The 57,671-nt window shown below is 53.0% G+C and carries 56 protein-coding genes, 2 tRNA genes and 1 pseudogene (2 of these 59 cut by a window edge); 31 read left to right on the forward strand and 28 right to left on the reverse strand.

Annotation, left to right across the window (positions count from 1 at the left end; translation table 11 throughout):
- The 3 genes from galU to rssA form a co-directional block, all read right to left on the reverse strand.
- Positions 1-728 carry the 5' portion of a UTP--glucose-1-phosphate uridylyltransferase GalU gene (galU, locus tag FD737_RS12410; protein ID WP_034828817.1) on the reverse strand. It extends 181 nt beyond the left edge of the window, so the window shows 728 of its 909 coding nt (coding positions 1-728); its start codon is at positions 726-728; its stop codon lies beyond the left edge, outside the window.
- A gap of 193 nt (positions 729-921) precedes the next feature.
- Positions 922-1,938 carry a two-component system response regulator RssB gene (gene rssB / locus FD737_RS12415; protein WP_034828815.1) on the reverse strand — a complete coding sequence of 339 codons (1,017 nt, stop codon included), beginning with the start codon at positions 1,936-1,938 and terminating at the stop codon, positions 922-924.
- 102 nt (positions 1,939-2,040) lie between these two features.
- Positions 2,041-2,946, reverse strand: a complete 906-nt coding sequence (gene rssA, locus FD737_RS12420) for a patatin-like phospholipase RssA (RefSeq protein ID WP_097116983.1) — start codon at positions 2,944-2,946, stop codon at positions 2,041-2,043.
- Positions 2,947-3,042: 96 nt separating this feature from the next.
- On the opposite strand from rssA, the gene FD737_RS12425 reads away from it, so the two are divergent.
- The 5 genes from FD737_RS12425 to xthA all read left to right on the forward strand — a co-directional run bounded on the left by FD737_RS12425 (position 3,043) and on the right by xthA (position 5,685).
- Entirely contained in the window at positions 3,043-3,498 is a 456-nt protein-coding gene (locus FD737_RS12425) for a YchJ family protein (protein ID WP_160833620.1), read from the forward strand.
- A 57-nt stretch (positions 3,499-3,555) separates the two neighbouring features.
- The gene (purU, locus tag FD737_RS12430; RefSeq protein WP_034828882.1) at positions 3,556-4,404 is read left to right on the forward strand and encodes a formyltetrahydrofolate deformylase; all 849 of its coding nucleotides are present in this window, start codon (positions 3,556-3,558) and stop codon (positions 4,402-4,404) included.
- Positions 4,405-4,547: 143 nt separating this feature from the next.
- A tRNA-Tyr gene (locus FD737_RS12435) sits at positions 4,548-4,632 on the forward strand.
- A gap of 45 nt (positions 4,633-4,677) precedes the next feature.
- A tRNA-Tyr gene (locus tag FD737_RS12440) sits at positions 4,678-4,762 on the forward strand.
- Positions 4,763-4,872: 110 nt separating this feature from the next.
- The gene (xthA, locus tag FD737_RS12445; protein WP_034828809.1) at positions 4,873-5,685 is read left to right on the forward strand and encodes an exodeoxyribonuclease III; all 813 of its coding nucleotides are present in this window, start codon (positions 4,873-4,875) and stop codon (positions 5,683-5,685) included.
- 33 nt (positions 5,686-5,718) lie between these two features.
- On the opposite strand, the gene FD737_RS12450 is transcribed toward xthA, so the two are convergent.
- Genes FD737_RS12450 through selD form a run of 3 tightly spaced genes read right to left on the reverse strand, consistent with a single transcriptional unit; the run spans position 5,719 to position 9,003 of the window.
- Complete coding sequence (locus tag FD737_RS12450; protein ID WP_236699723.1) at positions 5,719-5,973, reverse strand: YnjH family protein; 255 nt, start codon at positions 5,971-5,973, stop codon at positions 5,719-5,721.
- A gap of 41 nt (positions 5,974-6,014) precedes the next feature.
- Complete coding sequence (locus FD737_RS12455; protein ID WP_160833621.1) at positions 6,015-7,937, reverse strand: DNA topoisomerase III; 1,923 nt, start codon at positions 7,935-7,937, stop codon at positions 6,015-6,017.
- A 22-nt stretch (positions 7,938-7,959) separates the two neighbouring features.
- Complete coding sequence (gene selD, locus FD737_RS12460; protein WP_097116979.1) at positions 7,960-9,003, reverse strand: selenide, water dikinase SelD; 1,044 nt, start codon at positions 9,001-9,003, stop codon at positions 7,960-7,962.
- Positions 9,004-9,093: 90 nt separating this feature from the next.
- Here selD and FD737_RS24155 point away from each other — a divergent pair.
- Positions 9,094-9,147, forward strand: a pseudogene (locus FD737_RS24155) (hypothetical protein); the annotation flags it as partial.
- 9 nt (positions 9,148-9,156) lie between these two features.
- Here the strand turns inward: FD737_RS24155 and FD737_RS12465 are convergent.
- Positions 9,157-9,708 (reverse strand): NAD(P)H nitroreductase, encoded by a 552-nt coding sequence (locus tag FD737_RS12465; RefSeq protein ID WP_034828801.1) that lies wholly within the window; start codon positions 9,706-9,708, stop codon positions 9,157-9,159.
- A gap of 169 nt (positions 9,709-9,877) precedes the next feature.
- Here FD737_RS12465 and sppA point away from each other — a divergent pair, with 169 nt between their 5' ends.
- From sppA to pncA, 3 genes are all read left to right on the forward strand, one after another.
- Positions 9,878-11,737, forward strand: coding sequence for a signal peptide peptidase SppA (gene sppA, locus FD737_RS12470; protein WP_160833622.1), 1,860 nt, complete (start codon positions 9,878-9,880; stop codon positions 11,735-11,737).
- An 85-nt stretch (positions 11,738-11,822) separates the two neighbouring features.
- Positions 11,823-12,836 carry an asparaginase gene (gene ansA, locus FD737_RS12475; protein ID WP_034828797.1) on the forward strand — a complete coding sequence of 338 codons (1,014 nt, stop codon included), beginning with the start codon at positions 11,823-11,825 and terminating at the stop codon, positions 12,834-12,836.
- 16 nt (positions 12,837-12,852) lie between these two features.
- Entirely contained in the window at positions 12,853-13,461 is a 609-nt protein-coding gene (pncA, locus tag FD737_RS12480) for a bifunctional nicotinamidase/pyrazinamidase (protein WP_034828795.1), read from the forward strand.
- A 35-nt stretch (positions 13,462-13,496) separates the two neighbouring features.
- Here pncA and FD737_RS12485 read toward each other — a convergent pair whose 3' ends face one another.
- Both FD737_RS12485 and msrB read right to left on the reverse strand, forming a co-directional pair.
- The gene (locus FD737_RS12485) at positions 13,497-13,778 is read right to left on the reverse strand and encodes a YeaC family protein (protein WP_160833623.1); all 282 of its coding nucleotides are present in this window, start codon (positions 13,776-13,778) and stop codon (positions 13,497-13,499) included.
- 2 nt (positions 13,779-13,780) lie between these two features.
- Positions 13,781-14,191 carry a peptide-methionine (R)-S-oxide reductase MsrB gene (gene msrB / locus FD737_RS12490; RefSeq protein WP_034828790.1) on the reverse strand — a complete coding sequence of 137 codons (411 nt, stop codon included), beginning with the start codon at positions 14,189-14,191 and terminating at the stop codon, positions 13,781-13,783.
- Positions 14,192-14,529: 338 nt separating this feature from the next.
- Between msrB and gapA the strand changes: the two genes are divergently transcribed.
- Positions 14,530-15,528 (forward strand): glyceraldehyde-3-phosphate dehydrogenase, encoded by a 999-nt coding sequence (gene gapA / locus FD737_RS12495; protein ID WP_034828788.1) that lies wholly within the window; start codon positions 14,530-14,532, stop codon positions 15,526-15,528.
- Between the two features lie 73 nt (positions 15,529-15,601).
- Complete coding sequence (locus FD737_RS12500) at positions 15,602-16,477, forward strand: D-hexose-6-phosphate mutarotase (protein WP_160833624.1); 876 nt, start codon at positions 15,602-15,604, stop codon at positions 16,475-16,477.
- A 21-nt stretch (positions 16,478-16,498) separates the two neighbouring features.
- Here FD737_RS12500 and FD737_RS12505 read toward each other — a convergent pair whose 3' ends face one another.
- Both FD737_RS12505 and FD737_RS12510 read right to left on the reverse strand, forming a co-directional pair.
- On the reverse strand, positions 16,499-17,347 hold the full coding sequence (locus tag FD737_RS12505) for an aldo/keto reductase (RefSeq protein WP_097116973.1): 849 nt from the start codon (positions 17,345-17,347) through the stop codon (positions 16,499-16,501).
- Between the two features lie 84 nt (positions 17,348-17,431).
- Positions 17,432-18,181 carry a MipA/OmpV family protein gene (locus FD737_RS12510; RefSeq protein WP_058959835.1) on the reverse strand — a complete coding sequence of 250 codons (750 nt, stop codon included), beginning with the start codon at positions 18,179-18,181 and terminating at the stop codon, positions 17,432-17,434.
- A gap of 407 nt (positions 18,182-18,588) precedes the next feature.
- Between FD737_RS12510 and yeaG the strand changes: the two genes are divergently transcribed.
- The 6 genes from yeaG to FD737_RS12540 all read left to right on the forward strand — a co-directional run bounded on the left by yeaG (position 18,589) and on the right by FD737_RS12540 (position 27,317).
- Positions 18,589-20,523 (forward strand): protein kinase YeaG, encoded by a 1,935-nt coding sequence (gene yeaG / locus FD737_RS12515; protein WP_034828773.1) that lies wholly within the window; start codon positions 18,589-18,591, stop codon positions 20,521-20,523.
- A gap of 91 nt (positions 20,524-20,614) precedes the next feature.
- Entirely contained in the window at positions 20,615-21,892 is a 1,278-nt protein-coding gene (locus FD737_RS12520; RefSeq protein WP_034828771.1) for a YeaH/YhbH family protein, read from the forward strand.
- Between the two features lie 230 nt (positions 21,893-22,122).
- Complete coding sequence (locus FD737_RS12525; RefSeq protein WP_038646621.1) at positions 22,123-23,850, forward strand: potassium/proton antiporter; 1,728 nt, start codon at positions 22,123-22,125, stop codon at positions 23,848-23,850.
- Between the two features lie 77 nt (positions 23,851-23,927).
- Positions 23,928-24,161, forward strand: a complete 234-nt coding sequence (locus FD737_RS12530) for a DUF1480 family protein (RefSeq protein ID WP_034828766.1) — start codon at positions 23,928-23,930, stop codon at positions 24,159-24,161.
- A 377-nt stretch (positions 24,162-24,538) separates the two neighbouring features.
- Positions 24,539-26,005, forward strand: a complete 1,467-nt coding sequence (gene wbaP / locus FD737_RS12535) for an undecaprenyl-phosphate galactose phosphotransferase WbaP (RefSeq protein ID WP_058959838.1) — start codon at positions 24,539-24,541, stop codon at positions 26,003-26,005.
- Positions 26,006-26,123: 118 nt separating this feature from the next.
- Positions 26,124-27,317 (forward strand): multidrug effflux MFS transporter, encoded by a 1,194-nt coding sequence (locus FD737_RS12540; RefSeq protein WP_160833625.1) that lies wholly within the window; start codon positions 26,124-26,126, stop codon positions 27,315-27,317.
- On the opposite strand, the gene dadX is transcribed toward FD737_RS12540, so the two are convergent.
- Positions 27,310-28,380: a catabolic alanine racemase DadX gene (dadX, locus tag FD737_RS12545; protein WP_160833626.1), complete on the reverse strand. Its 1,071-nt coding sequence runs from the start codon at positions 28,378-28,380 to the stop codon at positions 27,310-27,312. The genes FD737_RS12540 and dadX overlap by 8 nt on opposite strands.
- A 21-nt stretch (positions 28,381-28,401) precedes the next feature.
- Entirely contained in the window at positions 28,402-29,703 is a 1,302-nt protein-coding gene (locus FD737_RS12550) for a D-amino acid dehydrogenase (RefSeq protein ID WP_160833627.1), read from the reverse strand.
- Positions 29,704-30,204: 501 nt separating this feature from the next.
- Between FD737_RS12550 and FD737_RS12555 the strand changes: the two genes are divergently transcribed.
- Positions 30,205-31,740: a SpoVR family protein gene (locus FD737_RS12555; RefSeq protein ID WP_160833628.1), complete on the forward strand. Its 1,536-nt coding sequence runs from the start codon at positions 30,205-30,207 to the stop codon at positions 31,738-31,740.
- A gap of 37 nt (positions 31,741-31,777) precedes the next feature.
- Here FD737_RS12555 and fadR read toward each other — a convergent pair whose 3' ends face one another.
- Positions 31,778-32,497, reverse strand: a complete 720-nt coding sequence (gene fadR, locus FD737_RS12560) for a fatty acid metabolism transcriptional regulator FadR (RefSeq protein WP_034828755.1) — start codon at positions 32,495-32,497, stop codon at positions 31,778-31,780.
- A gap of 316 nt (positions 32,498-32,813) precedes the next feature.
- Between fadR and dsbB the strand changes: the two genes are divergently transcribed.
- Positions 32,814-33,347, forward strand: coding sequence for a disulfide bond formation protein DsbB (gene dsbB / locus FD737_RS12565; RefSeq protein ID WP_034828752.1), 534 nt, complete (start codon positions 32,814-32,816; stop codon positions 33,345-33,347).
- 39 nt (positions 33,348-33,386) lie between these two features.
- On the opposite strand, the gene FD737_RS12570 is transcribed toward dsbB, so the two are convergent.
- The 3 genes from FD737_RS12570 to FD737_RS12580 all read right to left on the reverse strand — a co-directional run bounded on the left by FD737_RS12570 (position 33,387) and on the right by FD737_RS12580 (position 35,101).
- Entirely contained in the window at positions 33,387-33,833 is a 447-nt protein-coding gene (locus FD737_RS12570; protein WP_038646609.1) for a YcgN family cysteine cluster protein, read from the reverse strand.
- A gap of 65 nt (positions 33,834-33,898) precedes the next feature.
- Positions 33,899-34,558 carry a fumarylacetoacetate hydrolase family protein gene (locus tag FD737_RS12575; protein WP_034828748.1) on the reverse strand — a complete coding sequence of 220 codons (660 nt, stop codon included), beginning with the start codon at positions 34,556-34,558 and terminating at the stop codon, positions 33,899-33,901.
- A gap of 267 nt (positions 34,559-34,825) precedes the next feature.
- Positions 34,826-35,101 carry a YcgL domain-containing protein gene (locus FD737_RS12580; protein WP_058959843.1) on the reverse strand — a complete coding sequence of 92 codons (276 nt, stop codon included), beginning with the start codon at positions 35,099-35,101 and terminating at the stop codon, positions 34,826-34,828.
- 153 nt (positions 35,102-35,254) lie between these two features.
- Between FD737_RS12580 and minC the strand changes: the two genes are divergently transcribed.
- The 3 genes from minC to minE are packed head-to-tail and all read left to right on the forward strand — an operon-like array spanning position 35,255 to position 37,090.
- Positions 35,255-35,965, forward strand: a complete 711-nt coding sequence (minC, locus tag FD737_RS12585; protein WP_034828744.1) for a septum site-determining protein MinC — start codon at positions 35,255-35,257, stop codon at positions 35,963-35,965.
- Between the two features lie 33 nt (positions 35,966-35,998).
- Positions 35,999-36,811 (forward strand): septum site-determining protein MinD, encoded by an 813-nt coding sequence (gene minD, locus FD737_RS12590; protein WP_034828743.1) that lies wholly within the window; start codon positions 35,999-36,001, stop codon positions 36,809-36,811.
- 3 nt (positions 36,812-36,814) lie between these two features.
- Positions 36,815-37,090: a cell division topological specificity factor MinE gene (gene minE / locus FD737_RS12595; RefSeq protein ID WP_034828741.1), complete on the forward strand. Its 276-nt coding sequence runs from the start codon at positions 36,815-36,817 to the stop codon at positions 37,088-37,090.
- 54 nt (positions 37,091-37,144) lie between these two features.
- Here the strand turns inward: minE and rnd are convergent, their stop codons facing one another.
- The 5 genes from rnd to FD737_RS12620 all read right to left on the reverse strand — a co-directional run bounded on the left by rnd (position 37,145) and on the right by FD737_RS12620 (position 43,566).
- A complete protein-coding gene (gene rnd, locus FD737_RS12600) occupies positions 37,145-38,266 on the reverse strand; it encodes a ribonuclease D (protein WP_038650065.1) in 1,122 nt (373 codons plus the stop codon).
- A gap of 98 nt (positions 38,267-38,364) precedes the next feature.
- Entirely contained in the window at positions 38,365-40,041 is a 1,677-nt protein-coding gene (gene fadD / locus FD737_RS12605) for a long-chain-fatty-acid--CoA ligase FadD (protein WP_160833629.1), read from the reverse strand.
- Between the two features lie 207 nt (positions 40,042-40,248).
- Entirely contained in the window at positions 40,249-40,845 is a 597-nt protein-coding gene (locus FD737_RS12610; protein WP_034828738.1) for a Slp family lipoprotein, read from the reverse strand.
- Between the two features lie 59 nt (positions 40,846-40,904).
- Positions 40,905-41,603 (reverse strand): tRNA (adenosine(37)-N6)-threonylcarbamoyltransferase complex dimerization subunit type 1 TsaB, encoded by a 699-nt coding sequence (gene tsaB, locus FD737_RS12615; RefSeq protein WP_160833630.1) that lies wholly within the window; start codon positions 41,601-41,603, stop codon positions 40,905-40,907.
- A gap of 52 nt (positions 41,604-41,655) precedes the next feature.
- Complete coding sequence (locus tag FD737_RS12620) at positions 41,656-43,566, reverse strand: ATP-dependent DNA helicase (RefSeq protein ID WP_160833631.1); 1,911 nt, start codon at positions 43,564-43,566, stop codon at positions 41,656-41,658.
- A gap of 123 nt (positions 43,567-43,689) precedes the next feature.
- On the opposite strand from FD737_RS12620, the gene FD737_RS12625 reads away from it, so the two are divergent.
- A complete protein-coding gene (locus FD737_RS12625) occupies positions 43,690-44,034 on the forward strand; it encodes a RidA family protein (RefSeq protein WP_097116882.1) in 345 nt (114 codons plus the stop codon).
- Positions 44,035-44,046: 12 nt separating this feature from the next.
- On the opposite strand, the gene FD737_RS12630 is transcribed toward FD737_RS12625, so the two are convergent.
- A complete protein-coding gene (locus FD737_RS12630) occupies positions 44,047-44,232 on the reverse strand; it encodes a YoaH family protein (RefSeq protein WP_034828730.1) in 186 nt (61 codons plus the stop codon).
- A gap of 110 nt (positions 44,233-44,342) precedes the next feature.
- On the opposite strand from FD737_RS12630, the gene pabB reads away from it, so the two are divergent.
- The 4 genes from pabB to FD737_RS12650 all read left to right on the forward strand — a co-directional run bounded on the left by pabB (position 44,343) and on the right by FD737_RS12650 (position 49,609).
- Entirely contained in the window at positions 44,343-45,701 is a 1,359-nt protein-coding gene (pabB, locus tag FD737_RS12635; protein ID WP_160833632.1) for an aminodeoxychorismate synthase component 1, read from the forward strand.
- On the forward strand, positions 45,702-46,271 hold the full coding sequence (locus tag FD737_RS12640) for a CoA pyrophosphatase (RefSeq protein ID WP_160833633.1): 570 nt from the start codon (positions 45,702-45,704) through the stop codon (positions 46,269-46,271).
- A 191-nt stretch (positions 46,272-46,462) separates the two neighbouring features.
- Positions 46,463-47,827: an L-serine ammonia-lyase gene (locus FD737_RS12645; protein WP_058962469.1), complete on the forward strand. Its 1,365-nt coding sequence runs from the start codon at positions 46,463-46,465 to the stop codon at positions 47,825-47,827.
- A 219-nt stretch (positions 47,828-48,046) separates the two neighbouring features.
- On the forward strand, positions 48,047-49,609 hold the full coding sequence (locus tag FD737_RS12650) for an EAL domain-containing protein (RefSeq protein WP_160833634.1): 1,563 nt from the start codon (positions 48,047-48,049) through the stop codon (positions 49,607-49,609).
- A gap of 481 nt (positions 49,610-50,090) precedes the next feature.
- Here FD737_RS12650 and FD737_RS12655 read toward each other — a convergent pair whose 3' ends face one another.
- Positions 50,091-51,656, reverse strand: coding sequence for a TerC family protein (locus FD737_RS12655; RefSeq protein ID WP_034828721.1), 1,566 nt, complete (start codon positions 51,654-51,656; stop codon positions 50,091-50,093).
- Positions 51,657-52,167: 511 nt separating this feature from the next.
- On the opposite strand from FD737_RS12655, the gene manX reads away from it, so the two are divergent.
- The 4 genes from manX to FD737_RS12675 all read left to right on the forward strand — a co-directional run bounded on the left by manX (position 52,168) and on the right by FD737_RS12675 (position 55,402).
- Positions 52,168-53,133, forward strand: a complete 966-nt coding sequence (gene manX, locus FD737_RS12660; RefSeq protein WP_160833635.1) for a PTS mannose transporter subunit IIAB — start codon at positions 52,168-52,170, stop codon at positions 53,131-53,133.
- Positions 53,134-53,190: 57 nt separating this feature from the next.
- Positions 53,191-53,991: a PTS mannose/fructose/sorbose transporter subunit IIC gene (locus tag FD737_RS12665; RefSeq protein ID WP_034828717.1), complete on the forward strand. Its 801-nt coding sequence runs from the start codon at positions 53,191-53,193 to the stop codon at positions 53,989-53,991.
- 14 nt (positions 53,992-54,005) lie between these two features.
- Complete coding sequence (locus FD737_RS12670) at positions 54,006-54,851, forward strand: PTS mannose transporter subunit IID (RefSeq protein ID WP_038646579.1); 846 nt, start codon at positions 54,006-54,008, stop codon at positions 54,849-54,851.
- Between the two features lie 92 nt (positions 54,852-54,943).
- On the forward strand, positions 54,944-55,402 hold the full coding sequence (locus FD737_RS12675) for a DUF986 family protein (RefSeq protein WP_058960161.1): 459 nt from the start codon (positions 54,944-54,946) through the stop codon (positions 55,400-55,402).
- Here FD737_RS12675 and rlmA read toward each other — a convergent pair.
- From rlmA to FD737_RS12695, 4 genes are all read right to left on the reverse strand, one after another.
- Positions 55,399-56,205, reverse strand: coding sequence for a 23S rRNA (guanine(745)-N(1))-methyltransferase (gene rlmA / locus FD737_RS12680; RefSeq protein WP_160833636.1), 807 nt, complete (start codon positions 56,203-56,205; stop codon positions 55,399-55,401). The two genes, FD737_RS12675 and rlmA, sit on opposite strands and share 4 nt — an antisense overlap.
- 139 nt (positions 56,206-56,344) lie before the next feature.
- Positions 56,345-56,554, reverse strand: a complete 210-nt coding sequence (gene cspE / locus FD737_RS12685) for a transcription antiterminator/RNA stability regulator CspE (RefSeq protein ID WP_034828712.1) — start codon at positions 56,552-56,554, stop codon at positions 56,345-56,347.
- Between the two features lie 83 nt (positions 56,555-56,637).
- Positions 56,638-56,712: a DUF2627 domain-containing protein gene (locus FD737_RS12690; protein WP_128599124.1), complete on the reverse strand. Its 75-nt coding sequence runs from the start codon at positions 56,710-56,712 to the stop codon at positions 56,638-56,640.
- A 527-nt stretch (positions 56,713-57,239) separates the two neighbouring features.
- On the reverse strand, positions 57,240-57,671 hold the 3' portion of the coding sequence (locus FD737_RS12695; protein WP_097116877.1) for an MBL fold metallo-hydrolase. 579 nt of this gene lie beyond the right edge of the window; only the last 432 of its 1,011 coding nucleotides appear in the window; the start codon falls outside the window, past its right edge — the gene reads right to left on this strand; its stop codon occupies positions 57,240-57,242.

Here is a 57,671-nt window from a genome sequence, read left to right on the forward strand (position 1 = left end):
TCAGTCAGCTGAACTTCGCCGCCAGCACCTGGAGGGGTTTTCGCCAGCAGTGGCCAGATATCAGCAGACAGCACGTAACGACCCACAACTGCGAGGTTAGAAGGCGCTTCAGAAGCTTTAGGCTTTTCAACCACACCCACCATTGGCGCGCTCTGGCCTGGCGCCAGGTCAGCACCTTTGCAGTCAACGACACCGTAAGCGGTCACATCAGCAACCGGCTCTACCATGATCTGGCTGCGGCCGCTTTCTTCGTAACGCGCCAGCATTTCTGCCAGGTTGTCTTTGGTTGGGTCAGATTCGTACTCATCGATGATCACATCTGGCAGAATCACGGCAACCGGCTCATCACCGACCAGCGGATGTGCACACATCACTGCGTGGCCAAGGCCTTTCGCAATACCCTGACGCACCTGCATGATGGTCACGTGTGGAGGACAGATAGACTGGATTTCATCCAACAACTGACGCTTAACGCGTTTTTCCAGCATGGATTCCAGCTCAAAACTGGTATCAAAATGGTTTTCGATGGCGTTTTTAGAAGAGTGCGTAACCAACACGATTTCGTTAATGCCCGCAGCAATACACTCATTCACGACATATTGGATCAGCGGCTTATCGACCAGCGGTAACATCTCTTTTGGAATAGCTTTAGTAGCAGGCAGCATACGCGTACCCAGACCTGCAACCGGGATTACCGCTTTTTTTACTTTAGACTTATAGGCAGACATCTAAATACCTCTCTTAATAGGCCGTTCAAGTTAATACTTGATATGTCGGTTTAAAAACGAAATGAGTATATCAGTTACTATCAGACGGATTTATCCTGGATGGAGCTAATCCGCGGAATTTAAGACTATTACCCAAGTGTAAAGCTTACCCCTGGCCCTGTCTCCAGCCCGCAAAAAATATAAATCCAATCGCTTATTCTTCAGCCGATAACATCAGCCGTAGCCTGCCACCCGCGCCCCACACATGGCACTGCCAGGCATCAGCGCGTTGACTAATCTGATTGAGGTGCGTACTGCCCATAGTACCAAGCGGCACGCCATTACTGAGTTGAATCTGATGGGTGTTAATGTGCAATGTGGCGTTGAGGCCAGCGGAGACCAGAATCAGGTTCTTCAACTGACGGTGGTAGTACCCCACCAGCAAGGGGAACTGGCCACTGAGATTGGCCTGGCGTAACAGCATATTGACCTGGCGCAGCAGGCCGTTTAACTCCGGCAAGCGCTGCTTCTGTCCGGAAAGTTGTTCCTGTAACAGACCATTAAACAGCGCGCGCAACAGTAAGGCGGCCAACACGCCATTATCGCCTGCTCGGGTCACATCAAGACAGTAAAAGGCCAGATCCTTGTCGGACAACGCGGCAATATCCAGCACCAGCCCTGGCTGTTCGGCCATGGTCAGTTGGCGATAGTTAATGCGGCAATTGGCGATGGTTTGCTGAACCGGAGGTTGCAACTGCTTCAGTAACTTAGACGCAGCTAAAGGATCGCGAACCAGTGCATCCCAATCCTGAAACAGCTGTTCATCTTCCTCAACTTTGGAAGTGAACATCGAAGGATAAAGGCACTCATAAACAGCTTCACGAAAACGTTCGAGGTTTCTGAGCGGCTTAAGCAGAACATCCTGAACCCCAAGGCGCAGGACATGCGCAATATCAGCCATGTTCTGCGTGGCGGAGATGATCAAGATTGGCACGCTATTACCGCGGCTGCGGATACGTTCGACGAACTGAAGCCCCCCCATGCGCGGCATCTCCAGATCGCAAATCACCAGATCCACGGCTTGAGCCGACAGCAAGGTTAAGCCATCGAGGCCATCTCCCGCTTCCAGCGTGCTGGCTCCCAGCCCCACCAACATAGTGTCTAACATCGAACGGAAAACGACCTCATCTTCGACAATGAGTATCTTTTTGCCGATTAGTGGTTTTTCCATTCTCTCCCCCTGCGTACCAGATATTTCAATAGTGGTTCATAAAACGCAGTTGCGCCTTTCAGAATTGACTGAAGTCGCACTGCCTGAGAATGAACAACCTGATTATCTGCCTCGGACCAGCGGTAATAGTTCATCCATTTTTTTCTCGACGGCGGCTTTACCTGCCGCAATGGCTTCTTCTGCACGATGAAAATCCAGTGTGGATATCTGCGGACAAAACGGTTGAATCAGCACATCCGGTGGATCGCCCGCCATACGATTACGTTTAAGGCGGTTTTCCAGAATCTGGATGGATGTGGACATGATCTCCATGGCGCCCGGCGTTTGATTGGCCCGGCGGTGCGTCAGACCCAGTATGCGCTGGCGCAATTTTTTGCCCCAGCTTAATGCCTCAGCCGCAGCCTCTTCTTCGCCGCTCTGAGGTGTCACCGATAATAAATCCTGCTGCATTAAATGCGCGTCATGCTGTAAATCCACCGCGATGACAATGTCGGCGCCAAGGGCTCGTGTCAGAGATATCGGCACCGGATTGACCACGGCACCATCCACCAGCCAGTAACCATTGTAGCCAACAGGTGGTAATAAGCCTGGCATACTACAGGACGCACGTACTGCCTGATGCAAATCGCCTTCGGTTAACCACAACTCACGGCCGGTACTTAAATTCGAGGCCACCACGCCAAAGGGTTTATTGCACCCCTCAATCAATTCATTGGGGATCAACTGACGGATGTGGCTGAACACGCGGTCACCGCGCAGCAAACCACCACGCTGCCACGACAGATCCATCAGACGGATTACATCCCAGTAGCGGAATGCGCTGACCCACTTTTCCATCACTCCCAGCCGATTATTGACGTACGCCGATCCCACCAGCGCGCCGACAGAGCAGCCTGCAACCACATCTATTTCAATGCCGGCACGCTCCAGCGCATTAATCACACCAATGTGCGCCCAACCTTTGGCGGCACCTGAACCCAGGGCCAGCCCGATCCTCACCTTTCTCATCGCACCTCGTGATTAGTCTGGTACGTAGCATCCCGCTCAGCAGTCGGCTACCATAGCGCACACTTTAATTAACTTTAATCACTCACAGGAGATGACGTGTCTGAAAAGTGCCCCTGCTGCAGCGGAAAGCAGTATAGCTTATGTTGCCAGCCCTTTCTGAGCGGTCAGGCATTCCCTGCCAGCGCTGAACAATTAATGCGTTCACGCTACACCGCTTATGTTGAAAAGAACGCGGGTTATCTGGCTGCGACCTGGCACTCCAGTAAGCGTGTGGCCGACCTTGAGACGTTATTATCTGAAAGTTTTTCCGGCACTGAGTGGCTGGGCTTGAATGTAACCCGTTGTAATCATGGAAGCCACGAGAATGAAGCTTTTGTGACCTTTTTTGCGCGTTACCGCGAAAAAGAGCGCACTTCGGCCATCTATGAATGTTCACGCTTTCTCTGTGAGGATCAACGCTGGTACTATATCGACGGAACGGTGCCCGAGCTGGGGCGCAACGATCGCTGTCCTTGTGGCTCCGATTCAAAATACAAAAAATGTTGTGGTTAATCTGGACAGATGCACAACGGCTTTACCATTCATCGCTTTGACAGGACTCTGATCGAGATGCAAGCGCAAAACACGCAACGAAAAGTTTTACGGACCATTTGCCCTGATGCGAAAGGTCTGATCGCCAAGATCACCAACATTTGCTACAAGCATGAACTCAACATTGTGCAAAACAATGAGTTTGTCGATCACCGTACCGGGCGCTTTTTCATGCGCACAGAGCTGGAAGGGATTTTCAACGACAATACCCTGCTGGCGGATCTCGACAGCGCGTTACCGGTAGGTTCGGTGCGGGAACTGCAGAGCGCTGGCCGTCGTCGTGTGGTGATTCTGGTGACCAAAGAGGCGCATTGCCTGGGCGATCTGCTGATGAAATGCGCGTTTGGTGGTCTCGATATGGAGATTGCCGCCGTCATTGGTAACCATGAAACGCTGCGCTCGCTGGTTGAACGTTTCGATATTCCGTTTGTTCTGGTCAGCCATGAAGGCCTGACGCGTGAAGAGCATGACAACCGCATGGGCGATGAAATTGATCGCTACCAGCCGGATTACGTGGTGCTGGCCAAATATATGCGCGTGCTGACGCCTGCTTTTGTGCAGCGTTACCCGAATCAGATCATCAATATTCACCACTCGTTCCTGCCTGCCTTCATCGGCGCGCGTCCTTACCATCAGGCTTACGAGCGTGGTGTGAAAATTATCGGTGCTACCGCGCACTACGTGAATGATAACCTCGATGAAGGTCCGATCATCATGCAGGACGTGATCAACGTCGATCACAGCTACACCGCAGAAGAGATGATGCGTGCCGGTCGTGATGTCGAGAAGAATGTCCTGAGCCGCGCGCTGTATAAAGTGCTGGGTCAGCGCGTGTTCGTTTACGGTAACCGCACCATCATTCTGTAAGCGTCCTGGCGCTGAATTGTGCAACTCTTCAGCGCCACGGATGAAAAGTGGGCAAACGATTCATATTTTTGTTTTCAGCGCTTTACAGTCAGAACGCATTTGGTATCATGCGCCCCGCTTTCAGGCACATTATTCAGGCCAGTGGCGGGATTCCCGAGCGGCCAAAGGGAGCAGACTGTAAATCTGCCGTCATCGACTTCGAAGGTTCGAATCCTTCTCCCGCCACCATCTGAATAATCTCCTCGCCTGAATCTTCAAGAGCTTTATATCCCTGGCGGGATTCCCGAGCGGCCAAAGGGAGCAGACTGTAAATCTGCCGTCATCGACTTCGAAGGTTCGAATCCTTCTCCCGCCACCATCGCTTTTCCTATTGATTACATCGTTATTTCTTCCCGATTCAATCCATGACATTCTAACGAAAACTCGTTACCATCCCGGCATACTTTTGCGGATAAGAATGGCAGCGAAATGAAATTCATCTCTTTCAACATCAATGGCTTGCGCGCACGCCCTCATCAACTTGAAGCCCTCGTCGAACAGCATCAGCCAGACGTCATTGGCCTGCAGGAAACCAAAGTTCACGATGACATGTTCCCGCTCGAAGACGTCAGCAAGTTGGGTTACAACGTGTTTTATCATGGTCAAAAAGGCCACTACGGCGTCGCGCTGCTGACCAAAGCGCAGCCTGTTTCGGTACGTCGTGGTTTTCCCGGTGATGATGAAGATTCACAACGCCGCCTAATCATGGCGGAAATCCCCAGCCCGATTGGCGACATCACCGTGATTAACGGTTACTTCCCGCAGGGTGAAAGCCGTGACCATCCAACTAAATTCCCGGCGAAAGAGAAGTTCTACCGTGATTTACAGGATTATCTGGAACAGCAGTTGGCGGTTGATAAGCCGGTGCTGATCATGGGTGACATGAATATCAGCAGTACCGATCTTGATATCGGCATTGGCGAAGATAACCGCAAGCGCTGGCTGCGCACCGGTAAATGCTCATTCCTGCCAGAAGAGCGTGAGTGGATGGATCGCCTGTTGCATTGGGGGCTGGTCGATACCTGGCGCGCGAAATACCCGGAAACGGCTGACCGTTTCTCCTGGTTCGACTACCGTTCAAAAGGTTTTGATGATAACCGTGGTCTGCGTATCGACCTGTTGCTGGCCAGTCAACCGCTGGCAGCGCGTTGCATTGAAAGTGGCATTGATTACGAGATCCGCAGTATGGAAAAACCATCGGATCATGCACCTGTCTGGTCGACGTTCAATCTGGAAAAATAAGTAAACTGCGTGGCGTGAGAACGCCACGCACCTTTACTTGATGATTTTCCAGATAAGCGGGTTAGTGCCCATCACTTTCTCATCACGCCCACACTGCAGCAGCACGCCTTCCGCTTTCACTACTGCCCCTTCAGAGTAACTGCGATTCTCATAAGTGCAGCACTGCAGACAGTTGCTCTGCTGATTATTCTGTCCCTGTGTCCAGACTTCCGGTGGCATATCCACCACCACATCCGTATTGCCCGTGCGACTGTTTTCCGGCTGGCGGTTCGCCAGCGCCGAATTCATGCACAACAGCAGCCCGCTAAGCGCTAATAGGATATAACGCATCACTCTGTCTCCTTGGTTTTACGCCGGGTCGATTTCGGTTTTGCTTTACGTTTAGCGGCCGGTGCGGCAATGCCTCTAAATGATTGCAACGAGGGTCGCTGACGCGCTTCGCCAATTAACCCGATCAGCGTGGCAACCAGCGGCTGCATAAACTCATCGTAGCGGCAGGCCTTTTCACTGATGCGTGTTAATGTCGATTCCCATTGAGCCGTCATATCTGGTCGGGCCGCCATTTCTGGTAACGCATGGATCAGCGCCCTGCCCGCGTCCGTAGAATGAATATAGCGGCCTTTCTTCACGAGGAATGTCCGGCGGAACAATAATTCAATAATGCCGGCTCGCGTCGCTTCCGTCCCTAAACCATCGGTCGCACGCAGCACTTTCTTTAGTTCTTTATCCTGAACAAAGCGCGCGATGCCGGTCATGGCGGATAACAGGGTGGCATCGGTAAACGGGCGCGGCGGCTGCGTCTGCTTGGCATGCACCTCACCGCGCTCACACAGCAGCTCATCGCCCTTTGCCACCACCGGTAAAGGCGTGCCATCGTTCTCTTCATCGCGTTCTTTACTGCCGAGTAAGGCACGCCAGCCCGCTTCTGCCAGAAAACGCGCTTTGGCAACAAACTTACCCCCGCCAATCTCGAGATCGATAACACATTTGCGAAACACCGCGTCTGGGCAAAATTGCATCAGATACTGACGTGCCACCAGGCCGTAAATATTGGCTTCATTCTCCGTGAGGTTCACTTTACTGGCGCGGGCGGTAGGGATGATCGCGTGGTGCGCATCCACCTTTTTATCATCCCAGCAGCGGTTCTTCTGATCAGGGTTAAAATCCGTAGGCGGTGTCAGATTGGGTTGGTGCGCCTGTATCGCATTCAGCACCGCATGCCGTCCGGCAAAATGTTCATCCGGCAAATACCGGCTGTCTGAACGCGGATAGGTAATCAACTTATGGGTTTCATACAGACGCTGGCAGCAGTCCAGTACGTTTTGCGCACTCAGGCCGAAACGCTTTGCCGCCTCGATCTGCAGGCTGGAGAGCGAAAACGGCAATGGTGCGGTATCAGATTCCCGTTTGTCGTTATAGCCTGTCACTATCGCCGGCTTACCGTTGATGCGCTCTAAGACATGATCGGCCAGCGAACGGTGTAACAGGCGACCTTCCTCATCCTGCCAGGGTTCGCAGGCGTCGCTGGGTATCCAGCTGGCAACAAAACGCTCATCCTTCGGCGTCACAATGTGCGCTTTCACTTCGAAGTAATCTCTAGGAATGAAGTTTTCGATCTCTTCATCGCGACGCACCACCAGGCCGAGCACCGGCGTTTGTACGCGTCCGACCGACAGCACGCCATCATAACCGGCATTGCGGCCTAATAGCGTCCAGGCACGGGTCATATTGATGCCGTAGAGCCAATCTGCGCGGGCGCGGGCCAATGCGGAGACGCATAGCGGGATAAACTCGCGATTCTCACGTAAACGGCTGACTGCTCGCTCCACGGCGGAGGGGTTGAGATCGTTAATGAGACAGCGCTGCACTTTCTGCCGCTTTTCCGGCGCGAGTTGCAGGTAGTCCAGCACTTCATCCACCAACAGCTGACCTTCTCGATCCGGGTCACCGGCGTGCACCACTTCACTCGCCTGTTGCAGCAAACCCTCAATCACTTTGAGTTGCTTAGCCACCGACGGACGTGGCTGTAAACGCCACTTTTCCGGAATGATCGGCAGGTCGGCAAGATTCCAGCGCGCATAGCGGCTGTCATAGCTGTCCGGCTGCGCCTGTTCCAGCAAATGTCCGACACACCAGGTGACCATCTGATCGTTGCCACAGGCAATAAAACCGTCACCGCGGCGATGCGGCTTCGGCAGTACATCAGCAATGGCACGCGCCAGGCTGGGTTTTTCAGCAATAAACAAACGCATGTCTGGCGTCGTTCCTTCTACGTCAATTCACGACGGTAATTAATGGACAGGAAGGATCGGCAGCGAAGAGTTCACCCACCGCCGTCGCCTGCACGCCGGCCAATATTGCGCAGCGCTGGAAGGCTTCGACCTCGCTGGGTTGCACCGCCACCAGTAAACCACCCGAGGTTTGCGGATCGCACAGTAACGCGCGAGTTGCATCGTCCATCGCGGAAATCAGGGCGCCATAGCTGGCAAAATTGCGCTGAGTGCCGCCGGGCACGGCACCTTTGGCGATATACTCATCGACACCGGGTAAGCGCGGAACCTGTTTGGCGTGGATTTCCGCACGCAAACCTGATCCCTGGCAAATCTCACTCAGATGTCCCAGCAAGCCAAAACCGGTGACATCGGTCATGGCGCTGACGCCATCCAGTTTGGCGAACTCGGCACCGGCTTTATTCAACTGACACATCACCTCCGCCGCTAATGACTGGTGTTCTGGCAGCAGAAGGCCTTTTTTCTCGGCGGTGGTCAGGATGCCAATTCCCAGCGGCTTGGTGAGAAACAGCTGGCTTCCTACCTGCGCGGCGCTGTTCTTTTTCACCCGCGCCACATCAACAATTCCCGTGACGGCCAGGCCAAAAATCGGCTCCGGCGCATCGATCGAATGCCCACCCGCCAGCGCAATACCAGCAGCCTGACAGGCCGCACGACCGCCTTCAATGACCTGCTGAGCCACTTCCGGGCTCAGCACGTTGACCGGCCAACCCAGGATGGCAATCGCCATAATCGGTTTGCCGCCCATGGCATAAATATCACTGATAGCGTTGGTGGCGGCGATACGGCCAAAGGTATGGGGATCATCAACAATCGGCATGAAGAAGTCGGTGGTGCTGACTACCGCTGTGCCGTTGCCAAGATCGTATACGGCAGCATCGTCACGTGTTTCGTTGCCCACCAGCAACTGGGGGTCATGAAAAGGGGTCAGCTCACTATGAAGAATGGTTTCCAGTACCTGCGGCGAAATTTTGCAGCCGCAGCCAGCTCCATGGCTGTATTGCGTCAGACGAAGAGGTTCACTCATGGCGGGTTCCTTATGCGCTGAACAGAAGGCTGTATGTTAGCCTGGCTGTCAACCGGTGGTAAGTGTTGCGCGGTTTAAGCTCGATCTTTCGCACACGCGGTGTGCAATCTTTGCAACACGCCTCACCCTGCCGAAGAAACCCGCCGATGTCTGTCAGAAATAACTGACAAATTGCGCGGTGTCCGGTGCAACCACCGTGGTATTCGCTTTGAGTTGAGGTGTACCGAGATACAGGAATCCGACAATCGCATCCTGCTCGCGGCAACCAAAGGCTTCGCGCACTGAAGGATGGTCGGTCCATGGACCGCTGCGCCAGATACCGTTAAAGCCCTGCGCCACCGCGGCCATTTGCATCGCCATCACGGCACAACCTGCTGAAACCAACTGTTCCCAATGCGGGACTTTGGCATGCTCTTCACAGTGCGCCACAACAGTGATAATCATCGGCGCTCGAAACGGTGCGGTGGCGGATTTTTCAATCGCCTTTTCATCGAGGTTGCTGTCACGCGCCGCTTGTTCAAGCAATTTACCAAAACGCTCACGCCCTTCATTCTCTACAATGATAAAGCGCCACGGCTGCAACGTACCATGATCCGGTGCACGTAAGCCTGCGTGCAAAATGTTCTGCAAGACTTCGCCCGCTGGTGCCGGTTCTGCCAGACGCGAAGCCGAGCGGCGGTTAATTAATAAATCCAGTGCATCCATCATTATTCTCCCGTGAATAAAAAGCGTGGGCTAATCCTGGCACAGCAAGATCTTTTGTAACAGTCTGGCGCGATTTCCTGCTGACATTTCGCACGCTGCTCTTTAGGATGAACCCGACATCGGGGCAGACCGCGTGGCGACTGCCCTGTTACGTGAATATGGAGAGTTTATGCGCACATTGTGGCGAATTATTGCTGGCCTGTTCCGCTGGAGCTGGCGGGTGTTGAATTTTATTCGGGAATTCATTCTTAATTTATTCCTCATCGTCTTAATCCTCGCCGGTGTCGGTATCTGGTTACAGCTTTCCAGCGCCAACAGCAGCGAACCGGTGCAACAGGGTGCACTCAAGGTGGATTTAAGCGGTGTATTAGTGGATAAACCTTCCGTCAGTAATCGCCTGAGTCGCATCAGCCGTGAGTTGCTGGGCGCGAGCAGCGATCGCCTGCAAGAGAATTCATTGTTCGACGTGGTGGATGCGGTTCGTCAGGCGAAAACTGACAAAAACATCACCGGGATCGTGCTTGATTTGCGTGATTTTGCTGGCGGCGATCAACCCTCATTACAATATCTGGGCAAATCGCTGCGTGAGTTCCGTGATGCGGGCAAACCGATATACGCCATTGGTGATAGCTATAGCCAGGCGCAATACTACATCGCCAGCTATGCCACCAAAATTTATCTGTCACCGCAGGGCACCGTTGATCTGCATGGCTTTGCTACCAATGGGTTGTATTACAAATCCCTGTTAGAGAAGCTCAAAGTCAATTCTCATGTGTTCCGTGTGGGCACCTACAAATCTGCCGTCGAGCCTTTCCTGCGTGACGATATGTCTCCGGAAGCACGTGATGCGGATAGTCGCTGGATCGGCCAGCTGTGGCAGAACTACCTGAACACCGTTTCCGCAAATCGCCAGATTACCCCGAATCAACTGTTCCCGGGAGCAGCCGGCGTCATCAGCGGATTGCAGGCTGTTGACGGCGATACCGCAAAATATGCGCTGAACAGTAAATTGGTTGATGTGCTGGACAGCCGTGCGGCTGCTGATCAGGAACTGGTGAAAACCTTTGGCTGGGATAAAGCCAATAACGATTATCGCAACGTCAGCATTTACGATTACACCGTAAAGCAGCCTCAGCAGCCTCAGGATGGCAATATTGCGGTGATCTTCGCCAGCGGTGCGATTATGGACGGTGAGGAAACCGCCGGAAACGTGGGTGGCGATACCACCGCTTCGCAGATTCGCGATGCGCGTCTCGATCCGAAAATCAAAGCGATTGTACTGCGCGTCAACAGCCCAGGTGGCAGCGTGTCGGCATCGGAAGCGATTCGTGAAGAGTTAGCCGCAGCCCATGATGCCGGCAAGCCAGTGGTGGTCTCAATGGGCGGCATGGCGGCTTCGGGCGGCTACTGGATCTCGACGCCAGCAGACTACATTGTGGCCGCACCCAGCACCTTGACCGGTTCAATCGGTATTTTCGGCGTGATTAACACGGTTGAAAATAGCCTGAACAGTATTGGTGTGCACACGGATGGCGTGGCCACTTCTCCGCTGGCTGACGTTGCCACCACCAAAGCCCTGCCGACGGAAGTGCAGCAATTGATGCAACTGACCATCGAAAACGGCTATCGTAACTTTGTCGGACTGGTCGCGAAGTCGCGTCATAAAACGCCAGAACAGATCAATGATATCGCTCAGGGCCATGTCTGGACCGGCAGTGATGCTAAAGCCAATGGCCTGGTGGATGCGTTGGGTGATTTTGACGATGCCGTGGCGAAAGCGGCTGAGTTGGCAAAAGTCGCCAAGCCACAGCTTAGCTGGTATCAGGACGACCCCGGCATGATTGACCTGCTGCTAAATCAGATGAATGCCTCTGCACAAGCGATGCTGCCAGCAGCACTGAAGGTGTGGCTGCCCGCGCCGATGCTGGACGTAATGAGTGCAGTGAAAGATCAGCCTGGCCTGATGAACAATCTTAATGATCCGCAAAATCGCTACGCCTTCTGCCTGAACTGCGGCAACGTACGCTAATCTTTACAGCCCGGCCGCTGGTCGGGCTGCTTTTCGCTGTTAATCCCCTTATACTGCGCGTTTTACGGCAAGTCTGAGTTCTTCCATGCAAAAGAAAAATATCTATGTAGCCTACACGGGCGGTACCATCGGTATGCAGCGCTCCGCGCACGGCTACATTCCGGTTTCCGGCCACTTGCAGCAGCAACTGGCCAACATGCCAGAGTTCCATCGGCCTGAGATGCCGAATTTCACCATCCACGAATATCAGCCTCTGATGGATTCGTCAGACATGACGCCATTGGATTGGCAATCGATTGCTGATGACATTAAACAGAATTACGACAGCTATGATGGTTTTGTCATTCTGCACGGCACCGACACCATGGCATTCACTGCCTCGGCGCTGTCATTCATGCTGGAAAACCTGGCGAAGCCGGTAATCGTAACCGGCTCGCAGATTCCACTGGCAGAATTGCGCTCAGATGGTCAGCAGAATTTACTCAATTCGTTGTACGTGGCCGCTAATTATCCGATCAATGAAGTGGCGTTGTTCTTTAACAACACGCTGTTCCGTGGCAATCGCACCACCAAAGCACATGCCGACGGCTTCAACGCCTTCGCTTCACCGAATCTCCCTCCTTTGCTGGAAGCCGGTATTCACATTCGTAAACTCAATACGCCGCCGGCACCACAGGGCCGCGGCGAGTTGATTGTGCATCCGATTACCCCACAACCGATTGGCGTGGTTACCATTTACCCAGGGATCTCTGCCGATGTGGTGCGTAACTTCCTGCGCCAGCCGGTGAAAGCACTGATTCTGCGCTCTTATGGTGTCGGCAACGCGCCGCAAAATGCAGAATTCCTGGCTGAACTGCAGCAGGCGAGCGAACGTGGGATTGTGGTGGTGAATCTGACGCAATGCATGTCCGGAAAAGTGAATATGGGGGGCTATGCCACCGGTAATGCGCTGGAACATGCGGGGGTGATCAGCGGTTTTGACCTTACCGTTGAGGCTACATTAACAAAACTGCACTTTTTGTTGAGCCAAAACCTCACCAACCCGGAAATTCGTGCCAGAATGCAACAGAATTTACGCGGCGAACTGACCGACGACTGATACGGAGCGAGATGTAATGAAGCGGGCATTGATAATCATCGATATTCAGAACGATTTTTGCCCCGGCGGCCCAATGGCGGTGCGCGAAGGCGACCAAACGGTTGCCGTTGCCAATCGCTACGCACGCGAGTTCCGCGATCGGGGAGAATGTGTAGTGGCATTGCAAGACTGGCATCCGGCAGATCATGGCAGCTTCGCCTCCGTCTCAGGCGAACCTGTGTATACCCTGGGTGAATTGAACGGTCTGGCGCAGATTTGGTGGCCCGATCATGGAGTCGAGAACTCAGTGGGGGCGGATTTCCACCCAGAACTGGACCGCACACTGATTGATGCGGTGTTCCATAAGGGGGGCGACGCGGATGTGGACAGCTACAGTGCTTTCTTCGATAACGGCCATCGCCGCAAAACGGAGCTAGACAGTTGGCTGCGTGAACGCGACATCAGCGACCTGGTGATGCTGGGGCTCGCTACCGACTATTGCGTCAAATACAGCGTGCTGGATGCGCTGGAGCTGGGCTACAACGTTGAAGTGGTGAAAGAGGGTTGCCGCGGCGTCAACCTGAATCCTGATGATAGCGATATTGCCATCGAACAGATGCAAGCTCAGGGTGCGGTAATAATCTGAAAATGAGGGCTGGTGAAAACCAGCCCTTTTGCATTCTAGTGCAGGTTAATGCGCGTAATGTCCGGCTCGATACCAAACTCTTCCTTGAGCTGCTTTTTCGACTTCATCACCATCTCCCCTCCTTTGCCAATGGTCATATGCTGCGGGTCGTCGTTGTGACGCGCCTGCCACAGCATCACCAGCTGCAGGCAATTATCGCGCTGCTCTTGAGTCAGCGCGACACCGTCCGGCCATTTACCGATTTCCACTGCGGTGGCGAGCCGCTCGTAGACTTCCGGCGTCATCGCCGCCAGCATGGCTTCCAGTTCTTGCTTCATGCTCAGCCCTCTTGTTGCTTGCCCTGCTCATCGGTAAAGCTCAATGAGGCAGAGTTAACGCAGTAGCGCTCACCGGTAGGCTGCGGGCCATCGGGGAACACGTGGCCGAGATGCGCATCGCAATTGCCACAGCGAATTTCCACGCGGTGCATGCCGTGGGAATCATCTTCCAGATAACGAATCGCTTCGTCGCTGTAAGGCTGGTAAAAGCTCGGCCAGCCGCAGCCTGAATCATATTTAGAGTCGGAGAGGAACAGCGGTGAATTGCACACTAAACAGTGGTAGATGCCCTCCTGCTTGTTGTGCAGTAGTGCGCCACTGAAAGGAGGTTCCGTGCCGCGATGCTGTGTTACATAGCGTTGCATCTCAGAAAGCTGCGCGATTTTTGCCTCGGGTGCGGTGTCTTTAGCCATTTTGAGTTCCGGAGTGTCATTCTGTAAAAATCGACTAGTATTCTAACAAACGAACAACATCATCATGGTCTTTTTTCGTGCGAACCCGTTCGCCACGACTGCCACAGCGCAAAATTGTGACGTCGATCACCCTTTGCAAAAGTCATCCCTTTTCGGTCGGTATTCGGCGTAACATAGGCGCGCAATAAGGGTGCTGCGTAAGCGATTGCGCAACCAATTATTCCTGGCGTTGGAATTGACCTGTCGCAACAATTGACACGATTCCGCTTGACGCCTGGTAAGGTTTTTGTAATTTTACAGCCAACCTTTTATTCACTAACAAATAGCTGGTGGAATATATGACTATCAAAGTAGGTATCAACGGTTTTGGCCGTATCGGTCGCATCGTTTTCCGTGCTGCACAGCAGCGTTCTGACATCGAAATCGTCGCGATCAACGACCTGCTCGACGCCGATTACATGGCTTACATGCTGAAGTATGACTCTACGCACGGTCGTTTCGACGGCACCGTAGAAGTGAAAGACGGCGCGCTGATTGTTAACGGTAAGAAAATCCGTGTTACCGCTGAGAAAGACCCGGCTAACCTGAAATGGGACGAAGTGGGTGTTGACGTTGTTGCAGAAGCAACCGGTATCTTCCTGACCGACGAAACCGCCCGCAAACACATTCAGGCTGGTGCGAAGAAAGTGGTTCTGACCGGTCCTTCTAAAGATGCGACCCCAATGTTCGTTCGTGGCGCTAACTTTGAAAAATATGCTGGCCAGGATATCGTTTCTAACGCCTCTTGCACCACTAACTGCCTGGCACCACTGGCTAAAGTGATCAACGACCACTTCGGTATCGTTGAAGGTCTGATGACCACTGTTCACGCCACCACCGCTACGCAGAAAACCGTTGATGGCCCGTCTCACAAAGACTGGCGCGGCGGCCGCGGCGCAGCTCAGAACATCATCCCATCTTCTACCGGTGCTGCTAAAGCAGTGGGCGTGGTTCTGCCAGAGCTGAACGGTAAACTGACCGGTATGGCGTTCCGCGTTCCTACCCCGAACGTGTCTGTTGTTGACCTGACTGTACGTCTGGAAAAACCAGCCACTTACAAAGAAATCTGTGCCGTGATCAAAGCTGAATCTGAAGGCAAGATGAAAGGCGTTCTGGGCTACATCGAAGACGACGTTGTATCAACTGACTTCAATGGCGAAACCCTGACTTCAGTATTCGATGCTAAAGCCGGTATCGCACTGAACGACAACTTCGTGAAACTGGTTTCATGGTACGACAACGAAACTGGCTACTCACACAAAGTTCTGGATCTGATTGCACTGGTTGCTTCTAAGTAAGCGACTGGCGAAACAGACAAGGGGTGACTTCGGTCGCCCCTTTTTTTCATTTGGAAGAAGAGAAGGTCTGACGATGCAAGATACGCTTTATAGTTTACCAGTGGTGAATCAGATCACCCCTTACCTGTCTCAGCGCCAGATGGGCGATTTGCCGATCGTGGTTGTGAGCCATCCTAAAGTTCGTGCGGCGATCGCGCTGCAAGGCGCGCATATGCTCTCATGGCAGCCCAGCGGCCAGCAACCGGTGATCTGGTTGAGCGATAAGACGCCGTTTGCCGCAGGCAAAGCAATCCGTGGAGGCGTGCCGATTTGCTGGCCTTGGTTTGGTCCAGCAGGTGAACCGGCGCATGGTTTCGCCCGTAATCAACCCTGGACATTGACTGCACACGATGAGAACGAAGATGCCGTAATGCTGACGTTCACACTGGAAAGCAACGCGCAAACGAAGAAGCTGTGGCCGCATGATTTCACTCTGCTGGCCCGTTTTCGTATCGCCGAACATTGTGAAATTGAGCTGGAAGCCTGGGGCGATTACCAAGCCACCGCAGCCTTGCACACCTACTTCCAGATCGCCGATATTGCTCAGGTGGAAGTGAGTGGCTTAGGAAATAGCTTTATCGACAAGGTGAACGCTAACACGGTAGGCAGTTTGGCTGATGGCAAGCAAACCTACCCTGACCGCGTCGATCGGATTCACACCGTCGCCGAAGATTGCAGTGTGATTCACGACATCGCAGGAAAACGTCAGATTGAAGTGTATCACCATTATCAAAGTGACGTTGTCACATGGAATCCAGGCCCAGAATTGTCCTGCAGCATGGCGGATATGCCTAATGAGGGTTACAAAACTATGGTCTGCGTGGAAACGGCTCGCATCAACAAGCCGATGAAAAGTGCCGGTGAATCCCCTGCTCGCCTCGGTACCACCCTGCGCGTGCGCAATAAGTAGGTTTGCGGCGCAGATGCGCCGCTATACCACGTCTAAGCCCGTTTTATGTTGCGGTGCTGGAAACGCCCGGTCAATGACCGCCAACTCTTCAACACTCAAATGCAGGTCTAACGCAGCCGCATTTTCCGCCACGTGTTGTTGGCTGCTGGCCTTGGGAATGGCGATCACGCCTGGCCGACGAATCACCCACGCGAGCAGCAATTGCGCCACGCTGATGCTCTTCTGTTGTGCAATTTGGTGCAAATGGGGATCTTCAAACAGTGACTGACGCAAACGTCCCGCCTGTGCCAGAGGGCAATACGCCATGATCGGCATATCACGCTGCTGGCATGCCGCTAACAAATCGTATTCGATTCCTCGTGATGCCAGGTGATATAGCACTTGATTGGTAGCGCAGTTTTCACCGCCCGTCTCACTCCACAGTTCATGCAGATCGTCCGTGTCGAAATTGGATACCCCCCAATGCCGAATTTTTCCCTGCTGCTGTAAGGTTTCCATGGCGCGAATGGTCTCTTCCAGTGGCACATTGCCACGCCAGTGCAGTAAATAAAGATCAAGATAATCGGTCTCTAAGCGCTGTAAGCTGCGCTCGCAGGCCTCTATCGCATCCACTTCCCCAGCATTCCACGGATAGACTTTTGACACCAGCCAGGCCTGATGGCGGCGTCCGCGTAGCGCTTCGCCCACCACCTCTTCCGCCCCGCCTTCGGCGTACATTTCTGCGGTATCAATCAGTCTCAGCCCCAGATCCAATCCAGCCTGTAACGCCGAGACTTCCTGACGACGCAGCGCTGCATTCTCCCCCATATACCAGGTTCCTTGCCCAATAGCGGGTAAAGTTGATTCTCCACGGAATTGAATCGTCTTCATTACGCCTCCTGATGCGCCATGATGGGGCGCGTTATTGGTGCAATGTAATAAAAACGCCTCATTACGAGGCGCCATGTAAAACCATTAGAAGCTGTAGCTGATGCCGGTCCAGAGAGTGAACTGACCACTTTTGTCCACCATTGGACTGTCTTTGATTTCGCTATCAAAGCGGGTGTAACGCCCGGACAAACTGGCATTCCAGCTATCGCTAATCTGGTAGCTGGCATTCATTTCCACATAAGGAGACCAGCTGTCATCCGGTTGATATTCAGCAATACCTGTCCGCGCGCTTTCGTGCGAAGATACGCCATAGTAGTAGCGGTTTTGATTGGCGCTGTTCCACATTGCACCGATGCCTGGCGTCAGGCTGAACGCGCCAAAATCGAAGCGATACAGATAGGTAAGATCCCAGATGATGCCATTACTGTTGTTCAGCACATCGCCCAGCAGAGCGGTACGCACGATACCCCAATCGGCAACATGGCGATAGGTGGCACCTGCCATCAGAGTCATCCGGCGCTTATCCAGAGCCTTCATGTCACCCAGATCGTTATCCTTGGGATCATACTGTTGCGGTGAACCCAACAGGGTTAATGACAGTTGATCCTGCTGGTCTTTCCACAGGTAGTAGCCGCCCTGCAAGCTACGGAACCAGAAGTTTTCGCCTTCATAATTGATGACCGGGATGGGGATGTATCGGTCCTGTCCACCGCGATAAGGTGACTGGGCATAAATAACCGAAGCCCCGAGAGATAAGGGTTCTGCATGAGTGCTGAACGCCGCAAAATAACAAGGAACAACACAAGCAAGCGCTTTAAGTTTGAATTGGTTCACAATTTAATCAGTCCATTAATATAACAATCACACGCAGAGTCTAACTAAAATTTCGCGCTGGGTTAACGTTAAATCAGGGATGTTTATCACCCTTGCGGAATAGTCTGAAGCAGGCTGCAGTGGTAGACCTGCAAACGGAATGCCTTAGTGCTTATGAGACTTTGTTATTGATATATCGCTAAATAAGGAGAAAAGTGGCGGCAGATTTTCTGAATGCCTTCTACAGTTAAAAGTAAGCCGAGACTTTTTGTACGAGCAGAGTAACCATAAGAATTGTGTATCCCGATAAAAAAACGTCAGGTTGGCATAAGGGTTGCTGTACTCAATAAAGAATATCTTCCGGGAGCTGCAAACGTATCTAATTTCGCTCCTTTACCTGTGCTAAAAACGAAAGGACGGGCATCGCTATGAATATATTCGATCACTATCGTCAGCGTTATGAAGCTGCCAAGGACGAAGAGTTCACACTGCAGGAATTTCTCGCGATCTGTAAGCAGGATCGCAGTGCATACGCCAACGCTGCAGAGCGACTATTGATGGCTATCGGTGAGCCGGTGATGGTTGACACGGCGCAGGAGCCACGCCTTTCCAGAATCTTCTCTAACCGCGTCATGGGACGCTATCCCGCCTTCGAAGAGTTTTATGGTATGGAGGAAGCGATTGAACAAATCGTCTCCTACCTGAAACACGCTGCGCAAGGCCTGGAAGAGAAGAAACAGATTCTCTACTTGCTGGGGCCGGTCGGTGGCGGTAAATCGTCACTTGCTGAGCGTTTGAAAGCCCTGATGCAACGCGTACCGATCTACGTGCTGAGCGCTGATGGCGAACGCAGCCCGGTCAACGATCATCCTCTATGCCTGTTCAACCCGCAGGAAGACGCCAATATTCTTGAGAAAGAGTATGGCGTGCCGCGGCGTTACCTGGGCACCATCATGTCGCCGTGGGCAGCAAAACGCCTGCATGACTTCGGCGGCGATATTACCCGCTTTAAAGTTGTCAAAGTCTGGCCTTCTATCCTGGAACAAGTGGCCATCGCCAAAACGGAACCGGGTGATGAGAACAACCAGGATATCTCTGCATTGGTCGGTAAGGTGGATATCCGCAAACTGGAAAACCACGCGCAGAATGATCCCGACGCTTACGGTTACTCGGGCGCACTCTGCCGCGCGAACCAGGGCATCATGGAATTCGTCGAGATGTTTAAGGCACCGATTAAAGTGCTGCATCCATTGCTGACCGCCACTCAGGAAGGTAACTACAACGGTACTGAAGGGATCTCTGCCCTGCCGTTTAACGGCATCATTCTGGCGCACTCCAACGAGTCAGAATGGGTGACTTTCCGTAACAACAAGAACAACGAAGCGTTCCTGGACCGTGTTTACATCGTCAAAGTGCCTTACTGCCTGCGAGTGTCGGAAGAGATCAAAATCTACGACAAACTGCTTAATCACAGTGAGCTGACGACGGCGCCATGTGCACCAGGCACGCTGGAGACCTTAGCGCGCTTCTCTATCCTGTCGCGTTTGAAAGAGCCGGAAAACTCCAGCATCTATTCAAAAATGCGCGTCTATGATGGTGAAAGCCTGAAAGATACCGATCCAAAAGCGAAATCATGGCAGGAGTATCATGACTACGCTGGCGTGGATGAGGGCATGAACGGCCTTTCGACCCGTTTCGCGTTCAAGATTCTGTCGCGCGTGTTCAACTTTGACCATGCCGAAGTGGCGGCCAACCCGGTACATCTGTTCTACGTACTGGAGCAACAAATTGAGCGCGAGCAGTTCCCGCAGGATCTGGCAGAGAAATACCTTGAGCACCTGAAAGGTTATCTGATTCCGAAATACGCGGAGTTTATTGGCAAAGAGATTCAGACCGCCTATCTGGAGTCTTATTCAGAATACGGCCAGAACATCTTCGACCGCTACGTAACCTACGCCGACTTCTGGATTCAGGATCAGGAATACCGTGATCCCGATACCGGACAGTTGTTTGATCGTGAATCATTGAACGCCGAGCTGGAAAAAATCGAGAAACCTGCCGGGATCAGTAACCCGAAAGATTTCCGTAACGAGATCGTCAACTTTGTGCTGCGTGCCCGGGCGCAAAATAGTGGACGTAATCCCAACTGGACCAGCTACGAAAAACTGCGCACGGTTATTGAGAAGAAAATGTTCTCCAATACCGAAGAGTTGCTGCCGGTGATTTCGTTTAATACCAAGACCTCAACGGACGAACAGAAAAAACACGATGATTTTGTCGATCGCATGATGGAGAAAGGCTATACCCGCAAGCAGGTACGCTTGCTGTGCGAATGGTATCTGCGCGTGCGTAAATCGTCTTAATCGTTACCTGTAAGCTACGCGGCGCCGCGACGCCGCAACAGGAGGCCGGAGTGGTTCCGGCCTGGCTTACACTGTAGTTTGGGGGATATGTATGGCCTATTTTATCGATCGGCGTCTGAACGGTAAAAACAAGAGCGCGGTCAATCGGCAGCGTTTCCTGCGCCGTTACAAGTCGCAAATCAAGCAGTCGATCTCCGAGGCCATCAACAAGCGGTCGGTCACCGACGTGGAGAGCGGCGAATCTGTCTCGATTCCTATCGATGACATCAATGAGCCCATTTTCCATCAGGGACGCGGCGGCAGTCGCCATCGCGTGCATCCGGGGAACGATCATTTCGTCCAGAACGACCGCATTGAGCGCCCACAAGGGGGCGGTGGTGGCGGTGGCAGCGGTCAGGGCAACGCCAGTCAGGACGGTGAAGGTCAGGATGAGTTTGTCTTCCAGATATCGAAAGATGAATATCTTGATTTGCTGTTTGAAGATCTTGCCCTGCCAAATCTGCGTAAAAATCAGCATCGCCAATTGAACGAATATAAAACGCACCGCGCGGGCTTCACCTCAAATGGGGTACCGGCCAACATCAGTGTGGTGCGTTCGCTACAAAATTCACTGGCGCGTCGTACTGCCATGACCGCCGGTAAACGCCGTATGCTGCACGAACTGGAAGCCACGCTGACGGAAGTGGAGAACAGTGAACCGGCTCAGTTGCTGGAAGAGGAGCGGCTGCGCAAAGAGATTGCCGAACTGCGGGCACGCATTGAACGCGTACCCTTTATTGATACCTTCGACTTACGCTACAAAAACTTTGAGAAGCGCCCTGAGCCTTCCAGCCAGGCGGTGATGTTCTGCCTGATGGATGTTTCCGGTTCCATGGACCAAGCCACGAAAGACATGGCGAAGCGTTTTTATATTCTGCTCTATCTGTTCCTGAGCCGAACCTATAAAAATGTGGAGGTGGTGTATATCCGTCACCATACGCAGGCGAAAGAAGTCGACGAGCAGGAGTTCTTCTACTCGCAGGAAACCGGCGGCACCATTGTCTCTAGCGCATTGAAGTTAATGGATGAAGTGGTTAAAGAGCGCTATGACCCTGCGCAGTGGAATATATATGCGGCACAGGCCTCTGATGGTGACAACTGGGCGGATGACTCTCCGTTATGTCATGAGATTCTGGCCAAACATATTTTGCCGGTTGTACGTTATTACAGCTACATTGAAATCACGCGCCGTGCGCACCAGACGCTGTGGCGTGAGTATGAACATCTGCAAGCCATGTTTGATAACTTCGCGATTCAGCACATCCGCGAGCCAGAAGACATTTACCCAGTATTTAGAGAACTTTTCCACAAACAGGTGGCAGAAGCCTGAACATCAAGCCGGTCATTGACCGGCTTTTTCTTTTCCGCGCCACCGCTCATTCGCCTGAAATCCCCGCTGATTTTTCACACAATTTTAACGATCTATGGGATAGCGATCCGCAGATTGAAAAAATATGCAATTAAGCGCTGACAAGCTATTGATAAGGCATTATCTTTTCACCTTGTCTGTGTGAATTCCCCGCAGTTTGTCTTTTTCGCTCGTACCGCAGGAGAACGCCGTTGAATGCCAGCATGATTTACAGTTTGTTTATTATTGGTTCCGTGCTGGTCGCAGCAAGTATTCTTCTGAGTTCATTCTCGTCACGGCTTGGCATCCCTATTCTGGTGATCTTCCTTGCGTTAGGCATGTTGACTGGCGTTGATGGGATTGGCGGCATCGCTTTTGACAACTACCCGGTGGCGTATCTGGTTTCTAACCTCGCGCTGGCGATTATTTTGCTGGATGGCGGCATGCGCACCAAAGCCAGCTCATTCAAGGTGGCGCTGGGGCCTGCATTATCACTCGCCACGGTCGGTGTGATGATAACCGCCGGTTTAACCGGTTTGGCTGCAGCCTGGCTCTTTAAACTCGATTTGATGCAAGGTTTCCTGATTGGCGCGATTATCGGTTCCACCGATGCCGCCGCCGTCTTCTCGCTGCTGGGGGATAAAGGGCTTAACGAACGTGTCAGCTCCACGCTGGAAATTGAATCCGGCAGTAACGATCCCATGGCGGTATTCCTGACCATCACGCTGATTGACATGATCCAGCAAGGCCAGTCAGGCTTAAGCTGGATGTTTGTGGTACATCTGGTGCAACAGTTCGGTCTCGGTATTGTACTGGGGCTGGGCGGCGGCTGGGCACTACAGCAACTGATTAACCGTATCAATCTGGCGCAAGGTCTCTATCCCCTGCTGGCGTTAAGTGGCGGCATCATTGTGTTTGCACTGACCACGGTGATGGAAGGCAGCGGTATTCTGGCGGTTTACCTGTGTGGCTATCTGCTGGGTAACAGCCCGATTCGCAACCGTCACGGTATTCTGCAAACCTTCGATGGTATGGCGTGGTTGAGTCAGATCGGTATGTTTATCGTGCTCGGCTTACTGGTGACGCCATCTGATTTGTGGCATATCGCCGTTCCTGCCATGATTTTATCTCTCTGGCTGATTTTGGTGGCGCGTCCGCTTTCAATTCTGGTGGGCCTGTTGCCATTTAAAGGTTTTACCGGCCGCGAACGCATCTTTATCAGTTGGGTTGGCCTGCGTGGCGCAGTACCCATCATCCTCGCGGTGTTCCCGATGATGGCCGGGCTGGAAAACGCCAAGCTCTACTTCAACATCGCCTTCTTCGTGGTTCTCGTGTCGTTGATGCTGCAGGGCACCTCACTGGGCTATGCGGCCAAACGCGCCAAAGTTGTGGTTCCCCCTACTGCATCACCTATCAGCCGCGTCGGACTGGACATCCACCCTGAAAACCCCTGGGAGCAGTTTGTTTACCAACTTAGTGCTGATAAATGGTGTATTGGAGCCGCGCTGCGTGATTTGCAGATGCCACGCGAAACGCGCATCGCGGCCCTGTTCCGCGATAACGCGCTGATGCATCCCAACGGTAGCACGCGCCTTAAAGAGGGCGATGTGCTATGTGTGATTGGACGTGAACGTGATTTGCCCGCTTTGGGTAAAATGTTCAGTCAGTCTCCACCCGTCGCGCTCGATCAACGCTTCTTTGGTGACTTCATTCTGGATGCCGAGGCACGTTTACGCGATGTGGCGCAAATTTATGGGCTGGAACTCGATGAAACCACCAACGATCAGCAATCCCTCGGTCAACTGGTGATGGGCCTGCTGGGCAGTACACCGGTGGTGGGCGATCAGGTGGAGTGGAACCAATTGACCTGGACCGTGGCAGAGAAAGAGGACAACCAAATCGTTAAAATTGGCGTACGTGTCATGGAAGACAAGGAGTAATCCTAACCGCGAATACGCCAAAACTGCGCGTGAGCGACTATGATCACTGTTCCACCCAGCACAAACGGGAGAAGCGCATGGGACACGTGGTAAAGATTGGTCGTTACGAGATCGTTGATGCAGAACTGAATGCTGAAAAGCTCGATACCATCAGCATTCCCTGCAATACCAACCCCGGCCTGAGTTACCAACTCGATGGCTGGGATCATGAAACCAGCGTGCCGGCGTGGATTGATGGCGAGCCCGTCGATCTGCAGATCGGACACTATGACAAGCAACAAGACCGCTGGGTATTAAAAAAACCCGCCTGATGTACCCCCGCCGCCATCCGCTTCGTATGGCGGTCATTCCTAAAAGCAGTCTTAAAATGAAGCGTTCTATCTGTGTTTTTTTTGGTTTTAACCTTGTATTTCAATTAGCTAACTCACTATTTCACGCAGCATTTATTTCCTTTTAAGACTATTTCCATATTAACTCTGTCAAATAACTCCTGCATACTCTTAAACGTTGCTGCAGCTTTTCGTGACGTACATCACGTCTCAAACGGCCCTTTCCATGCAGCGCTTATGGCAGCATTGACTTATATCGCACTGAAAAATCATTTCTTTTTATTTTCGGTGGACAACTCCTGAGCGCGTACTTGATTCTGGTCAGGCCATCTTTTACTTAAGAAAAGAGAGCAGGTTTTATGGCAAGTACATTGGTAATGAATGATGCAACCCGCTCGTGGAGCGGATTGCGTAAAAATCTCATCGCAAAAGTCGCTTTAAGCTTTTCGGATTTAATTGCTCTGAATCTGGCTTTGTTTTTATCTGCAGCAACCGTTCAGGGTATTTGGGGAGAACTGGACACCTTTATTCCGCCGCAGCAGATTGAGTACCGCTTCATCGCTCAATTAGGGCTTTCTGTACTTTGCACCGCGTGGTTTTGGGTGCGCATGCGTCATTACACTTACCGCAAACCGTTCTGGTTCGAGTTAAAAGAGATTGTTAAAACCCTGTTCGTCTTCTCGCTGCTGGATTTGGCGCTGATTGCCTTCTCCAAGTGGGATTTTTCGCGCATGGTTTGGGTGTTTAGCTGGACTTACGCACTGCTACTGCTGCCGCTGATGCGTGCGGTGGTCAAGCGTGCCATTAACCGCGCAGGTCAGTGGCAGAAAGAGACCATCATCATTGGTTCAGGCAAGAATGCCATGGAAGCTTATGCAGCCCTGCAGAGTGAGGAAATCCTCGGCTACAACGTCCAGGCTTTTATCTCACTGGAAGATGAGCACCACCCTGAGAACGTGAATGGTGTACCCGTGATCACCTGGAAAGACATCAACTGGCAAACGATGGATCGCGACAACACGCAATTCATCGTCGCCACTGAGTTTGAACAACAGGTGGTGCGCGATAAATGGCTGAAGTTCCTGTCCAAAATGAAGTGCCGCTCGATCTCCGTGATCCCAACCCTGCGCGGCGTGCCGCTTTACGGTACGGATATGTCATTCATCTTCAGCCACGAAGTGATGATCCTACGCGTCAGCAACAATCTGGCGAAACGCTCATCCCGCTTCCTCAAGCGTACTTTCGATATCGTGGTGGCATCACTGTTGCTGCTGTTCCTTGCCCCGGTATTTGGTCTGCTGTGTGCGATGGTGAAACGTGATGGCGGCAATGCCATTTATGGACATGAACGCGTTGGGCAAGACGGTGTGAAGTTTAAATGCCTGAAGTTCCGTTCGATGGTCACTAACTCCCAGGAAGTATTGCAAAACCTGCTGGCTACCAGTGAAGAAGCGCGTGCCGAATGGGATCGTGATTTCAAACTGAAGAACGATCCACGCATCACCAAAATTGGCGGCTTCCTGCGTAAAACCAGTCTCGACGAATTGCCGCAGTTGTGGAATGTGATTCGTGGTGAGATGAGTCTGGTGGGACCACGTCCGGTTATCGAAGCTGAGCTGGAACGTTACGCAGGGGATGTCGATTATTACCTGATGGCGAAACCGGGCATGACGGGTCTGTGGCAGGTGAGTGGTCGTAACGACATAGACTACGACACCCGCGTCTATTTCGATTCCTGGTATGTGAAGAACTGGGCGTTGTGGACCGATATTGCCATTCTGTTCAAAACCGCAGGCGTAGTGTTACGCCGTGACGGCGCTTACTGATCCTACCCTCGACGCGATGTCTGTGTTGGTCCAGCAGACATCGCTTTTTTATTCCTTTCTTTTTCCCGGCTAAGTCATTACCCTTCCCGCTTGTTTAACAGGACGTTTCTGGTTTCAGATGCAAAAATTTACCCTGCTGCTTTTAAGCCTGGTGCTGCTGGCACCGCTCGGCATCGATCTTTACCTTCCCACTCTGCCGCAAATCGCTGAAGGCCTGAACAGCCCGGTCAGTTTGATTCAGATTACCATTCCGCTGTTCTTACTGGTGATGGGCATCGGCCAACTGGTAACCGGACCTTTGGTGGATAATTTTGGCCGCAAGCCGATTGCGCTGATTGGCCTGGCACTCTATATCGTTGGTAGCGCCGTGGCTGCGACCGCCACCGTATGGCCGGTGTTCTTCCTTGCCCGTTTGATCCAGGGCTGTGCGGTGTGTTGCAGTGCTGTGGTGGCCTTCAGTGGCGTGCGCGATCGTTTAAGCGGTGATGAAGCCGCACGCGCCTATGGTTTCCTTAATGGTGCACTGAATATTGTGCCGGCACTGGCGCCACTGCTGGGCGGCATCCTTGCTGAAGCCTACGGCTGGCGTGCGCCCTTCTGGTTCCTGTGTGGCTATGCTGCCGTGATTGGTTTGATTGTGGTGTTCTGCCTGCCGGAAACCCGTCCTGCCGATACGCTACGAGTTAAAGGATTACCGCTGGCGCAGTACGCGGCGATTGCACGTGAACCGCGTTTTCTTGCCTTCGCCTTTGCCAATGCGGGTGCGCTCGGCATGGTGCTGACTTATGTGTCACTGGCACCCCACGTGCTGATGACGGAAGGGGGTCTGACGCCCCTGCAATTCTCCTTTGCCTTTGGTGCCAACGGCTTTTGGATCATGCTGGTCAGTGCGTTTGTGAATAAGACTATCCGTAAAGCCGGACGCCCGTTCTGCCTGGCGATGGGCTTCGTCACCATGCTGCTGGGTGCCATTCTGCTGCTGGCGGGAATGACGCTGTTGCCTGCCGTATGGCAGACACACTGGGCGCTGTATATGATTCCAGTGGCGGTGTCGGTTGCGGGACTGGCCTTTACCGTTGGCCCCGCCACCAGCTACGCATTAGAGCCGTATCAGCAGCAGGCCGGCGTTGCCGCGGCATTGCAGGGGTTTATTCAGATGGCGTGCGGCGCAGGTGGCAGCCTGATGATTGTCGCGTTACCGGTCGCCGAGAAATCCTCACTGGCCTTAATGATGCTTTTAGGTGCAGCGCTGGCCTTGATCGCCTGGCGCTGCAGTAAGAAGATGCACGGAAGCGTTACCGCGCTTAAATAACCTCAACCGGCACACGGGGCGCGAGCGCACACATCAGCTCGTAACCCACCGTGCCGGCGGCTTTCGCCACCTCATCGATTTTCACCTGATTGCCCCACAGTTCCACTTTGGAACCAATCCCGGCCTGCGGACAAGGTTCGAGGTCAATCATCATCATATCCATGGAGATCGCGCCCAGCGTCTGGGTGCGAATACCGTCGACGCTCACTGGCGTGCCGGTTGGCGCATGGCGTGGATAGCCATCTGCATAGCCGCAGGCCACAATACCAATGCGCTGTGCGCCCGATGCATGATAGCGATAGCCATAGCCCACACCGTCACCGGCACTGAGCTGCTGCACTCCAATGATTTCACTGTTCAGCGTCATCACAGGTTGCAAGCCGCTGCTGGCAATATCCTGCCAATTCCCACTTGGCGATGCGCCATAGAGAATGATCCCCGGACGCACCCAGTCAAAGTGCGCTTCAGGATGCCACAACGTGGCGGCAGAGTTGGAGAGCGAACGCGGGCAATCCAAACCTTCGGCGGCCAGTTCAACGCGCTTCATCGGTTCGATAAGTCCTTCCGGGTTTTCCGCGTCCGCAAAATGCGCCATCAGCGTCATCTCACCGACGTTAGGGAGCGCACGCAGTTTCTGCCACGCCGCCTGCACCTGTTCCGGACGGAAACCCAGCCGATTCATGCCGCTGTTCATCTTCAGATAGATATCAACCGGTGCAGAAAGTGAAGCTTTGGCCAGCGCCTGAATCTGCCAGTTGCTGTGCACGCTGGTGGTCATGCGATAACGATCGATCAACATTAAATCTTCAGCATGGAAGAAACCTTCCAGCAACAGAATCGGTTTTTTCCAACCCTGCTCACGCAACAGAATCGCTTCTTCCATATTCAACAGCGCGAAACCATCGGTCTCCGCCAGGCTTTGCCAGACACGCGCGATTCCGTGCCCGTAAGCATTGGCTTTGACCACTGACCAAACCCGCGACTGTGGTGCAGCCTGCCGTACAATCGCCAGATTGTGGCGCAGCGCCTGTTGGTTAATGGTGGCGCCAGTAGGACGTGACATGCTTGTGCTCTCCCTGAGGTCTCAACGCGCCGCGTTAGCGTTACGCAACGGCGACGAATGGGGTTCGAAACCTGGCAGGTAGCGCAGCACTGACAAATCGTCTGCGGCAATCGCCGGTTTCTGACCGGAAATCAAATCAGCCAATAGCTGACCGGAACCACAGGCCATGGTCCATCCCAGCGTTCCGTGACCGGTGTTGAGATAGAGATTGGACAGCGGCGTACGCCCGACAATCGGCGTGCCATCCGGTGTCATCGGACGTAGTCCCGTCCAGAACGTGGCCTGTTCAACAAAACCGCCTTCAGGATAGAGATCGCTGACCACCATCTCCAGCGTTTCACGTCGTGCAGGCGTCAGTTTGGTGTTAAAACCAACAATTTCCGCCATGCCGCCCACGCGGATGCGATCGTCAAAGCGCGTGACCGCCACTTTGTAGGTCTCATCGAGGATGGTGGACACCGGTGCAGCGTCGGGATTCTTAATCGGAATGGTGAGGGAATAGCCTTTTAGCGGATAAACCGGAATTGAGACGATATCTTTCAGCAACGCGGTCGAGTAGGAACCAAAGGCCACCACATAGGCATCCGCTTTAACCACCTCATCACCACACTTCACACCGTAAATGCGATTGCCTTCACGCAGCAGTTGATCAACCTGAGTGTCGTAGCGGAAGGTGACGCCCGCAGCCGCCGCCATCTCGGCCAGACGCTGCGTAAACAACTGGCAGTCTCCGGTCTCATCGTTCGGTAGACGCAGTCCGCCCGTCAGCTTGTGCGCTGTCGTGGCCAGCGCCGGTTCAACGCTGTGGAGCTGATGTGCTTCCAGCAGTTCATAAGGCACACCGGCTTCTTTCAGCACGGCGATATCTTTGCTGGCGCTGTCAAACTGCTGCTGGGTACGGAACAGTTGCAAAGTACCGCCCTGCCGGCCTTCATAGGCGATACCGGTCGAGGCGCGCAATGCTTTCAGGCAATCACGACTGTATTCAGCGATACGCACCATGCGTCCTTTGTTTTCCTGATAATGGCGCATGTCACAGTTACGCAGCATGTTCCACATCCATTCCAGCTGGAACTTGCTGCCATCGAGGCGGACGGCCAATGGCGCGTGGCGCTGGAACATCCATTTTATCGCTTTCAGTGGCACGCCCGGTGCCGCCCAGGGCGCCGCATAACCTGGAGAGATCTGGCCAGCGTTACCGGCACTGGTTTCCAGCGCAGCCCCCGGCTGGCGATCGATGACCGTCACCTCATGTCCAGCTTGCGCCAAATACCAGGCACTCGCCACTCCCACGACACCACTTCCAAGAATCACTACGCGCATAAGCCCCTCGCCGCGGCAAAAGCATAATCAACTATGAATGCTGCCCGAATCAGCATAACCAGGCAGCACTTCTTATCTTACATTCGACAGACATATTTCACATGTTTTTCACCTTCCTGCACACAGAAATCATGAGGTAGTGCAAAAATCAGGATTTTTTATGCCATAAAACCATTAACCAGCAATTTATTATGCGCAGGGCAGTGCTTTTCTCTTTTTTCAGGAGAAAGCGCCGCAGTCATATAATGCACTTATAAACAGAGTTTTATTCTGCCAATTAATCTAAAACCAACAGTTGTCATTAGTAATGACTTAAGCGTCGATTTTTGAATGATTTTCTGCCAAAAGAATTCGATTGAGTTCCGGTTTCGGATAAGCGACAGTGGACTATCATTGAAGTGTTCGCTCAGTTTTATTGGGCTGTCTTTCTCAGGATGAAGCCTTAAACGATCGTGACAGGTGACAATCCGTTGCCTGCCGCTTGCAAAACAGAGGTGCGCTATGACGACAATCTTTGACGAGCCAACCCGGAGCAGTAAACGACTCAGTGATGGACCCGACTGGACCTTCGAACTGCTTGATGTTTATCTGGCAGAAATTGACCGTGTAGCGAAAAGCTACGGGCTTGATACCTATCCGCATCAAATCGAAGTCATCACCTCCGAACAAATGATGGATGCCTACTCCAGCGTGGGTATGCCGATTAACTATGCCCACTGGTCGTTCGGTAAAAAATTCATTGAAACCGAACAACGCTATAAACATGGCCAGCAGGGCTTAGCGTACGAGATCGTCATCAACTCCAATCCTTGTATTGCCTATCTAATGGAAGAGAACACCATGACCATGCAGGCGCTGGTGATGGCGCACGCGTGCTATGGGCACAACTCTAACTTTAAAAATAACTATTTATTCCGCAGCTGGACCGATGCCAGTTCTATCGTCGATTACCTGTTATTCGCGCGTAACTACATCACTGATTGCGAAGAGCGATATGGCGTGGAAGAGGTGGAACGCCTGCTCGACTCCTGTCATGCGCTGATGAACTACGGTGTGGATCGCTACAAACGTCCGCAAAAGATCTCGCTGCAGGAAGAGAAAGCGCGGCAAAAAAGCCGTGAAGAGTATCTGCAGAGCCAGGTAAATACCCTATGGCGCACCCTGCCGCGTAAAGAGAAGGAGTCTGTGCACGTGGAAGCGGCGCGCTATCCTTCGGAACCGCAGGAAAACTTGCTCTACTTTATGGAAAAAAACGCCCCGCTGCTGGAGTCCTGGCAACGTGAGGTGCTGCGCATCGTGCGTAAGGTCAGCCAGTATTTCTACCCGCAGAAACAGACGCAGGTGATGAATGAAGGCTGGGCGACGTTCTGGCATTACACCATCCTCAACCATCTCTACGACGAAGGGAAAGTGTCGGAACGCTTTATGATGGAGTTCCTGCACAGCCACACCAATGTGGTGTATCAGCCACCGTATAACAGCCAGTGGTATAACGGCATAAACCCTTATGCTTTGGGCTTCGCCATGTTCCAGGATATCAAGCGTATCTGCCAGTCACCGACGGAAGAGGATCGCTACTGGTTCCCGGACATTGCGGGTTCCGACTGGCTAAAAACGCTGCACTTTGCCATGCGCGAGTTTAAAGATGAGAGTTTCATCAGCCAGTTCCTGTCACCCAAAGTGATGCGCGACTTCCGCCTGTTCACGGTAATGGATGACGATCGCAATAATTTTCTGGAAATTGCCGCGATCCACGACGAAGCTGGCTATCGTGCCATCCGCCAGCAACTGTCAGCACAGTACAACCTGAGCAATCTGGAGCCTAACATTCAGGTCTATAATGTGGATCTGCGCGGTGACCGTTCGCTGACCTTACGTTACGTGCCACAGCAACGTGCGCCGCTGGATAAAAGCCGCCGCGAAGTGCTGAAGCATGTGCATCGGTTGTGGGGTTTCGATGTGATTCTGGAACAACAGAACGAAGATGGCAGCGTTGAGCTGCTGGACCGGTCGCCAACGCGTGGACCCGCACTGTAAATATAAAAAAACCGGACTGTTTAAGTCCGGTTTTCTTTTAGCGCTTGCTGGCTAGATCATCGGGCATGCTTTTTTGCATGCTATGCCAGATCTCTCCACTGCGACGACCATACTCACGTACCGTATCGACAATCTGGTCCTGCGTGGGATTCGCACTGCACAAATCCGCCAGTTGACGATAGAAGCTACGAGCCTGCTGACGCGCCTCGGGATTAGAGAAGTAGTGGCGCCCCACGCGGGTGTACAGCCCTTTCAAACCGTTCAGGATCAAACCATAAATCGGGTTACCGGAGGCAAAAGCCAAACCACGGAACACGCGATAATCCAGTTCGGTGTAGGCTTCTGCTTTATCCTCTTCGCTCAGTGCAGTTTCCAGCACCTCGCGCGCTTTGTCCGGGTGATGGCGCAGTGCGCGGCTGATAAAAATCGACGCGATATTGGTACGCACCGACAGCAGATTATCAATCAACTGCGGTACGCTATCGTGATCGAGGCGGGCAAGCGTTTCGAGAATGTTTAGACCGGAGGTTTCCCAGAAATCATTCACGCGCGTGGGTTTACCATGTTGAATGGTTAACCATCCATCGCGTGCCAGACGCTGTAAAACTTCACGCAGCGTGGTGCGCGTGACACCAATCAGTTCAGAAAGCTCACGTTCAGCAGGCAGAATAGACCCCGGCGGAAAGCGACTGTTCCAGATGCTTTCAATAATATACTCTTCAGCAAATCCTGCGGGGCTTTGCGCCTTAATCACCATAGCATTTATTTCTCATTGCTTTCTTTGTCGTAATGGCACTCATCATACCAGAGCGGCTATAGCGGAAATAGACTGACAACCGATTAAAAGCGCGCGCTGGCGCAAAATTCAGCGGTGTTTTTAACCGGTCAGACGGCAACGCACTCGTTTGCGTGGTATGGACCTTCTGCCACCTCCGCTTGATCAGTAAATGCGCTTTATATGGCCTGGATCAGGCTTAAGTCATTTTTGTACATGATTTTTTCCCCTTACCTGGCTGGCACGGTTACGCTTTTGGTTTACACTGCGAAGCATTAATGGTTACAGGATAAGCAATATGTTACGATATTTGAATCAATGCTCACGAGGACGCGGGGCATGGTTATTACTGGCTCTGACAGCACTGGCTTTTGAACTGACTGCACTCTTCTTTCAACACGTCATGGGACTGAAACCCTGCGTGATGTGTATCTACGAACGTTGTGCGCTGTTTGGCGTCATGGGCGCAGGTATCGTTGGCGCGTTCGCCCCGAAATCCCTGCCACTGCGCTGGGCCGCCATCCTGATTTGGCTTTACAGCGCTTATAAGGGATTAATGCTTTCGATTGAACATACGAATATTCAGCTGCACCCGAATCCGTTTGTTACTTGTGACTTTGCCGCACGCTTCCCGACCTGGCTGCCGTTGGATAAATGGCTGCCATCAGTATTTGTCGCCAGCGGTGATTGTGCCGAACGCAGCTGGACATTCCTGACCTGGAGCATGCCACAATGGATGATCGTCATCTTTGCCGCCTATCTGCTGGTTGGAGCACTGGTGCTGATTGCCCAGCCGTTTAAGCCAAAACGCCGCGATCTGTTTAGCCGCTAATCAAAACGAAACAGGCAGCTCTCGCTGCCTGTTATCACGTCAACCGTTACGATCGGGCCGATCGATAATGTGATCTTCCCAGTCGCGCACTTCGCTTTCCCGTACCGCGATATAACGCACCGAGATACGCTGCGCATGCATCGCTTTTTTCGAACCAGCCACCAATGGATGCCAGGCAGGTAAAGTCCCGCCTTCGCCTAACAGACGATAGGCGCAGGTGCGCGGCAACCAGTTAAAGGTGGTGAGGTTTTCACGCGTCAGCTTGATACAGTCCTCTTCAAATTCAAACCGGCGCTCGTAGTTACGGCACTGGCAGGTTTTGATGTTCAGCTGATTGCAAGCCACATTGGTGAAGTAGATTTCGTCGGTGTCCGCATCCTGCAACTTATTCAGGCAGCACTGGCCGCAGCCGTCGCACAGTGATTCCCACTCTGCATCGTCCATTTGGTCAAGGCGTTTTGTCTGCCAGAAAGGTTGTTCAGTCATGATCGCGGTCCGGGTTGTGCAATAAGACCGCACCTTATAAAGGGTTAGGTGCGGTGATGCAAGTTTTACAGTACGCGGGTGGTAATTCCGTGACCGGCCAGCGAGATTTCGAGTTTATCGCCAGATCGCATTGGCCCGACACCTTCCGGGGTGCCCGTCAGGATCACGTCACCGGCGCGCAGCGTAAAGTACTGGCTCATGTAAGCAATCAGCGGCAGGATTTTGTGAATCATATCCGCCGTGCTGCCATGCTGGCGCACTTCGCCATTCACCACTAGCTTCAGTTCAGTATCCTGCGGGTCGCCGCTGAATTCAGAAACTGGAATGAAACCTGACAGCGGGCAAGAGTTATCGAACCCTTTGGATTTTTCCCACGGCTGACCGGCTTTTTTCAGCCCCGCCTGCACATCACGCAGCGTCAGGTCCAGGGCCACACCATATCCGGCAATCGCTTTCACCACATGCTCTTCCGTTGCCTGCTTCAGCGTGGAGCCTATCAGCACCGCCAGTTCCACTTCGTGATGCACTTCGCCGAAGTTGGCTGGAATTGAAAGCGGCTGACGCAGATCGCACACCGCCGTTTCCGGTTTGATAAACACCACCGGTTCTGTCGGCGTGGCACTGCCCATTTCCTTGATGTGCTTCGCATAGTTGCTGCCCACGCAAACCACTTTGCTGACGGGATAATCCAACAAAGCGCCCTGCCAGTTACGATGCTGATACATGCTGTTCCCCTGCATTAGTTGTGTTTGATGCCAGTCTGACTGGCGGATAGGTCAGGTTCAGTGCCGGAACGCGGCAAGCTGAGGAGGATTATATTAGCGGTTTTATGGCGGCAGACGTGGCGGAAATTGTCAAAAGTCGTTAATCATACGCAACAAACAGGATTACAACCTGGAATTATTGCCCGCAATAATGCTTTAAAGCGGGCGAATAATTAATGCAAATAACACTGAGGATTTTTACAGGGAATATTTACAGATGAATCCGAATTAAACTTTTTTACTCTGATCAAGATGAATGTTGAGCAGACTTTCAACCGGTGGTGGGATCTGTAAATAATAGCCTTGATCGCTCAAACCTTGCTTAACTTTATTGATATCTGCATTAGCCAGTTTGTCGCGTTTGTCCAGGGATAGCACCATTGCTAGCTGGGGTTTACCAAAGCCACGCAGCAGTTCTTCCGGAACGCGCGAAAAATCGTCTTTTTTTTCAACATAAAGATAAGTTTGTTCACGTTGCGGGCTTCTATAGATCACACAAAACATATTTTTTACTCGAATTAACCTGTGGCGTCACTTGCCTGAATATAGCAGTAACTATAACATGCTTGCAGAACTTCGAATATTGACCGTTTGATGTTAATGACGATTTTATCGACGTACATCTTAGGGTCGTAAAACAGGACTGAGTCAGGACAGATGTCGCAAACGCCAATCGAATTCAAGGGAAGCAGTTTTACCCTGTCAGTGGTTCATCTGCACCATTCGCAACCCGAGGTGATTCGTCAGGCGCTGCAGGACAAAATCGACCAGGCACCTGCGTTTTTGCAGAATGCGCCGGTGGTGCTCAATGTGTCAGCACTGAACGGTGACATCAACTGGAAGCAGATGCAGCAGGCGGTCATCGCCACCGGTTTGCGCATTGTCGGTGTCAGTGGTTGTAAAGATGAAGCCCTGAAAAAGATGATTGCCCGAGCAGGCTTGCCGGTGTTGTCAGAAGGTAAAGAGAATCGCAAGCGTGCAGAAGCGCCAGTGGTTGAAGAAGCCCCGCCAATCCTGGCGCCGGTCGCTGAAACCGCCAGCAAAACCCGCATCATCAATACGCCAGTGCGCTCAGGCCAACAAATTTACGCACGGAATGCCGACCTTATCGTCACCAACAGCGTCAGCGCCGGTGCCGAACTGGTGGCGGACGGCAATATTCATATTTACGGCATGATGCGTGGTCGTGCGCTGGCGGGTGCCAGTGGCGAACGTGACAGCCAGATTTTTTGTACCAACCTCGCAGCCGAGTTGGTCTCTATTGCCGGGGAATACTGGATCATGGATCAGATTCCGGCGGAATTTTTTGGTAAAGCCGCGCGCCTGTGCCTTAAAGAGGGCGCGCTCACCATTCAGACACTTTATTAGGCCCCTTTTCTTTCGTTAAGGAAATCAACATTTATGGCACGCATCATTGTAGTTACATCGGGTAAAGGGGGCGTTGGCAAGACCACGTCAAGCGCGGCCATCGCAACCGGTTTAGCGCAGAAGGGCAAGAAAACTGTCGTGATCGATTTTGATATCGGTCTGCGTAACCTCGACCTGATCATGGGCTGTGAACGCCGTGTGGTTTATGACTTCGTCAACGTCATCCAGGGCGATGCAACCCTGAACCAGGCACTGATTCGTGACAAGCGCACGGAGCAACTCTATATCCTGCCTGCTTCACAAACACGTGATAAAGATGCGCTGACCCGCGAAGGCGTGGAAAAAGTATTAAACGACCTGGCCGCGATGGAGTTCGACTTCATCGTATGCGATTCCCCTGCGGGGATCGAAACCGGTGCGTTGATGGCACTGTACTTTGCGGATGAAGCGATTATCACCACCAACCCGGAAGTCTCTTCCGTGCGTGACTCCGACCGCATCCTTGGCATTATCTCTTCTAAATCGCGTCGTGCTGAAAATAGCCAGGACCCGGTGAAAGAGCATCTGCTGCTGACACGTTACAATCCAGGCCGCGTGACGCGTGGCGACATGCTGAGCATGGAAGACGTGCTGGAGATTCTGCGTATACCACTGGTGGGTGTGATCCCGGAAGATCAGTCAGTACTTCGTGCTTCTAACCAGGGTGAGCCGGTCATTCTCGACGCTAACTCTGACGCCGGTAAAGCTTACGCTGATACCGTAGATCGCCTGCTTGGCGAAGAACGCCCCTTCCGCTTTATTGAAGAAGAGAAGAAGGGTTTCCTGAAACGCCTGTTCGGGGGATAACCAATGGCATTATTAGATTTCTTTTTATCCCGTAAGAAGAACACAGCCAACATAGCCAAGGAAAGGCTGCAAATTATCGTAGCCGAGCGCAGAAGGGGCGACAGTGAGCCCCATTATCTGCCGCAACTGAAGCGCGATATTTTGGAAGTGATCTGTAAGTACGTGAAAATTGACCCGGATATGGTGACCGTTCAGCTGGATCAGAAAGGGGACGATATCTCCATCCTGGAACTCAACGTCACACTGCCGGAGACGGAGACGGAAGACGTTCCTAAATGATTGTAGCGGGTTCCTGATTTTCCCCTGCGTTGTGCGCAGGGGAAAACATTCCGCTTATAGCGCCTGCAGGATCTCGTCGATTCGCTTTTGCAGCAATTCACCACGCCAGCCAGTCAGTAATTCTGGTGTACGGCATCCGCTTTTCAAGCCCCAGTATACGCTTAACACCTGATTGATTTGGCGACGTGAAGCCAATAGTTCCTGACTGAAACCCGTCTCTTCGCTTACCTGTAACACCAGCGCTTTGATTGCTTTAAATGCCTGTTTGTAATGCGGATGGTCAATCAGATTGGGCAACGGTTGTGGCAAGGTCGCTTCATCCTGTGCCTGCGCTTCCGCCACCAGCGCCACCATCGCTTTCCCGTGGAAGCGAATCTCGTGACCGTTCAGACCCAGATGATCGAGTTCCCCCAGGCTACCCGGCATAAAGCGCGCCACTTTCCAAAGATTCTCTTCACGCACCACAAAATTCACGGCCATGTCTTTCTGACGGGCGATGTTCAAACGCCATGCCGCCAGGCGTTGCAGCGCTGCCAACTGGCGCGGTCGCAACTGCCATGCGTTGGTGATGTCGCGCCATGCATCCTCTGGCTGTAAAACGTCAAGACGACGCTGGCAAAGATTATCGCATTCACTCAGCGCGGCAGCCATGTTGCCTGCGGCTTGCGTCTGCTCAACTAACTGATGGGCAATCGGCAGAAGATAAGCGACATCTGCTGCGGCATAGTCGCATTGACGCTCAGTGAGCGGGCGCGCCAGCCAGTCAGTACGGGATTCGCTCTTATCCAGTTCGATTTGGTTAAAGTGATTAACCATCGAAGCGAAGCCCCATGACAGCGGCTGCCCAGCGAAGGCCGCCAGGATTTGGGTATCGATCATCGGATCAGGCAGGCATTTAAAACGATGCAAGAAAACTTCAAGATCTTCGCCACCGGCGTGCAGGAATTTCGTCACCTGTTTGTCTTGCAGCAGTGCGATGAACGGCGTCCAGTCACTGATGTTGAGCGGATCGATCAGAACCAGTTGTTCACCATCGAACAGCTGGATCAGACCCAACTGCGGATAGTAAGTGCGCGTGCGCACGAATTCAGTATCCAGCGCAACGGCATCATGCTGGCGCGCTTGTTCGCACACGGCAGCCAGCTGGCTGTTTTGGTCGATCAGGGTGTAATTCACGTATTCATTCTCGCTGCGGCACACTTCGCGCAGCGCTCCATGTTAAAAGCAATAAAAACGCCGGACTGAGCCGGCGTTAACCTGGAGAGAAAGGCAGCTTACTGCCCTTCTCGCTTCGCCTCGTCACGCAATTCGCGGCGCAAAATTTTGCCCACGTTGGTCTTCGGCAGCTCATCTCTAAACTCGATAATCTTCGGCACTTTGTAGCCGGTGAGCTGACGGCGGCAATGATCCAGCACTTCTTCTTTCGTCAGTGACGGATCCTTTTTAACGATGCACACTTTCACCGCTTCGCCGGAAAGGTCGCTGGGAACACCGATTGCGGCGGCTTCGCGCACTTTCGGATGCTGCATCAGCACATCTTCGATTTCGTTAGGATACACGTTAAAGCCTGACACCAGAATCATGTCTTTCTTCCGATCGACGATGCGAATAAAACCTTCGCCATCAACGGTAACAACATCACCGGTGTGCAGCCAGCCATTTTTCAACACTTCTTCGGTGGCATCCGGTCGCTGCCAGTAACCGACCATCACCTGTGGACCACGAATACAGAGTTCGCCCGGTTCGCCTGGCGCCACATCGTTATCTTCATCATCGACGATACGCACATCCGTGGAGGGTACAGGAAGACCGATGCTGCCGGTGTGGCAAGTGATGTCATACGGATTGACCGATACCAGCGGTGAACATTCAGTCAAACCATAACCTTCGAGCAGATAATGCCCGGTGAGTTTTTCCCAACGCTCAGCCACGGCTTTTTGCACAGCCATGCCGCCGCCAGCAGAAAGACGCAGCGTCGAGAAATCGAGCTTATTAAAGTTTTCGTCGTTGAGCAGCGCGTTAAACAGCGTATTGACGCCGGTAATGGCGGTGAACGGGAATTTGCTTAGCTCTTTGACAAAACCGGGGATATCACGCGGATTGGTAATCAGCAGGTTGGTACCGCCGAGATCGAGAAACAGCAGGCCGTTTACCGTTAACGCAAAGATATGGTAGAGCGGGAGTGCCGTGACCACCTGCTCTTTGCCTGCACGCAGCAGTTTGCCATAGGTGGCTTTGGTCTGCTCCAGGTTTGCCTGCATGTTGCCGTGAGTTAGCATCGCGCCCTTGGCGACGCCGGTGGTGCCGCCGGTGTATTGCAGGAATGCCAGGTCACTGTTAGTCAGCGTCGGACGCTGGTAAGTCATCTGCGCACCCTGCTGCAACGCGCTGCGGAATGGCACCGCACCCGGCAGATGGTATTTCGGCACCAGCTTCTTAACATACTTCACCACGAAATTGACCAGCGTGGCTTTGACCGGGGCAAGTTGGTCACCCATGCGCGTCAGCATCACGTGCTTGATCGGTGTTTCCGCGACGACTTTTTCCAGCGTGTGGGCAAAGTTGGACACAATGACAATCGCACTGGCACCGCTGTCATTCAGCTGATGTTTCAGCTCACGCGGCGTGTAGAGCGGGTTAACGTTGACCACCACCATACCCGCACGCAGCACGCCAAACAGCGCCACCGGATACTGCAGCAAGTTTGGCATCATCAGCGCCACGCGGTCACCCTGCTTCAGGCCCAACCCTTGTTGCAGCCAGGCCGCAAAGTCGCGACTTTGCTTATCCAGCTGACGATAGGTCATCGGCTGACCCATATTAATAAACGCCGTTTGATCGGCATACTGCAATGCTGCGTGCTCGAAAAGTTCGACCAAAGAGGTATAACGGTCCGCATTAATCTCCGCAGGAACATCTGCCGGATAGCGTTTAAGCCAAACCTTATTCAAAGAATCACCCCGATATTCTTGTTGCGTAGCCATCGCCGCCTCTGCAATCAGTGTTGTTAACAATATTTTAACTGATTGTACCAGTTTGCCTGTTTCGGCATTTTCAGGTTGCGAAGCGCATCACTAAATTTCGCGCATCGGTTGCGCGCCCAATAAAAAAGCCCGGTCGCGAGCACCGCGACCGGGCCGTCAAATAATGAAGATGAATTATTCGGTCAGGATAGTTTCCACCTGCGCGGGACCGGTATTCATGTTCATCCCCCAATAAGGATTAGGCCCCCAGTAACCCGGATGACGACGCGTTGGCCCATACCAAATCCAGGGATCGATAGGCTGCGGTGGCGTCATCACCTGCTGAGTCAGGTGCCAGCGCTGATAGCCGCGCACATCCACCACCACAAAGTTGTAGCTGGCTTTACCAATCTCACCTTTTTCGGTGCCTTTGATATTACCCAGTACCGTGACGTACTGATTGTTCAGATCCACCGGATCAACAAAACCGCGAATGTCGGCGAAAATACGCCCAACCGATGCGGAACCTAAACGCGGCCGCGCACTGTCATCCAGCGGTTGGGTGGCGATCTCCAGGCGCGTCACGCCCGTCAGATTGGTGACTTTCACCACTTTACCGCCAAAACGTGACTCCTGGCCGACATACAGCTGCGGCGCATTCATCACACGTAATAAATCTTGCTGTGGAAGTTGAGAACTCCCTTTAATGGAATCTGGCACCGAAACACAGCCGCTGAGCAACAGCGCGCAGGCTAACAGAGCGCCAGACATCCCTTTACGACTTATTGGCATAGCACTTCTCCTGTTATTTCTCAGTTAGACTGGGCGCTTACGGAATAGTTGCGTGGCGCTTAACGACCCGGCAACTTTTTCCATGCCACTTCATTGCGCAGGTAAACCGGTTCGGCATTTTCCACTGCCACCGACTCATCACGCTGCCAGGCACTCAGTGCCAGCGGCAACATGTCCTCTGCTGCCGGCAGCGTCACTTCGGTGGTCACTAAGGTTGCGCCCGTCGAGCTTAACAGATGCGGATAAGCCGCCCAGCCGGTGCCGACCGTTGCCCACTCGCCGCTTAGCTGGGCAATGCGCGCCTGCACATCTTCGGGTTTCAATACGGCTTCCGAGTCCGCACCTTGCCATTCACCGTTAGCATCACGCTGATATTCGGCCCAGTAAACTTCGCCCATGCGCGCGTCGATGGCGGCCAGCACGCGGTTAGCGCCGGTTAAGCGCCATGCGCCCTGAGCCATAGTCGCGAGAGAAGAGACGCCGATCATCGGCAAGTTCGCACCCAACGCCAGCCCTTGCGCAATACCAATGCCAATGCGCACGCCAGTAAAACTGCCTGGCCCACGGCCGAACGCCAGCACGTCAAGCGCGGTCAGATCCAGCTGCTGCAACTGCAACAGCTCTTGTACCAGCGGTAAGATGCGTTGGGTGTGATCGCGCGGGGCGATTTCAAAGCGGGCATCGATCTGCTGCTGATTGAGCAGCGCGGCAGAACAGGCTTCTGTCGCCGTGTCCAGAGCTAAAATTCGGGCGGACATAACAACCTCTGAAAGTCAAAATGGCGCGCATCTTAACACAGCCTGGCACAAATTAGTGCTTCTCTGGCTGGCGGACGAAAGCGATGGCGCGCTGCAAATCGCGGGTACGCGGCGTGGGTGGCAGACTATTAAGGAACAACCCGCCGTACGGGCGCGACACCAGACGCTGATCGCAAATTACCAGCACGCCACGGTCTTCCGTGTCGCGGATTAAACGGCCAACGCCCTGCTTCAGGGTGATCACCGCATCCGGCAGTTGCACATCATTGAAGGGATCGCCGCCGCGTAAACGGCAATCTTCCATGCGCGCCTTCAGCAACGGATCTTCCGGCGAGGTAAAGGGCAACTTATCGATAATCACCAATGACAGCGCATCGCCACGCACATCAACGCCTTCCCAGAAACTGCTGGTCGCCACCAGTAAGGCGTTACCGGCTTCAAGGAACTGCTTCAGCAGCTGGCCTTTACTGGTTTCTCCTTGCAACAACACCGGCAAAGTCATCGAGGCGCGGAATTCGGCGGCCAGTTCGCGCATCATCTTGTGCGAAGTACAGAGGAAGAAGCAGCGTCCATTATTGGCATCGATCAGCGGTTTCATCATCTGTGCCAGCTTACGGGCACCGCCGGGTTGATTGGGTTCCGGCATATTGCGAGGTACACATAACAGCGCCTGCTGGGTGTAATCGAAAGGACTGTCGAGAATCATGGTGGTGGCTTTGTCGACGCCCAATCGGCTGGAGAAGTGGCTCATCTGCTCATTCACCGCCAGCGTGGCGGAGGTGAATACCCACGCTGCTTTACGGTTATCCATCACTTCACGAAAACGTTCGGCCACCGATAGCGGGGTTAACGCCAGCGTAAAGTGGCGGCTGGTGCATTCATACCAGTAGCTAAAGCCGGGTTCATCAATGGCGCGTAGACGTTTAAGGCGAGTGCGATACAGCGCGGCACGCTCGAATGCCGCGTCCAGCAACGCCGAGCGCCCCAGCGACAATTTAATCACGTCGTAGCAAAGCTCCAGCGCATCATCCAGTAGGGTCAACATGCGCATGATGTTGTTGTCGCTTAGCAGGTCACGCAGATTGCCGCGAAAACCCGGCTCGCCAAGTGTTAAGCGGAAATCCTGCGCGCACTGTGCCAGACGGTCGGCTGATTTCTGTAGCTGCTGCACGTCGCGCACCTCAGTGCGATAGGCAATAATGATATCTTTGGCGAGGTCCTGCAGTTGGCGGCTCGAAAGTTGCTGACCAAAGTATTGACTGGCGATATCGGGTAACTGATGCGCTTCATCGAAGATCATCACATCAGCCTCAGGAATCAGCTCGCCAAATCCGCCCTCTTTCACGACAAGATCGGCAAGGAACAGATGGTGGTTCACCACCACCACATCGGCATCCATGGCTTTTTTACGCGCTTTCACCACAAAGCAATCTTTGTAGAGCGGGCAATCGCTGCCAAGGCAGTTATCGTTAGTGCTGGTGACAAAGGGCCAGATCGGACTGTCTTCGGCGACGCCGGAGCAGCTGCTGACGTCACCATCCGAAGTTTGATTTGACCAGCTGCGCACGTTGATCAAATCCCCGAGCGCCTGCACGGTGAGATCGCCACCGGTTTGATTTTGCTGCTCCAGACGTTCGAGGCATAAATAATTGGAACGTCCCTTCAGCAGGGCAGTTTTACCGCTGAACTTCAGGGCACGAGCAATGGTGGGCAAATCGCGGTTATACAGCTGATCCTGTAGTGCTTTGGATCCGGTCGAGATAATGACCTTTTTTTTCGCACGCAATGCGGGTGCCAGATAGGCATAGGTTTTACCGGTACCTGTGCCGGCTTCGACCACCAGCTCACCGCCCTTCTTCACCGCTTCCATGACCGCTTGCGCCATTTCACGCTGCGCGGCACGCGGTTTGAAACCTGGAATAGCCTGCGCCAGCGCGCCATCAGCTGCAAAATCGTCTGCCACACATCCTCACCGATTGGTCAAAAACACTGTAATTATGTCAGGATTCCCCTGAGGCGACCACAACAGATGACAGCGCCCTACAGGATATGGCAGGCTAGCGCAGCGAAATTACAGGAGAACACCATGACCATTACGCGTATTGATCCCGCACCCCGCATGTCAGAAGCCGTTGTGCATAACCAGACCGTCTATTACACCAGCGTGCCAGAAAATCTGGATGACGATGCCGAAGCGCAAACCGCCAACGCGCTGGCGGTGATTGACGCGATTCTGACCCGAGTCGGATCAGACAAAAGTAAGATCCTTGATGCCACAATTTTCCTGGTCGATAAAGCTGACTTTCCGGCCATGAACCGTGCATGGGATGCGTGGGTTTCACCTGACAACGCGCCGGTGCGTTGCACCGTGCAAGCCGAGTTGATGAATCCGAAGTACAAAGTGGAAATCAAAATCATCGCCGCACTGTAACCCTTTCGGGCGTTATTCGTCTTCTTCGTCGTCTTCGAACATCGCCCGAATCGATTCACCCTGATAGCTCTGGCGGATCTCGTGTGCCACCTGCGCAATCGCCTGACCACTCGCCATGCCACCCGCCATCAATTCCTGGATACGTTCCACAGCTTGCTGCTGCTGTTCATGAGATAAAGCCGGAAGACCTGTAAACATTATTTGCTCCTGGTGCAAAAGGGGACGCATTATTCCATGAGGAACAAACAGGTGCCAGCGACAAAAAAATGTGCCAGGCTACGCGCCTGCTTGTTGGATTAATTAGCCCGATGATCGTAAAAACCCTTAACCTGAAGTATACGCCGGATGCGCTGTTGCACCGTTTTTCTGCGCTTGCTCATCGTCCCTGGGCGATGTTGCTCACCTCTGGCCATGCCGACCATGCCGATAATCGTTTTGACATTTTAACGGCGGATCCCCGTGCCACGCTTACCACGCGTGGCGAGATGACGGAAATCGACTGTGATGGCAAGGTGATCCTCTCCGCCGATGATCCAATGCACCTGGTGCAGCAACAGTGCGAAATGCTGGGCGCGACGCCACTGTTTGATGCTGATCTGCCTTTCCAGGGCGGCGCGCTGGGTTTGTTTGGTTATGATCTGGGACGCCGCTTTGAAATCTTACCGCAGCGCGCTGAGCAGGATCTGACAACGCCGGATATGGCAGTCGGCATCTACGATTGGGCTTTGATCGCGGATCATCATCAGCAAAAACTCACCCTGATTTCACTCACCGATGCCGGGCAACGCTGGCAGTGGCTGCAGGCGCAGGCGATTCCGCAGCCTAAAGCTTTTGCGCTCACCAGCGACTGGCAGTCAAACCTTAGTTATGATGAATACGCCGCGCGTTTTGCACAGGTTCAACATTACATTCAGGCCGGTGATTGCTATCAGGTGAATCTGGCGCAACGCTTTCAGGCTCGCTATCACGGCGACGAGTGGCTGGCCTTTTTACGACTCAACCGCGCCAACCGCGCGCCCTTCAGTGCATTTATCCGCTTGCCTAAGAGCGTCATTCTTAGCCTGTCACCGGAACGCTTTCTCTCATTGCAGCAGCAGGAGATTGAGACCCGACCAATTAAGGGTACTTTGCCACGCTTAGCCGATCCAGAAGCCGATCGCTTGCAGGCGGAGATACTGGCCCATGCGGGAAAAGATCGCGCCGAGAACCTGATGATTGTCGATTTGCTGCGCAATGACATTGGCCGCGTGGCAGAACCTGGTAGCGTTAGCGTCCCTGAGTTGTTTGTGGTAGAACCTTTCCCGGCGGTGCATCATCTGGTGAGCACAGTACGAGCGCGACTACCTCAACATCTCGGCGCAACCGATCTCCTGCGCGCCTGTTTCCCCGGCGGCTCCATTACCGGTGCACCAAAAATTCGCGCGATGGAGATTATTGAGGAACTGGAACCGCAGCGCCGCAATGCCTGGTGTGGCAGTATCGGGTATATCAGCCTTTGCGGTCGTATGGATACCAGCATCACTATCCGCACGTTAATCGCTGAAAATCAGCATCTTTATTGTGCGGCAGGTGGTGGCCTGGTGGCGGACAGCGATGTGGAGCTGGAATATCAGGAGACCTTCCACAAGGTCAATCGTATCTTGCCCAGCCTGAGCGGCGAGGTTTAAATGAGCCTGACGCTTGACCAGTTCCTGAACCGCTTCGTGCTGCAGCCTCCTCTGAGCGCATCCAAAAGCGTGATCAGCGGCCGGCGAGCGGCCGTGTTGGTACCGGTGATCGACGGTGCTGAACCGGGGTTACTGCTGACGCGTCGCTCATCACACCTGCGTAAGCATGCGGGCCAGGTCGCGTTCCCCGGCGGCATGCAGGATGCAACGGATGATTCGCTGATCCACACCGCACTGCGTGAGGCCGAAGAAGAAGTCGGCATTCACCCCGCCATGGTTAGCGTCGTGGGTGTGTTACCGCCCGTGACCAGCAGCACCGGTTTTGCCGTCACGCCGGTGGTCGGCATTATTCCAGCGGACCTGCCTCTCAATATTAATCCTGACGAAGTGGAAAGCACCTTCGCGATGCCGCTGGCAGAAGCCCTGCGTCTCAGTCGCTACAGTGGACTCACCTTGCGCCGTGGTCATCGTCAGCATCAGGTGTGGTTATCGTGGTATGAGGATTATTTTATCTGGGGCATGACTGCCGGGATTATTCGCGCGTTAAGTCAACAAATCGCCCTTCCCTGAGTTCCGCGCTGCATGTTACTTCCGCCATAAACTCGATCCACTTCACAACCGCAGAATGGGATAACTATTTCTGTGGCTTATAATTAGTTTATTTCATGCGAAAAGCTGCTCGCTGAGTCACGCGGACGATTACTATTAGCCGCATAAACGGCCTCAGCCGTACAGAATAAGATTTGTGAGGAGTGTCACCGGTGATTAGTGTTTTTGACATGTTCAAAGTGGGCATTGGCCCATCCAGTTCACATACCGTAGGTCCGATGAAAGCGGGCAAGCAGTTTGTTGATCTGCTGGCCGAACAGGGCAAATTGCAAGACGTGACGCGCATTGCCGTCGACGTCTATGGCTCGCTGTCGCTCACAGGTAAAGGTCACCATACCGATATCGCCATCATTATGGGGCTGGCCGGCTTTGAGCCCGCCACCGTGGATATCGATAGCATTCCCGCTTTTATTAAAGACGTCGAGCAGCGCGAGCGCCTGCTGCTGGCGAACGGTGCACGTGAAGTCGACTTCCCACGCGAAGGCGGCATGGTGTTCCGCAGTGAAAATCTGTCGTTGCATGAAAACGGCATGACGGTTTTCGCCTTTGCCGGCGATCTGCTGATCCTGACCAAGACCTACTACTCGATTGGCGGCGGATTTATCGTTGATGAAGAGCATTTCGGCCAATCCGTACTGGATGAGGTCTCGGTGCCGTATGCGTTCAACTCTGCCAAAGAGTTGTTGAGCCACTGCCATGAAAGTGGATTGTCCCTTTCCGGTTTGGTGATGAAGAATGAGCTGGCGCTGCACAGCCGTGAAGACATTTATGCCTATTTCGGCAACGTCTGGCAAACCATGCAGGCCTGTATCGATCGCGGCTTAAATACGGAAGGCGTATTGCCGGGTCCACTGCGCGTGCCGCGCCGCGCTGCCTCGTTGCGTCGTTTACTGGTTTCTTCTTCCAAGCACTCCAATGACCCGATGAACGTGATTGATTGGGTCAACATGTTTGCCTTAGCGGTGAATGAAGAAAATGCCGCCGGTGGACGTGTGGTCACCGCGCCAACCAACGGCGCCTGCGGTATCGTCCCTGCGGTGCTGGCCTATTACGATCACTTTATTGAGACCGTGACGCCGGACATCTTCATCCGTTACTTCCTGGCCTCGGGTGCCATTGGCGTGTTGTATAAAATGAATGCCTCGATTTCAGGTGCTGAGGTGGGCTGTCAGGGCGAAGTCGGTGTGGCCTGTTCGATGGCTGCCGCTGGCCTGGCGGAGTTACTCGGCGCCAGCCCGGAGCAGGTGTGTGTCGCCGCTGAAATCGGTATGGAACATAACCTGGGATTAACCTGTGATCCGGTGGCAGGTCAGGTGCAGGTGCCGTGCATCGAACGTAATGCTATCGCCTCAGTGAAAGCCATCAATGCCGCGCGCATGGCGTTACGCCGTACCAGTGAACCACGTGTTTCACTGGATAAGGTGATCGAAACCATGTACGAAACCGGTAAAGACATGAATGCCAAGTATCGTGAAACCTCACGCGGCGGTCTGGCGATCAAAGTTCAATGTGATTGACCAGATGTGTTGAAAAAATAATCAATTGGATTTTTTTCTGCATCTCACGCTACCTCCCTGTGAGTAAACCAGATACATTAATTTGCGCGCGGCCCTTAGTGGCCGCGCTGTTTTTTAGTGCCGCTTTTTTTCTCTGCGGTGCGCTAAACCTGGCCGCCTCAATGCCGATAACCTACACGTTAATTTGGCTTCAATTTTTGTTTTGCAAGGTGGTTACTGATGCTCATTCCCCAGCAATTTGTCGGTCAATTTCGCCGTAAGCGTTTGCTTATCGCGTTGGTGATCGCGGCGCTGGTTCTGATTCTCACGCTGACTTTTCGTTATATCGAAGAGAAATCGCGTATTGAGCAGCAGTCCCTGAATTTTGCCAGTCGCGCCATTGAGCGCTTTGACCGCATGTTCTCCCCGCTGGATGTCTCCGCCAACAACACGCTTGGGCTGGTTGGCGTGCCTTGCGCACAAGTTCGCTATCCGTTAATCGAAAAGATTTCTTCATTGCAGACCGTGCGCACCATCCTGCTGGTGCAGGATGACAGTATTTACTGCTCCAGTATTTACGGCCCGCGCAATATTTCGTTTAGCCAGACCTATCCAGAGTTGGCGATTAATAATCAGCGCATGATGCTGACCACCGATAATTATCTGCTGAAAGGCTCACCGGTCTTGCTGCTGTGGACACCCAAATCGCTGGATAATCGCGATGGGCTGCTGCAGGTTATCAATGTGGAATTGATGACAAATTATCTGCTGGAGCCGCAGTTACCCTGGGTCGAACGGGCTATTTTTAATGTCGGCGGACAGAGTCTGGAATATGGCAATCCGCTGATCGAAGAGACCGAGCCATCGGAAGATGAAGTGGCTTTCGATCAGGCTTCACTGCGTTACCCCTACAGCATTACCTTGTATGGCCCTTCTCCGGCACGTCTGGCGTTGCATACGCTGCCTTCCCAATTGCCGCTCGCAGTGTTGCTGAGCTTGCTGATGGGTTATATCGTTTGGTTAGCCACCGCGAACCGCATGAGCCTCAGCTGGCAAATCAGCTATGGCATTACCGCGAATGAATTTATGGTTTACTGTCAGCCGCTGATCAATGCCAAAAGTGGTGAGTGCGATGGCATGGAGTTGCTGTTGCGCTGGCACAATGCGCGTCAAGGCTGGGTTGCGCCGGATGTGTTTATCCCGCTAGCCGAGCGCCAGAACCTGATAGCACCACTGACGCGCTTTGTGTTAGCTAAAGTGGTAGATGAGTTACCTAACCTGCCGCAATGTTCTTCTTTCCATATTGCGATTAACGTTGCCGCCAGCCATTTCCGCGATCGTGCGATTGTCGAGGATCTGCAAAGTATCTGGTGGCCCGCTAACCCGCTGCCGAAGCTGGTGGTCGAGTTGACCGAGCGCGATGCGCTGCCGGTGATCGATCAATCCGTGGTGTCGCAGTTGCATGAGATCGGCGTGCGCCTGGCGATTGACGATTTCGGTACCGGACACAGTTCCCTCGCCTACCTGAAAGACCTGAAGCCAGACGTGCTGAAAATTGACAAGATTTTCACTGCGGCCATCGGTACCGACGCGATTAACGCCACGGTGACAGATATGGTGATTTCGCTGGCGCAGCGTTTGAACATTGCGTTAGTGGCTGAGGGTGTGGAAACCGCGGAGCAGGCACACTATCTGCGTGAGCGCGGCGTGGATCATTTACAGGGCTATTATTACGCCCGTCCAATGCCCATCGAAGATTTCCCTGTGTGGCTGGAGCAGCATCAGGCGCATTTGAGGGCCTGATGTTGGGTAGGGTTGTTGTGTCTGATGCTGGGTTGGATTGCTCTGTTTGATGGTGCGTTCGATTGCTGTGTTTCATGATGCGTTCGATTGCTGTGTCTGAGGGTGCGTTCCAGCCAGTAAAGGGGGATGTTCCGTAAAGACGGCGTGAATACATCCCTGTAGCCTCGGACGCCGCATCCCTGCGGCGTACGCTTTACTCCTCATCCCCCTTTACCGGCTTCATGTGGCATTTTTGCGGTCTGTACAACGCTGTACCTGGATTAGGTCAATCGCGTGGAGCGTTTAACATACTCGTTCATGACCTATTCCTCAGAGAAAGTGTGGAAGGTGTCAACGCCATTCAGGGCGAAACACATACTGGTTAATCACATCTTCCTAAGTGAGTGAGTAAAATGTGCCAACGCTATTTAGGACGGGTCACAGAAATACAAAAGGCCGATATCGTGGATATCGGCCTTTACGATGACAATTAACTTAGCGCTTACGCCTCATGCTCTTCATCTTCATGCGGCTTATCTTTGGTTACGCGCACCAGGTCGATACGGTAATCGGTAGCCTCAATGATTTGGAAGTGCAGCGGCGGCAGGTCGATGATCTCACCAGGCTGCGGCAGTTGGCCTTTCTGGGCAATCAACAGACCCGCCAGCGAGGCATGATCTTCTTCCCGATCCACCAGCTCATGGTGGTCGAGCAACTGCTGCAGTGAGTGCAGATCGGTACCACCCTTCACCAACCAGCCATCACCGTCCGCGATAATATCGGGCGTTTCATCTTCATCCGGGAACTCACCGGCAATCGCTTCCAGCACGTCCAGTGGGGTAATCAAACCTTGCACCACACCAAATTCGTTGGTGACGATGACAAAGCTGCCTTTAGCGCGGCGCAGTACGCCCAGCAGGTTGATCGGATCCAGCGTTTCAGGCACCACTATCGCCGGAGTGGTAGCAGCAAACGTCGCCACGTCCATACCATGCTCCAGCGCCACCAGCAGTTCTTTGGCACGCACCACGCCGATGATCTCATCCAGCTCACCGCGACATACCGGGAACAAACTGTGCGGCGTGTCGAGGAGCTGAATACGGATTTCATCCACCGGACGTTCAGCATCAACCCATGAGATATTGCCGCGTGGCGTCATGATGCTACGAATGGAGCGCTGTGACAGCGTCAACACGCCGTTGATCATATAACGCTCTTCGTCTTTAAATGCTTCCTGTGGCATCGCCTGCGTCAGCGAAGCTTCTTCAGTGGTCACCGGCTGATGACGCTGGCGACCGCCCATCAGGCGCAAGATCGCTTCAGCCGTACGTTCTCGCATCGGCCGATGTTCCTGATGGCGAATAAAGTTACGACGCGCAATTTGGTTGAACAGCTCAATCACAATCGAGAAGCCAATTGCAGCGTACAGATAGCCTTTCGGAATGTGGAAACCGAAGCCTTCCGCCACCAATGACAAACCAATCATCAGCAGGAAGCTTAAGCACAGCACCACGACCGTCGGATGGGCATTGACGAAGTTGGTCAACGGCTTCGAGGCCAACAGCATCACACCCATGGCAATCACCACGGCGGTCATCATCACCGGCAGATGGTTGACCATCCCCACTGCGGTAATCACCGCATCAAGCGAGAATACTGCGTCCAGCACCACAATCTGGATCACCACGGCCCAGAAGCTGGCATAACCTTTGTTGCCCTGATGTTCCATGCCGCGGTTTTCCAACCGCTCATGCAGTTCCATGGTTCCCTTGAATAACAGGAACAAACCACCGAACAACAGAATTAAATCTCGCCCGGAAAAACTGAAATCGCCTACGCTGAATAGGGGTCGCGTCAATGTCACGATCCAGGAAATCAGCGACAGCAGGCCCAATCGCATCACGAGAGCGAGTGACAGACCAATCAGACGCGCTTTATCACGCTGTTTCGGTGGCAACTTGTCCGCCAGGATGGCGATGAACACCAGGTTGTCGATGCCGAGAACGATCTCCAGCACGATCAGCGTTAGCAAACCCGCCCAAATTGAGGGGTCGAAGAGAAATTCCATCAATGACTCCTTACAACACAGAGGGGCGAACGAGATTGAGCCTGCGCGGTGAAGCGAGACGAGAGATCGTTAGCAAATGAGGTCACGCTGAAGAGCGTTGTAGTGTGCGCCAGAAAGCGCTGAGAACATGTTGAGCGACGTCGGTGACGGTCCATATAGGTGAGCTGAAGCCCGATACTCCTGAATATTAAACAGAACGCTAATGTATCAGTTACATCAACAACGTCAAAAAATTTTATTACATTTACAAACAACTGCACAAACGCAGGAATAACGAACATAAATGCAATTTTGCAGCGTTACGCTCGAAATAGCTGACAAACATCACATAAATTATTTTTTCGCACACTAAAATAAATCGCGACCTTACTGCTGTGCAGCGGACAGTTTCGGAACATTTATTGATGCGACTCTTCATCTTAGACCCAAACGATCCACCTGAATCAACAACGGTAATTCTCAATGATTCCCGGCAATGCCAGAGAATCTCTCATGCGAACGGAGGTAGCAAGTGACCATTGCTATTGTAATTGGTACACATGGCTGGGCGGCAGAACAGCTGCTTAAAACAGCAGAAATGTTGTTGGGTGAGCAGGAAAATGTCGGATGGATTGATTTCGTGCCCGGCGAAAATGCAGAAACGCTAATCGAAAAGTATCAGGCGAGACTGGCAGAACTCGACACGTCGAAAGGCGTACTGTTCCTGGTGGATACCTGGGGTGGCAGCCCATTCAACGCGGCGAGCCGCATTGTAGTGGACAAGCCGGATTATGATGTCATCGCCGGCGTCAATATTCCGATGCTGGTAGAAACCCTGATGGGACGTGATGACAACCCATCCTTTGAGGAATTGATTCATATTGCCGTGGAAGCCGGCCGCGAAGGTGTTAAAGCCCTCAAGACCGAAACCCCTACCCCGGAAGCTGCAGCACCCGTTGCCGCACAAGCCCCGGCGCAACCGCAAAAGCCTTTGGCACCGGGCGAGCACATGAAGATCGGCCTGGCGCGCATCGATGACCGTTTAATTCACGGCCAGGTGGCAACCCGCTGGACCAAAGAGACCAACGTGACTCGCATCATCGTCGTCAGTGATGAAGTGGCTAATGACCATGTGCGTAAAACGCTGCTGACGCAGGTGGCCCCTCCTGGCGTGACCGCACACGTGGTGGATATTGCCAAGATGATCCGCGTGTGGAACAACCCGAAATATGGCCGTGACCGCGTGATGCTGCTGTTTACCAATCCTACCGATGTGGAACGGATTGTTGAACAAGGCGTGGATATCAAGTCGGTCAACATCGGCGGCATGGCATTCAAACAGGGTAAAACCCAGGTCAACAACGCAGTTTCGGTCGATCAGAAGGACATTGAAGCCTTCCGTAAACTGAATGAACGCGGTATTGAGTTGGAAGTGCGTAAAGTTTCAAACGACCCAAGACTGAAAATGATGGACCTGATTGCCAAGGTCAATCAGTAGTTCGCTTTTGCCTGCGCTGGCGGGCGAATACTTGAGACCTTGCTGAGGAGAAAAGCAATGGAAATAACCACGCTACAAATCATCCTGATATTTATTGTGGCTTGTATTGCCGGGATGGGTTCGATTCTTGATGAGTTCCAGTTCCACCGTCCACTGGTGGCCTGTACCTTGATTGGTGCGGTTCTGGGTGACATGAAAACCGGTATCATCATCGGTGGTACCCTGGAAATGATCGCGCTGGGCTGGATGAACATCGGTGCGGCGGTTGCACCCGATGCGGCACTGGCCTCCATCATTTCGACCATTCTGGTTATCGCAGGTGGCCAAAGTGTTGGTGCGGGTATCGCACTGGCGATTCCACTGGCGGCAGCCGGCCAGGTTCTGACCATCATCGTCCGTACCATCACCGTTGCCTTCCAGCACGCTGCCGATAAGGCCGCCGAGAAAGGCAATCTGAGCGCCATCAGCTGGATCCACGTCTCCGCACTGGTATTGCAGGCGATGCGTATTGCAATTCCAGCCCTGATTGTGGCGATTTCAGTGGGTACCAGCGTGGTACAGGAACTGTTGAGCTCCATTCCAGAAGTGGTCACCAACGGTCTGAACATCGCCGGTGGCATGATCGTGGTGGTCGGTTACGCGATGGTCATCAACATGATGCGCGCAGGCTACCTGATGCCGTTCTTCTATCTGGGCTTTGTGACGGCGGCCTTTACCAACTTCAACCTGGTTGCTCTGGGCGTGATTGGTGTGGTCATGGCGGTGCTGTATATCCAGCTGGCGCCGAAATATAACCGTACAGCAGGCGCGGCCGCTGCCGGCCCTGCACACAATGACCTCGACAACGAACTCGATTAGGAACAGGTGAAATCATGGTTGATACAACTAACACGCAAAAGAAACTCACCCCGAGCGATGTCCGTGGTGTGTTCATCCGCTCTAACCTGTTTCAGGGTTCATGGAACTTTGAACGTATGCAGGCGCTGGGCTTCTGCTTCTCAATGGTGCCGGTGATTCGTCGCCTCTATCCTGAGAACAACGACGATCGTAAACAGGCGATTAAGCGTCATCTGGAATTCTTTAATACCCATCCATACGTGGCAGCACCGGTGCTCGGCGTTACCATGGCGATGGAAGAGCAGCGTGCTAACGGCGCGGCGATTGATGATGCCGCGATTAACGGCATTAAAGTCGGCCTGATGGGACCGCTGGCGGGGGTGGGCGACCCGATCTTCTGGGGTACCGTTCGCCCGGTGTTTGCTGCACTCGGTGCCGGTATCGCGATGAGCGGCAGCTTGCTCGGTCCCCTGCTGTTCTTCATTCTGTTTAACGCCGTGCGTATGCTGACGCGTTATTACGGTGTGGCGTATGGTTATCGCAAAGGCGTGGATATCGTCAGCGATATGGGTGGCGGCTTCCTGCAAAAGCTCACGGAGGGGGCGTCGATTCTCGGCCTGTTTGTCATGGGGGCGCTGGTCAACAAGTGGACACACGTGAACGTGCCGCTTGTGGTGTCCCGCATTACCGATCACACCGGCAAAACCACCGTGACCACCGTTCAATCGATCCTCGATCAGCTGATGCCGGGCTTAATCCCGCTGCTGCTGACCTTCGGCTGTATGTGGCTGCTGCGCCGTAAAGTTAACGCACTGTGGATTATCGTGGGCTTCTTTGCCCTGGGTATCTTTGGTTACTGGATCGGCCTGCTCGGTCTGTAATCATCTCGCCGGGGGCTTCGGCTCCCGGCAGTTTTCAGCGAAGTTACCTGAGCGCCAACGTTGAGGTAAATTCGGTTGAGGAAGAAAATGTAATGTCACTGACTGACGCTCTGATTGCCCTGCTGATCATCGCTTTCGCCCTGTTCGCAATTTACGATGACGCTATCCTGCCGCGGCGCAAGGGGCCGACCAAATTGCGTGTCGCGCTGCGTCGTCGCCATAAGATCGACAGCGGCATTTTTATCGTGTTGCTGCTGATTTTGCTGTGGAATAACGTCAGCAACCATGGCCCGCAGCTCACCACCACGCTGCTGATGGTGCTGTGCTTTATGGCAATCTGGCTGTTCTGGCTACGCACGCCGAAACTGTTGATGAAGACAGAGGGACTGTTCTTCGGCAGCGTGTGGATCGACTATCGTCGTATTCAAAGTATGAACTTGTCTGAGGATGGCATTTTAGTCATGCAACTGGAACAGCGTCGCCTGCTGATTGCTGTGCAACAGCTCGACGACCTGGAACGTATCTACAATACGCTGGTGGAAGCGCGTTAAGTGCGCTGCCATAGCGTCAGCATGAAGTCGGCATCGCAGCTAAAGCTATCGGCTGCCACCAGCTGTTGCCAGACTTCTTCGCGCGCGCGCCAGGCAAAAGGCGTCATCTGCAGCAAGCTCACCGCTTCGGCCCCATTTAACGTCATCTCATAACGCAGATTGTGTTGCCCGACCTGGCTAAAACCTTCGTAAGCCTTTTCTTCTGCCGCGTGCAGCTGCACTTCACGATAAATCAGCGCCTTGAACTGCTGCAGATGATGTGGACCCGGCGTCACCGTCAGCAGATAGCCGCCCGTTTTCACCACCCGGTTCAGTTCGGTTTCATTACAGGGAGCATAGATGCGCACAATGCCCTCCAGCGATGCATCAGCAAAGGGTAAACGCTGGCTGGAGGCGACACAAAATTTCACCGTGCGATAACGTTTAGCCGCCATGCGAATCGCCGCTTTCGCCACATCCAGGCCAAACAACTGCGCCTGCGGAAGGGCTTCTGCCATTGCTGCGGTGTAGTAACCCTCGCCACAGCCAATATCCAATACCTGTGCCGCCTGGCCATTCAGGCGCTGTGCCAGATGTTGCGCCACTGCATCGCGTAATGGCTGATAGTGGCCGGCATCAAGAAATGCGCGACGTGCCAGCAGCATTTCCGCACTGTCACCCGGTTCCTTTGAGCCTTTATGCTGCACCGGCAACAAATTAACGTACCCTTCTTTAGCCTGATCGAATTGGTGACCTGCATCGCAGCGGAAGCTGTTGGCTTGCTGGTGCAAATGTTGCTGGCAAAGGGGGCAAATCAAAGACATAGACAACTCCGGGTTCACGATTCGCGCGCAGTTTACCCTGATCGTCTGGCAACAGAAAGGATAAAAGAAAAGCCCCGGTCAGAGACCAGGGCTTTACAATTCGTGTCAGCGGCGCATGGCACCGAGTCTGAGAACGAAATCAGATAGCAGTAACGTTTACTGCAGCTGGACCTTTCTGGCCGTCCTGAATTTCGAACTCAACAGCCTGGCCTTCAGCCAGAGTTTTGAAGCCGTTACCCTGGATTGCAGAGAAGTGTACGAACACGTCTTTGCTGCCGTCAGCAGGAGTAATGAAACCAAAACCTTTAGACTCGTTGAACCACTTAACCTGACCTTTAATCTTTGCCATTTTTGCAAATTCCTTTGATTGTTTATATTGCCCGAAGGCAGTCTTACAGATAAACCAGAGACGTTACTGAATGAGGCACTAATTTAAGGTTCGGCAAGGAAGCGGAATTCAACGTCAACGTCTTTACTCGTAACTTCTTTACTGAAGATGCCATACATAAACAGAACTGTACCTCGTTTGACCCAAGAGTCGTTATCACATATTCGCAAATTAATGGCAAGCCATTTTTAAACGGTGATCGACATGACGCACATAATTGGCCGTTGCTCTGCACTCTTCTGCCATTAGCATATTGACAGATGACGGAATAACTGCACAAAAAAATGTTATTTGTCAGAGTAGTTAGCGCCAGTACTTACATTAGTCAAGCGTAGCGACGCAATCTAAACCAGCACAATTAAAGCGGTCAAGGCTACGCAAAAAGTATTGCATTAATATGGCATTGATAAAATATTTCGCCAAAAAATTAACGTGGAATGCAACATTCGTGCGCTGAGCAAAAGTTGTACAATCCGATTTATTAAGTACAAGTCATTAATTGTTTTGCACCAAAATCAGGAAAATATAAGCGCTCTTGCCCCAAATATATGCACGCTCGTTTTGGCGGTTATCTTATTTTTAACTAACGACTCTACAATTAAATGTTAAAAAAACGCACTGCGACGCTTGATTTAACAAATCGGGCTTAGGACACATCTGAATCACTATTCTGCAAGCTTCGGCTGGTGCCTATTCTCCATGGCATAAAGCGTGAGTCCCCTTCTCCCGCGGATTGCATTGCTTGCGCCAAAGCGGCAGGAGGTTCATCTAAAGGATCATCCGCCAGTTCAAACACACCCCAGTGGATCGGCAGCGTTAACGGACGCCCTATCGCCTGCCATAAACGCACCGCCTGATCGGGGTCCATATGTTGACCGCGCATGAACCATTTTGGTGCATAAGCGCCAATGGGCAACGCGGCAAGATTAAAGGGCCCGAGACGTTCAGCAATTTCTAACAGGTTTTCGCTATAGCCACTGTCACCTGAAAACCAAAAATTCACACTCTGGTTTCGCACCACCCAGCCACACCACAGTGAGCGATTACGATCCCAGAAAGTTCGCATGCTCCAGTGCCG

Origin of the sequence: Pantoea sp. Seng (genome assembly GCF_009829935.1) — a bacterium.
Taxonomy (GTDB): Bacteria; Pseudomonadota; Gammaproteobacteria; order Enterobacterales; family Enterobacteriaceae; genus Pantoea; species Pantoea communis.

Coding starts and splice junctions, on each gene's coding strand:
- rssB (WP_034828815.1), bottom strand. CDS start 1,938: ATGGAAAAACCACTAATCGGCAAAAAGATACTCATTGTCGAAGATGAG.
- rssA (WP_097116983.1), bottom strand. CDS start 2,946: ATGAGAAAGGTGAGGATCGGGCTGGCCCTGGGTTCAGGTGCCGCCAAA.
- purU (WP_034828882.1), top strand. CDS start 3,556: ATGCAAGCGCAAAACACGCAACGAAAAGTTTTACGGACCATTTGCCCT.
- xthA (WP_034828809.1), top strand. CDS start 4,873: ATGAAATTCATCTCTTTCAACATCAATGGCTTGCGCGCACGCCCTCAT.
- FD737_RS12450 (WP_236699723.1), bottom strand. CDS start 5,973: ATGAATTCGGCGCTGGCGAACCGCCAGCCGGAAAACAGTCGCACGGGC.
- FD737_RS12455 (WP_160833621.1), bottom strand. CDS start 7,937: ATGCGTTTGTTTATTGCTGAAAAACCCAGCCTGGCGCGTGCCATTGCT.
- selD (WP_097116979.1), bottom strand. CDS start 9,003: ATGAGTGAACCTCTTCGTCTGACGCAATACAGCCATGGAGCTGGCTGC.
- FD737_RS12465 (WP_034828801.1), bottom strand. CDS start 9,708: ATGGATGCACTGGATTTATTAATTAACCGCCGCTCGGCTTCGCGTCTG.
- sppA (WP_160833622.1), top strand. CDS start 9,878: ATGCGCACATTGTGGCGAATTATTGCTGGCCTGTTCCGCTGGAGCTGG.
- ansA (WP_034828797.1), top strand. CDS start 11,823: ATGCAAAAGAAAAATATCTATGTAGCCTACACGGGCGGTACCATCGGT.
- pncA (WP_034828795.1), top strand. CDS start 12,853: ATGAAGCGGGCATTGATAATCATCGATATTCAGAACGATTTTTGCCCC.
- FD737_RS12485 (WP_160833623.1), bottom strand. CDS start 13,778: ATGAAGCAAGAACTGGAAGCCATGCTGGCGGCGATGACGCCGGAAGTC.
- msrB (WP_034828790.1), bottom strand. CDS start 14,191: ATGGCTAAAGACACCGCACCCGAGGCAAAAATCGCGCAGCTTTCTGAG.
- gapA (WP_034828788.1), top strand. CDS start 14,530: ATGACTATCAAAGTAGGTATCAACGGTTTTGGCCGTATCGGTCGCATC.
- FD737_RS12500 (WP_160833624.1), top strand. CDS start 15,602: ATGCAAGATACGCTTTATAGTTTACCAGTGGTGAATCAGATCACCCCT.
- FD737_RS12505 (WP_097116973.1), bottom strand. CDS start 17,347: ATGAAGACGATTCAATTCCGTGGAGAATCAACTTTACCCGCTATTGGG.
- yeaG (WP_034828773.1), top strand. CDS start 18,589: ATGAATATATTCGATCACTATCGTCAGCGTTATGAAGCTGCCAAGGAC.
- FD737_RS12520 (WP_034828771.1), top strand. CDS start 20,615: ATGGCCTATTTTATCGATCGGCGTCTGAACGGTAAAAACAAGAGCGCG.
- FD737_RS12530 (WP_034828766.1), top strand. CDS start 23,928: ATGGGACACGTGGTAAAGATTGGTCGTTACGAGATCGTTGATGCAGAA.
- wbaP (WP_058959838.1), top strand. CDS start 24,539: ATGGCAAGTACATTGGTAATGAATGATGCAACCCGCTCGTGGAGCGGA.
- FD737_RS12540 (WP_160833625.1), top strand. CDS start 26,124: ATGCAAAAATTTACCCTGCTGCTTTTAAGCCTGGTGCTGCTGGCACCG.
- dadX (WP_160833626.1), bottom strand. CDS start 28,380: ATGTCACGTCCTACTGGCGCCACCATTAACCAACAGGCGCTGCGCCAC.
- FD737_RS12550 (WP_160833627.1), bottom strand. CDS start 29,703: ATGCGCGTAGTGATTCTTGGAAGTGGTGTCGTGGGAGTGGCGAGTGCC.
- FD737_RS12555 (WP_160833628.1), top strand. CDS start 30,205: ATGACGACAATCTTTGACGAGCCAACCCGGAGCAGTAAACGACTCAGT.
- fadR (WP_034828755.1), bottom strand. CDS start 32,497: ATGGTGATTAAGGCGCAAAGCCCCGCAGGATTTGCTGAAGAGTATATT.
- dsbB (WP_034828752.1), top strand. CDS start 32,814: ATGTTACGATATTTGAATCAATGCTCACGAGGACGCGGGGCATGGTTA.
- FD737_RS12570 (WP_038646609.1), bottom strand. CDS start 33,833: ATGACTGAACAACCTTTCTGGCAGACAAAACGCCTTGACCAAATGGAC.
- FD737_RS12575 (WP_034828748.1), bottom strand. CDS start 34,558: ATGTATCAGCATCGTAACTGGCAGGGCGCTTTGTTGGATTATCCCGTC.
- FD737_RS12580 (WP_058959843.1), bottom strand. CDS start 35,101: ATGTTTTGTGTGATCTATAGAAGCCCGCAACGTGAACAAACTTATCTT.
- minC (WP_034828744.1), top strand. CDS start 35,255: ATGTCGCAAACGCCAATCGAATTCAAGGGAAGCAGTTTTACCCTGTCA.
- minD (WP_034828743.1), top strand. CDS start 35,999: ATGGCACGCATCATTGTAGTTACATCGGGTAAAGGGGGCGTTGGCAAG.
- minE (WP_034828741.1), top strand. CDS start 36,815: ATGGCATTATTAGATTTCTTTTTATCCCGTAAGAAGAACACAGCCAAC.
- FD737_RS12610 (WP_034828738.1), bottom strand. CDS start 40,845: ATGCCAATAAGTCGTAAAGGGATGTCTGGCGCTCTGTTAGCCTGCGCG.
- tsaB (WP_160833630.1), bottom strand. CDS start 41,603: ATGTCCGCCCGAATTTTAGCTCTGGACACGGCGACAGAAGCCTGTTCT.
- FD737_RS12625 (WP_097116882.1), top strand. CDS start 43,690: ATGACCATTACGCGTATTGATCCCGCACCCCGCATGTCAGAAGCCGTT.
- FD737_RS12630 (WP_034828730.1), bottom strand. CDS start 44,232: ATGTTTACAGGTCTTCCGGCTTTATCTCATGAACAGCAGCAGCAAGCT.
- pabB (WP_160833632.1), top strand. CDS start 44,343: ATGATCGTAAAAACCCTTAACCTGAAGTATACGCCGGATGCGCTGTTG.
- FD737_RS12640 (WP_160833633.1), top strand. CDS start 45,702: ATGAGCCTGACGCTTGACCAGTTCCTGAACCGCTTCGTGCTGCAGCCT.
- FD737_RS12650 (WP_160833634.1), top strand. CDS start 48,047: ATGCTCATTCCCCAGCAATTTGTCGGTCAATTTCGCCGTAAGCGTTTG.
- FD737_RS12655 (WP_034828721.1), bottom strand. CDS start 51,656: ATGGAATTTCTCTTCGACCCCTCAATTTGGGCGGGTTTGCTAACGCTG.
- FD737_RS12665 (WP_034828717.1), top strand. CDS start 53,191: ATGGAAATAACCACGCTACAAATCATCCTGATATTTATTGTGGCTTGT.
- FD737_RS12670 (WP_038646579.1), top strand. CDS start 54,006: ATGGTTGATACAACTAACACGCAAAAGAAACTCACCCCGAGCGATGTC.
- FD737_RS12675 (WP_058960161.1), top strand. CDS start 54,944: ATGTCACTGACTGACGCTCTGATTGCCCTGCTGATCATCGCTTTCGCC.
- rlmA (WP_160833636.1), bottom strand. CDS start 56,205: ATGTCTTTGATTTGCCCCCTTTGCCAGCAACATTTGCACCAGCAAGCC.
- cspE (WP_034828712.1), bottom strand. CDS start 56,554: ATGGCAAAGATTAAAGGTCAGGTTAAGTGGTTCAACGAGTCTAAAGGT.